The organism is Pseudocitrobacter sp. 2023LY-00077 (assembly GCF_055796175.1).
This window is the reverse complement of sequence record NZ_JBSPEI010000009.1, coordinates 171,517-229,187: the sequence shown is the minus strand read 5'-3', so window position 1 is coordinate 229,187 and position 57,671 is coordinate 171,517. Positions and strand designations below refer to the sequence as shown.

At 54.0% G+C, this 57,671-nt stretch carries 48 protein-coding genes (2 of these 48 only partly in view); 22 read left to right on the top strand and 26 right to left on the bottom strand.

Translation table 11 applies throughout. From position 1 onward, the window contains the following. The 3 genes from rhlE to ybiB all read left to right on the top strand — a co-directional run. Positions 1-543, top strand: partial view of an ATP-dependent RNA helicase RhlE gene (gene rhlE / locus ACWWFX_RS13810; protein WP_015965239.1) — the final stretch only. Its footprint begins 849 nt before the window's first position; only the last 543 of its 1,392 coding nucleotides appear in the window; the start codon falls outside the window, past its left edge; it ends in the stop codon at positions 541-543. Positions 544-692: 149 nt separating this feature from the next. Then, positions 693-2,837: an ATP-dependent DNA helicase DinG gene (gene dinG / locus ACWWFX_RS13805; RefSeq protein ID WP_473224057.1), complete on the top strand. Its 2,145-nt coding sequence runs from the start codon at positions 693-695 to the stop codon at positions 2,835-2,837. A 31-nt stretch (positions 2,838-2,868) separates the two neighbouring features. Beyond that, the gene (gene ybiB, locus ACWWFX_RS13800) at positions 2,869-3,831 is read left to right on the top strand and encodes a DNA-binding protein YbiB (RefSeq protein ID WP_276218234.1); all 963 of its coding nucleotides are present in this window, start codon (positions 2,869-2,871) and stop codon (positions 3,829-3,831) included. A gap of 139 nt (positions 3,832-3,970) precedes the next feature. Here the strand turns inward: ybiB and ybiJ are convergent, their stop codons facing one another. The 6 genes from ybiJ to ACWWFX_RS13770 all read right to left on the bottom strand — a co-directional run bounded on the left by ybiJ (position 3,971) and on the right by ACWWFX_RS13770 (position 9,235). Continuing rightward, positions 3,971-4,231, bottom strand: a complete 261-nt coding sequence (ybiJ, locus tag ACWWFX_RS13795) for a DUF1471 family protein YbiJ (protein WP_015965230.1) — start codon at positions 4,229-4,231, stop codon at positions 3,971-3,973. 283 nt (positions 4,232-4,514) lie between these two features. Next, positions 4,515-4,781, bottom strand: a complete 267-nt coding sequence (locus ACWWFX_RS13790) for a DksA/TraR family C4-type zinc finger protein (protein WP_473224056.1) — start codon at positions 4,779-4,781, stop codon at positions 4,515-4,517. Positions 4,782-4,850: 69 nt separating this feature from the next. Then, a complete protein-coding gene (gene ybiX, locus ACWWFX_RS13785) occupies positions 4,851-5,528 on the bottom strand; it encodes a PKHD-type hydroxylase YbiX (RefSeq protein ID WP_473224055.1) in 678 nt (225 codons plus the stop codon). Positions 5,529-5,592: 64 nt separating this feature from the next. Next, complete coding sequence (locus tag ACWWFX_RS13780; protein ID WP_473224054.1) at positions 5,593-7,881, bottom strand: catecholate siderophore receptor Fiu; 2,289 nt, start codon at positions 7,879-7,881, stop codon at positions 5,593-5,595. Between the two features lie 313 nt (positions 7,882-8,194). After that, positions 8,195-8,458 carry a DUF1471 family periplasmic protein McbA gene (gene mcbA, locus ACWWFX_RS13775; RefSeq protein ID WP_231827953.1) on the bottom strand — a complete coding sequence of 88 codons (264 nt, stop codon included), beginning with the start codon at positions 8,456-8,458 and terminating at the stop codon, positions 8,195-8,197. Positions 8,459-8,617: 159 nt separating this feature from the next. After that, the gene (locus tag ACWWFX_RS13770) at positions 8,618-9,235 is read right to left on the bottom strand and encodes a flavin reductase family protein (RefSeq protein WP_473224053.1); all 618 of its coding nucleotides are present in this window, start codon (positions 9,233-9,235) and stop codon (positions 8,618-8,620) included. 94 nt (positions 9,236-9,329) lie between these two features. Between ACWWFX_RS13770 and rlmF the strand changes: the two genes are divergently transcribed. Continuing rightward, positions 9,330-10,256 carry a 23S rRNA (adenine(1618)-N(6))-methyltransferase RlmF gene (gene rlmF, locus ACWWFX_RS13765; protein WP_473224052.1) on the top strand — a complete coding sequence of 309 codons (927 nt, stop codon included), beginning with the start codon at positions 9,330-9,332 and terminating at the stop codon, positions 10,254-10,256. Here rlmF and ybiO read toward each other — a convergent pair. The 6 genes from ybiO to rhtA all read right to left on the bottom strand — a co-directional run bounded on the left by ybiO (position 10,253) and on the right by rhtA (position 16,787). Then, positions 10,253-12,472: a mechanosensitive channel protein gene (ybiO, locus tag ACWWFX_RS13760; protein ID WP_473224051.1), complete on the bottom strand. Its 2,220-nt coding sequence runs from the start codon at positions 12,470-12,472 to the stop codon at positions 10,253-10,255. The genes rlmF and ybiO overlap by 4 nt on opposite strands. 212 nt (positions 12,473-12,684) lie before the next feature. Further along, positions 12,685-13,407, bottom strand: a complete 723-nt coding sequence (gene glnQ / locus ACWWFX_RS13755; RefSeq protein WP_276218220.1) for a glutamine ABC transporter ATP-binding protein GlnQ — start codon at positions 13,405-13,407, stop codon at positions 12,685-12,687. Then, positions 13,404-14,063 carry a glutamine ABC transporter permease GlnP gene (glnP, locus tag ACWWFX_RS13750; protein ID WP_276218218.1) on the bottom strand — a complete coding sequence of 220 codons (660 nt, stop codon included), beginning with the start codon at positions 14,061-14,063 and terminating at the stop codon, positions 13,404-13,406. Before glnP ends, glnQ begins: the two co-directional genes overlap by 4 nt. 108 nt (positions 14,064-14,171) lie before the next feature. After that, entirely contained in the window at positions 14,172-14,918 is a 747-nt protein-coding gene (gene glnH / locus ACWWFX_RS13745) for a glutamine ABC transporter substrate-binding protein GlnH (RefSeq protein ID WP_015965205.1), read from the bottom strand. Positions 14,919-15,280: 362 nt separating this feature from the next. Then, on the bottom strand, positions 15,281-15,784 hold the full coding sequence (dps, locus tag ACWWFX_RS13740) for a DNA starvation/stationary phase protection protein Dps (RefSeq protein WP_015965204.1): 504 nt from the start codon (positions 15,782-15,784) through the stop codon (positions 15,281-15,283). Between the two features lie 115 nt (positions 15,785-15,899). Further along, positions 15,900-16,787, bottom strand: a complete 888-nt coding sequence (gene rhtA, locus ACWWFX_RS13735; RefSeq protein WP_473224050.1) for a threonine/homoserine exporter RhtA — start codon at positions 16,785-16,787, stop codon at positions 15,900-15,902. 354 nt (positions 16,788-17,141) lie between these two features. On the opposite strand from rhtA, the gene ompX reads away from it, so the two are divergent. Then, positions 17,142-17,654: an outer membrane protein OmpX gene (ompX, locus tag ACWWFX_RS13730; RefSeq protein WP_015965202.1), complete on the top strand. Its 513-nt coding sequence runs from the start codon at positions 17,142-17,144 to the stop codon at positions 17,652-17,654. A gap of 135 nt (positions 17,655-17,789) precedes the next feature. Here ompX and ACWWFX_RS13725 read toward each other — a convergent pair whose 3' ends face one another. Together ACWWFX_RS13725 and mntS are read right to left on the bottom strand one after the other, a co-directional pair. Beyond that, positions 17,790-19,373, bottom strand: coding sequence for a phosphoethanolamine transferase (locus ACWWFX_RS13725; protein ID WP_276218610.1), 1,584 nt, complete (start codon positions 19,371-19,373; stop codon positions 17,790-17,792). A 282-nt stretch (positions 19,374-19,655) separates the two neighbouring features. Next, complete coding sequence (gene mntS, locus ACWWFX_RS13720; RefSeq protein ID WP_015965200.1) at positions 19,656-19,781, bottom strand: manganase accumulation protein MntS; 126 nt, start codon at positions 19,779-19,781, stop codon at positions 19,656-19,658. 181 nt (positions 19,782-19,962) lie between these two features. On the opposite strand from mntS, the gene mntR reads away from it, so the two are divergent. The 4 genes from mntR (at position 19,963) to ACWWFX_RS13700 (ending at position 23,772) form a co-directional block, all read left to right on the top strand. After that, a complete protein-coding gene (gene mntR / locus ACWWFX_RS13715; RefSeq protein ID WP_015965199.1) occupies positions 19,963-20,436 on the top strand; it encodes a manganese-binding transcriptional regulator MntR in 474 nt (157 codons plus the stop codon). Next, positions 20,433-21,551: an anion transporter gene (locus ACWWFX_RS13710; RefSeq protein WP_473224049.1), complete on the top strand. Its 1,119-nt coding sequence runs from the start codon at positions 20,433-20,435 to the stop codon at positions 21,549-21,551. The genes mntR and ACWWFX_RS13710 overlap by 4 nt, the downstream gene beginning before the upstream one ends. 107 nt (positions 21,552-21,658) lie before the next feature. Continuing rightward, the gene (locus ACWWFX_RS13705) at positions 21,659-23,035 is read left to right on the top strand and encodes a glycoside hydrolase family 1 protein (RefSeq protein WP_473224048.1); all 1,377 of its coding nucleotides are present in this window, start codon (positions 21,659-21,661) and stop codon (positions 23,033-23,035) included. Between the two features lie 20 nt (positions 23,036-23,055). After that, positions 23,056-23,772 carry a GntR family transcriptional regulator gene (locus ACWWFX_RS13700; RefSeq protein WP_276218203.1) on the top strand — a complete coding sequence of 239 codons (717 nt, stop codon included), beginning with the start codon at positions 23,056-23,058 and terminating at the stop codon, positions 23,770-23,772. 61 nt (positions 23,773-23,833) lie between these two features. Here ACWWFX_RS13700 and ldtB read toward each other — a convergent pair whose 3' ends face one another. After that, positions 23,834-24,754 (bottom strand): L,D-transpeptidase, encoded by a 921-nt coding sequence (ldtB, locus tag ACWWFX_RS13695; protein ID WP_276218201.1) that lies wholly within the window; start codon positions 24,752-24,754, stop codon positions 23,834-23,836. A gap of 217 nt (positions 24,755-24,971) precedes the next feature. Here ldtB and ACWWFX_RS13690 point away from each other — a divergent pair, with 217 nt between their 5' ends. From ACWWFX_RS13690 to ACWWFX_RS13680, 3 genes are all read left to right on the top strand, one after another. Further along, the gene (locus ACWWFX_RS13690; protein ID WP_276218199.1) at positions 24,972-26,564 is read left to right on the top strand and encodes an ABC-F family ATPase; all 1,593 of its coding nucleotides are present in this window, start codon (positions 24,972-24,974) and stop codon (positions 26,562-26,564) included. Positions 26,565-27,611: 1,047 nt separating this feature from the next. Beyond that, on the top strand, positions 27,612-29,255 hold the full coding sequence (locus ACWWFX_RS13685; RefSeq protein ID WP_473224047.1) for a M48 family metalloprotease: 1,644 nt from the start codon (positions 27,612-27,614) through the stop codon (positions 29,253-29,255). Between the two features lie 320 nt (positions 29,256-29,575). Next, on the top strand, positions 29,576-31,294 hold the full coding sequence (locus ACWWFX_RS13680; protein ID WP_473224046.1) for a M48 family metallopeptidase: 1,719 nt from the start codon (positions 29,576-29,578) through the stop codon (positions 31,292-31,294). Between the two features lie 99 nt (positions 31,295-31,393). On the opposite strand, the gene ACWWFX_RS13675 is transcribed toward ACWWFX_RS13680, so the two are convergent. Together ACWWFX_RS13675 and ACWWFX_RS13670 are read right to left on the bottom strand one after the other, a co-directional pair. Further along, positions 31,394-33,763 carry a glycoside hydrolase family 31 protein gene (locus tag ACWWFX_RS13675; protein WP_473224045.1) on the bottom strand — a complete coding sequence of 790 codons (2,370 nt, stop codon included), beginning with the start codon at positions 33,761-33,763 and terminating at the stop codon, positions 31,394-31,396. A gap of 14 nt (positions 33,764-33,777) precedes the next feature. Then, the gene (locus tag ACWWFX_RS13670) at positions 33,778-35,079 is read right to left on the bottom strand and encodes an MFS transporter (RefSeq protein WP_473224044.1); all 1,302 of its coding nucleotides are present in this window, start codon (positions 35,077-35,079) and stop codon (positions 33,778-33,780) included. Between the two features lie 299 nt (positions 35,080-35,378). Here ACWWFX_RS13670 and ACWWFX_RS13665 point away from each other — a divergent pair, with 299 nt between their 5' ends. Then, positions 35,379-36,482, top strand: coding sequence for a LacI family DNA-binding transcriptional regulator (locus ACWWFX_RS13665; protein WP_473224043.1), 1,104 nt, complete (start codon positions 35,379-35,381; stop codon positions 36,480-36,482). Here the strand turns inward: ACWWFX_RS13665 and ACWWFX_RS13660 are convergent. From ACWWFX_RS13660 to ACWWFX_RS13640, 5 genes are all read right to left on the bottom strand, one after another. Further along, positions 36,449-37,714 carry a DUF1479 domain-containing protein gene (locus tag ACWWFX_RS13660; protein WP_473224042.1) on the bottom strand — a complete coding sequence of 422 codons (1,266 nt, stop codon included), beginning with the start codon at positions 37,712-37,714 and terminating at the stop codon, positions 36,449-36,451. The genes ACWWFX_RS13665 and ACWWFX_RS13660 overlap by 34 nt on opposite strands. A 161-nt stretch (positions 37,715-37,875) precedes the next feature. Next, positions 37,876-38,691, bottom strand: coding sequence for a Cof-type HAD-IIB family hydrolase (locus ACWWFX_RS13655; RefSeq protein ID WP_473224041.1), 816 nt, complete (start codon positions 38,689-38,691; stop codon positions 37,876-37,878). A 96-nt stretch (positions 38,692-38,787) separates the two neighbouring features. Further along, positions 38,788-39,690, bottom strand: a complete 903-nt coding sequence (locus ACWWFX_RS13650) for an Rpn family recombination-promoting nuclease/putative transposase (RefSeq protein ID WP_473224040.1) — start codon at positions 39,688-39,690, stop codon at positions 38,788-38,790. A 248-nt stretch (positions 39,691-39,938) separates the two neighbouring features. Next, entirely contained in the window at positions 39,939-42,371 is a 2,433-nt protein-coding gene (locus ACWWFX_RS13645) for a formate C-acetyltransferase/glycerol dehydratase family glycyl radical enzyme (protein WP_473224039.1), read from the bottom strand. Positions 42,372-42,375: 4 nt separating this feature from the next. Then, positions 42,376-43,275 carry a glycyl-radical enzyme activating protein gene (locus ACWWFX_RS13640; protein WP_473224038.1) on the bottom strand — a complete coding sequence of 300 codons (900 nt, stop codon included), beginning with the start codon at positions 43,273-43,275 and terminating at the stop codon, positions 42,376-42,378. A gap of 133 nt (positions 43,276-43,408) precedes the next feature. Here ACWWFX_RS13640 and fsa point away from each other — a divergent pair, with 133 nt between their 5' ends. Then, complete coding sequence (gene fsa, locus ACWWFX_RS13635) at positions 43,409-44,071, top strand: fructose-6-phosphate aldolase (protein WP_231827895.1); 663 nt, start codon at positions 43,409-43,411, stop codon at positions 44,069-44,071. A 51-nt stretch (positions 44,072-44,122) separates the two neighbouring features. On the opposite strand, the gene ACWWFX_RS13630 is transcribed toward fsa, so the two are convergent. Both ACWWFX_RS13630 and ACWWFX_RS13625 read right to left on the bottom strand, forming a co-directional pair. Continuing rightward, complete coding sequence (locus ACWWFX_RS13630) at positions 44,123-46,114, bottom strand: heparinase II/III domain-containing protein (RefSeq protein ID WP_473224037.1); 1,992 nt, start codon at positions 46,112-46,114, stop codon at positions 44,123-44,125. 19 nt (positions 46,115-46,133) lie between these two features. Beyond that, a complete protein-coding gene (locus ACWWFX_RS13625) occupies positions 46,134-47,363 on the bottom strand; it encodes an alginate lyase family protein (protein ID WP_456147475.1) in 1,230 nt (409 codons plus the stop codon). Between the two features lie 502 nt (positions 47,364-47,865). Between ACWWFX_RS13625 and ACWWFX_RS13620 the strand changes: the two genes are divergently transcribed. From ACWWFX_RS13620 to ACWWFX_RS13595, 6 genes are all read left to right on the top strand, one after another. Further along, positions 47,866-49,155, top strand: a complete 1,290-nt coding sequence (locus ACWWFX_RS13620) for an ABC transporter substrate-binding protein (RefSeq protein ID WP_473224036.1) — start codon at positions 47,866-47,868, stop codon at positions 49,153-49,155. A gap of 11 nt (positions 49,156-49,166) precedes the next feature. Further along, positions 49,167-50,105, top strand: a complete 939-nt coding sequence (locus ACWWFX_RS13615; protein WP_456147477.1) for a carbohydrate ABC transporter permease — start codon at positions 49,167-49,169, stop codon at positions 50,103-50,105. 9 nt (positions 50,106-50,114) lie between these two features. Continuing rightward, positions 50,115-50,954 (top strand): carbohydrate ABC transporter permease, encoded by an 840-nt coding sequence (locus ACWWFX_RS13610; RefSeq protein WP_456147478.1) that lies wholly within the window; start codon positions 50,115-50,117, stop codon positions 50,952-50,954. A gap of 10 nt (positions 50,955-50,964) precedes the next feature. Next, positions 50,965-52,056: an ABC transporter ATP-binding protein gene (locus tag ACWWFX_RS13605; protein WP_276218167.1), complete on the top strand. Its 1,092-nt coding sequence runs from the start codon at positions 50,965-50,967 to the stop codon at positions 52,054-52,056. A 10-nt stretch (positions 52,057-52,066) separates the two neighbouring features. After that, a complete protein-coding gene (locus ACWWFX_RS13600; RefSeq protein ID WP_473224064.1) occupies positions 52,067-53,218 on the top strand; it encodes an alginate lyase family protein in 1,152 nt (383 codons plus the stop codon). A 376-nt stretch (positions 53,219-53,594) separates the two neighbouring features. Next, on the top strand, positions 53,595-54,275 hold the full coding sequence (locus tag ACWWFX_RS13595; protein WP_473224035.1) for an oligogalacturonate-specific porin KdgM family protein: 681 nt from the start codon (positions 53,595-53,597) through the stop codon (positions 54,273-54,275). A 104-nt stretch (positions 54,276-54,379) separates the two neighbouring features. On the opposite strand, the gene moeB is transcribed toward ACWWFX_RS13595, so the two are convergent. Both moeB and moeA read right to left on the bottom strand, forming a co-directional pair. Beyond that, a complete protein-coding gene (gene moeB, locus ACWWFX_RS13590; RefSeq protein ID WP_473224034.1) occupies positions 54,380-55,129 on the bottom strand; it encodes a molybdopterin-synthase adenylyltransferase MoeB in 750 nt (249 codons plus the stop codon). Continuing rightward, a complete protein-coding gene (gene moeA / locus ACWWFX_RS13585; RefSeq protein WP_473224033.1) occupies positions 55,129-56,364 on the bottom strand; it encodes a molybdopterin molybdotransferase MoeA in 1,236 nt (411 codons plus the stop codon). The genes moeB and moeA overlap by 1 nt, the downstream gene beginning before the upstream one ends. A gap of 163 nt (positions 56,365-56,527) precedes the next feature. Here moeA and iaaA point away from each other — a divergent pair, with 163 nt between their 5' ends. Both iaaA and gsiA read left to right on the top strand, forming a co-directional pair. After that, positions 56,528-57,466: a beta-aspartyl-peptidase gene (iaaA, locus tag ACWWFX_RS13580; RefSeq protein ID WP_473224032.1), complete on the top strand. Its 939-nt coding sequence runs from the start codon at positions 56,528-56,530 to the stop codon at positions 57,464-57,466. A gap of 11 nt (positions 57,467-57,477) precedes the next feature. Beyond that, a protein-coding gene (gene gsiA / locus ACWWFX_RS13575; protein WP_473224031.1) for a glutathione ABC transporter ATP-binding protein GsiA crosses the window boundary here: on the top strand, positions 57,478-57,671 show its start. 1,654 nt of this gene lie beyond the right edge of the window; only the first 194 of its 1,848 coding nucleotides appear in the window; its start codon is at positions 57,478-57,480; the stop codon falls past the right edge of the window.

Genomic DNA, 57,671 nt, shown 5'->3' with positions numbered 1-57,671 from the left:
CGTACCCGTGCGCTGGCTGATTTTAAATCCGGCGATATCCGCGTGCTGGTGGCAACCGACATCGCCGCGCGTGGCCTGGACATCGAAGAACTGCCGCACGTAGTTAACTACGAGCTGCCAAACGTACCGGAAGATTACGTGCACCGTATTGGCCGTACCGGCCGTGCGGCGGCAACCGGTGAAGCGCTGTCGCTGGTTTGTGTTGATGAACACAAACTGCTGCGTGATATCGAAAAACTGCTGAAAAAAGAGATCCCGCGTATTGCACTGCCGGGCTACGAACCAGATCCGTCCATCAAAGCGGAACCAATCCAGAACGGCCGCCAGCAGCGCGGCGGCAACGGCGGCGGTCGTGGGCAAGGTGGTCGTCCGCAAGGGCAGGGCCAAAGCCAGGGCCGTGGTCAGCAACAGCCACGCCGCAGCGAAGGTGGCGCGCCGAAATCTGACGCTAAACCGAAACAGTCTCGCCGCATTGGCGATGCCAAACCGGCAGGCGAACAGCAGCGTCGCCGTCGCCCGCGTAAACCGTCTGCTGCGCAATAACGATTCACGCCTTGCAGGGTGGATGAGCGTAGCGCCTCTGCCTTGAAGCCAATTTCTGAAGCCTGGCCGCAAGCCAGGCTTTATTTTTTGCCGCCCGCGTAAGAAAGTGCCACAATAGTGGCTGTTTATACAGTATTTCAGGTTTTCTCATGGCATTGACCGCTGCGCTGAAAGCGCAAATCGCCGCCTGGTATAAGGCGCTTCAGGAACAGATCCCGGACTTTATTCCCCGCGCGCCGCAGCGGCAGATGATTGCTGACGTGGCAAAAACGCTCGCCGGGGAAGAGGGGCGGCATCTGGCTATCGAAGCGCCGACCGGCGTCGGGAAGACCCTTTCTTATCTCATACCCGGCATTGCCATTGCCAGGGAAGAGCAAAAAACGCTGGTGGTCAGTACCGCCAACATCGCGTTGCAGGATCAGATCTACAGTAAAGATCTCCCGCTACTGCGCAAAATTATCCCCGACCTTAAGTTTACCGCCGCCTTTGGGCGCGGGCGCTACGTTTGCCCGCGTAACCTCAACGGGTTGGCGAGTACCGAGCCCAATCAGCAGGATCTGCTCGCGTTTCTGGATGACGACCTTACGCCGAACAATCAGGAAGAGCAGAAGCGTTGCGCGAAACTGAAGGCCGACCTCGACAGCTATAAATGGGACGGCCTGCGCGATCACACGGATATCGCGATTAACGATGATTTGTGGCGACGTCTGAGCACCGATAAAGCAAGCTGCCTTAACCGCAACTGCCTCTATTATCGCGAGTGCCCGTTCTTCGTCGCGCGGCGCGAGATCCAGGAAGCGGAAGTGGTGGTGGCAAACCATGCGCTGGTCATGGCGGCGATGGAAAGCGAAGCGGTGCTGCCGGAGCCAAAAAATCTGTTGCTGGTGCTGGATGAAGGCCATCATCTGCCGGATGTCGCACGCGATGCGCTGGAGATGAGCGCGGAAATTACCGCGCCCTGGTATCGCCTGCAACTCGATCTTTTCGTCAAGCTGGTGGCGACCTGCATGGAGCAGTTTCGCCCGAAAACCACGCCGCCGCTGGCTATCCCGGAGCGTTTGACTGCTCACTGTGAAGAACTTTACGAGCTGATTGCCTCACTCAATAACATTCTGAATTTATATCTTCCGGCGACCCAGGAAGCGGAACACCGCTTTGCGATGGGCGAGCTACCGGAGGAGATCATGGAAATTGTCCAGCGGCTGGCAAAACTCACCGAGATGCTGCGTGGGCTGGCGGAACTGTTTTTAAACGATCTCAGCGAGAAAACTGGTTCGCACGATATCGTGCGTTTGCATCGCGTTATCCTGCAAATGAACCGTGCACTGGGCATGTTTGAGGCGCAAAGTAAGCTCTGGCGTCTGGCGTCGCTGGCGCAGGCCTCCGGCGCACCGGTCTCTAAGTGGGCGACGCGCGACACGCGTGATGGTCAGATGCATCTGTGGTTTAACTGCGTGGGTATCCGCGTCAGCGATCAGCTGGAACGCCTGCTGTGGCGCAGCGTGCCGCACATTGTGGTCACCTCTGCGACGCTGCGGTCTCTCAACAGTTTCTCGCGTTTGCAGGAGATGAGCGGGCTGAAAGAGAAAGCGGGCGACCGCTTCGTGGCGCTCGACTCGCCGTTCAACCACGTTGAGCAGGGCAAAATCGTGATTCCGAAAATGCGCTACGAGCCGTTGATGGAAAATGAAGAGCTGCACATTGCGGAAATGGCGGCCTATTTCCGCCAGGAGCTGGAAAGTAAAAAACATAAAGGCATGCTGGTGCTGTTCGCCAGCAACCGCGCGATGCAACGTTTTCTGGAGCACGTGACCGATTTGCGCCTTTTGCTGTTGGTGCAGGGCGACCAACCGCGTTATCGGCTGGTGGAGCACCATCGTAAACGCGTCGAAAATGGCGAGCGCAGCGTGCTGGTCGGGCTACAATCATTTGCAGAAGGGCTCGATTTAAAAGGTGAGCTGCTAAGCCAGGTGCATATTCATAAAATCGCCTTCCCGCCCATCGATAGCCCGGTGGTCATTACCGAAGGCGAATGGCTGAAAAGCCTGAACCGTTATCCGTTTGAAGTGCAAAGCCTGCCCAGCGCGTCGTTTAACCTGATTCAGCAGGTGGGGCGACTCATTCGTAGCCACGGCTGCTGGGGCGAAGTGGTGATATACGATAAGCGTTTGTTGACCAAAAACTACGGCCCGCGCCTGTTAAATGCGCTACCGGTATTTCCTATTGAGCAACCCCCGGTGCCCGATGTTAAAGTAAAAAGCAAAGCCAAAACGACCCGTCGCAAAAAACGCTAATCGGCACGCGACACCGGACAAGGAGCATCTGATGGATTTACGCAATGTGATTAAAGAGATTGGCCGGGGTAAAAACCATGCCCGCGACCTCGATCAGGACACCGCCCGCAGTCTCTATACCCACATGCTGAATGGCGATGTGCCGGATCTCGAAATGGGCGGCATCCTGATTGCGCTGCGCATTAAAGGGGAAGGTGAGGCAGAGATGCTGGGCTTCTATGAGGCGATGCAGCAGCACACTCTGCGCCTTAAGCCGCCGGTGGGTAAACCGATGCCGATTGTCATTCCAAGCTATAACGGCGCGCGTAAACAGGCCAACCTGACGCCTCTGCTGGCTATTCTGCTGCACAAAATTGGCTTCCCGGTGGTGGTACACGGGGTGAGCGAAGACCCGACCCGGGTTATCAGCGAAACCATTTTTGAATTGCTGGGCATTGAACCTACCCGCCATGCCGGGCAGGCGCAGGCTAAACTTGATGGCCATCAGCCGGTGTATATCCCGGTTGGCGCGCTGTGTCCGTCGCTGGAAAAACAGCTTTCTATGCGCTGGCGGATGGGCGTGCGTAACAGTGCGCATACCCTGGCGAAGCTGGCCACGCCGTTTGCCGAAGATGCCGCGCTGCGCTTGTCGAGCGTTTCACATCCGGAATATGTAGGGAAAGTTGCGAAATTCTTCTCGGATATCGGGGGCCGTGGACTGCTGATGCACGGTACAGAAGGTGAAGTGTACGCTAACCCGCAACGTTGCCCGCAAATCACGCTGATCGATGCGCAAGGTACGCGCATTGTGAGCGAACGGCAGACGGAAACAGCAAATGAAGCCTTGCCTGAAGGAAAAGATCCGCAAGTGACCGCTCGCTGGATTGAGCGCTGCGTGGCAGGAAGCGAGCCGGTGCCGCAATCGCTGAAAATCCAGATGGCATGCTGCCTGCTGGCGGCAGGGGAAGTCGCATCGCTGGACGCGGGGCTGGCGAAGGTGGCGGAGTCCTACTAATCGCCGGGAAAAAGGCAAAAAAAAACCCGGCGTGGCATGCCGGGCGTCAAAAAGGGTATCAACAAGTTCAATGAGGGTTACAGCAGCCGCCAGTGGGTTAAGCTGGCGGGGTACAACTTCTGGCAGTTAATTCTTTCGGTTATTTGTAGATAACCGCAGTACCGCTAACTTTGTTGTTGGTGTTAGCAGAGGTGATGCTGTAAGCAGATGCGCCAGCCGCTTCTGCTTTCGCAGCCAGTTTTGCTTCCAGACCATCCAGAGTCGATGCGCCTTCCGCAGAAACAACACCAATTTTGTTCATGTTCTGAGCCTGAGCCGCGCTTACCGCTTCAGCAGCGAAAGCACCAAAGGACAGGGTAGAAAGGGCAATAGCAGCAACAGCATATTTGATAGTTTTCATTTTCAATCTCTCGCAGGTTATTTGTTAGGGGACGATGTTCTGTCGATGTGATGAGTATCACGTTTTATTGCGAAAGAATAAATCGAAGAGAATTGATGACCTTCATCAATAATTTTGAATAAGTATTAATTTACTGATTATTAATAAATTATTTTCGCAACGAATGGTTTCGGAGGGGGATAATAACCTGCTCGATGATTTAAGGCACTTTTTGCTACTTATTTAGCCGAAAAAGGTGGTCGTAAAGATAACCGTTTGCGCTGTATTTTCAGGTAGAGAACTGTCAACGAAGCTGGCTATCTTTCGATCCTCTGCGATTATATCCTGCAAATGTAGAGTTGTGTAAATCTTTCTCCTGCTGGCAGTTCACGCACAGCTGGACACCCGGAATAGCCAGCCGACGTGCCTCTGGAATCGGTTCCCCACATTCTTCACAAAATTTGGCGCTTTCGCCCTTCGGCAGACCACTTCTTGCCCGCGCCACCGCATCTTCAATGGTGCTGTCGATTTGATCCTGCACAGCACCGTCATTTGCCCAACCTGAAGCCATTGTCCACCTCCTGATTATTTATTGAGCTAATTATACTCAATATGGGGGCGTCTCGCGTACAGGCAAGGCCTAAATCTCAGACCATTCGCGCAGCAGGTTGTGATAAAGATTGAGCAACGACAGCACTTCTTCGGACTCACCATGACGGGATTTCAGCGTCTGAATGTTGCGGTCGAGGTCGAACAGCATTGCCCGGCGCTTATCGTCGCGAATCATCGACTGGATCCACAGAAATGACGCGATGCGCACGCCGCGCGTGACGGGCGTTACGCAGTGAAGGCTGCTGGAAGGGTAGAGTACCAGGTCGCCCGCCGGGAGCTTCACGCTATGCTGGCCGTAGGTATCGTTTACCACCAGTTCGCCGCCGTCGTAGCTTTCCGGGTCGCTCAGAAAGAGCGTGGCGGAGAGGTCGGTACGCATCCAGCCGCTTTGCGGGTGACTGCGGACCGCACCATCCACGTGAAAGCCATAGGTTTCTTGTTGCTGGTAGCGGTTAAACAGCGGGCTGGAGAGTGTTTTGGGGAGCGCGGCGGCGAAGAAGAGTGAGTGCTGATTCAGTGCGGCCAGAACTCGCGCCTGAAGCGTGGCGTAGAGCGGGCTCTGGGTGTCTATTTGCTGGTTGTTTTTCACCTGCGCACCCTGTGCGCCAACCGTTGCACGACCGTCAATCCAGGTCGCGCGGTCGAGGTCCTCTGCCATCTGGTGAAGTTCATCGGCGGTCAGTACGCCGGGAATGTGGTACATCATGATGAGGTTCTCCTTGCCTGATGCGCTGCGCTTATCAGACAAGCGCAGCGCTTCGGCAATGTGATTAGAAATGCACGTTCGCCGTTAACAGGAACGTTCTCGGCTCGCCTGGATGGTAACGGTAGCCGCTCTTGTTAATCGAGGCGACGTAATCCGTATCAAACAGGTTGTAGACGTTCAGTTGCAAATCGAGATTGCTGTTGATGCGATAGCCCACTTTGGCATCCGCAACCCAGTAGCCTTCGGTGTAGGACGGCGTACCGACGGCACCATCGCTGCCACGGTGCATGCTGCCCACGTAGCGCGCGCCTGCGCCTACGGAGATATCACTCGTTGCCTGATACTGCGTCCACAGGGTAAATGCGTGCTCTGGCGTGTAAGGCAGGGCAGAGCTTCCATCCTGCGCCACATTTGCGCCTTCCTGAATCGATGCTTTTTGCTGAGTGTAACCGCCAATCACCTGCCACTCCGGGGTGATGTTACCCGCGACGGACAACTCATAACCTTCGACACGTTTTTTGCCGTACTGCGAATAGGTGCCGTCGTCATTCTCAGCAACTTCATTTTCGATGTCGGTGCGGAACAGCGCGGCGGTCAGCAACAGGCGCTTATCAAACAGCTCCCATTTGGTACCCACTTCACTGGTTTTCGCTTTTTGCGGTTTGAAGTCAGTACGGTTGGCGCTATTCCCGGTCCCGCCCTGCGCCAGCGCGAAGTTGCTGCCGCCCGGAGGCTGTTGGGAAATGGCGTAGTTGACATAGATATTGCCCTGTTCCGTCAGGTGATAGAGCGCACCGGCTTTCCAGTTCACAAGGTTGCCGGATTTCGCCGTATCAACGGTTTTGATCGGCGAGCCTTTTGGCGTACCGGTTGGGCAAGTCAGCGCACCACGGCCAGAGCCGCCGCAGGCTGTCGAACTGTCGTATTCGGTGTGGTAGTTATCCAGACGAATGCCGCCGTTCAGTTCAAAATCATGAGTGATTTGCAGCGTATCAAAGGCGTAGATGCCGAAGGTATCGGTCTGGCCGTTGGCGTTCGCGCCGTTACGGTGCAGGCTGCCGACGTTGATATTGCTGTTCGGGCTGTAGATATTCACCGGCGGCGCGGTAATCGCGTTCACGCCATAGTTGGTTTGCGTCTCGCGGGTGAACTCTACGCCAGTGCTGATATCATGACCGACCGCACCGGTATAAAACTTCGAGGTCAGGTTGGTCTGGTTGGTGAGGATCTTGTTACTCACGTCTTTGGTGTTTGGCGTGCGCGTCCAGGTCCAGCTACCCACGTTGTTCGGGTCAGGCATGCCGATATTGCTGGCGCCACCCATCACCGCCGTCATCAGATAATCCTGCTTCACTCGCGACCAGCGGGTGGTATTACGAATCGTCGTGGTGTCGTTGAAATCATGCTCGAAGCGCATAGTGGCGGTATCGGTGGTGGAGTCGTCGTAATCGGAATCCGTACCGTAGAAGTTGCTGGTGTTCACCTTGCCGGAACCGTTGAGTGCGGAGGTGGCGGCATTCGGCGCAGAGTAGCCCGGCAGACCGATAGTCGGGATACCGCCATCCGGGGTGTTGTGCTGGGTAACGTGCAGGTAGTTCAGGTAAAGCCGGTTTTCCGTCCCTAATCCAAAGGCCACGGAGGGCGCAACGCCATAGCGTTCGTTCTGGACTTTATCGCGACCCGCGTCGTGGGTTTTCTCGCCCATCACGTTCAGACGCACGGCGGAGGTTTCGCCGATCGCTTCGTTAATATCAAGCGTGCCACGGCGGAACCAGGCGCTGCCGATGCTGGCGGAGGCGTCGATCCCGGAATCCAGGCGCGGCTGTTTGCTGATCATATTGATCGAGCCAGTTGGTGCGCTGCGGCCATAGTCGCTGCCCGACGGGCCCTTGATCACTTCCACCTGCTCGGTGTTGAACGTGTCGCGCGAGACGCTGCCGATATCACGCACACCATCAATATAAATGCTGTTCGAGGTATCCGCACCGCGCATATAAATGGCGTCACCCGTCGATGAGCTACCGTTTTCACCGGCAAAAAACGCGCCCACGCCCGGCACGTTTTTCAGCGCATCGGTCAGGTTATTGACGCCCTGATCTTTTAACACCTGGTCGGAAATCACGGTAACGGTGCGCGTAGTATCTGCAATCGGGCGGCTAAATTTCGGGTCAGCGGATTTCTGCGGCGCGTAGAGGGAAGGGGCCTGCGCCTCCACCACCAAGGTATCGCCGGGTTTTTGATCCTTACTGTCTGCGGCGGCGGCCTGACCAACCGGGGTTAAGCCGATACACAGACCTGTAAAGAAGGTGAGCGAACTAAAGCTGTTGAACGGTAAATTGCGATTATTATCCATATTAATGAGCGTCTTATAATTTTTAACGAGCTGTTTTTACGATGACAACGGGGCACTTCTTTGCCCTGGTCACGGCAGGTTTTACAAATACGTTTGATAATGATTGTGAGAAGCATTATCAAACGCGTAACTTTCTAACACTCATTTATGGAAAAATAAATACAATAATTTACATTTGCTCCTTTTTTTATACATAAGGCGCAGAGTACGAGGGGACTTTCTTCTGCCAGCAGAAAAAAACAGCGTAAAGCGGGGAGAAATAAAACTGCCCGAAGCGGGCGCTATCGGGCAGGGAAGTGGATGTGTGAAGCCATTATTTATAAATGGTCGCTGTACCAAACATCTTGTTATTGCCGCTTGCAGATTCAACCACAAACCCTTTTGCCCCCTCTTTTTGGGCTTTTTCCGCGAGTTTTGCTTCCAGATCGTCAAGCGAGCTGGCACCTGAGGCTGAAACCGTACCGGCTGGGCGGAGTTGCCCGGTGTTATCACCATCAAGGGGTTGCGGAGCGGCGACGGCAGAGAAGGTAACGACGGCAAACGCGCCTGCGACAAGCAGGGCGAGACTCTTCTTCATAAGAACATCCTCCAGTTACGACGGGGTAACCCAGTAAGTGTAGGCGGTGGTGAAGAGGCTTTATCCGCAAAAAATCGCGCAAGACAGGTGGTTTTTTTGAATGAAAAAAGTTGACGAAATACTGACAAATCAGCCACATACAAGTGGCTGATTTTAAAGCTATCGGCGCGCGTCCGGGCGGATGAGATCGAAGCGATGCGCTTCATCGATGGTGTAGTAGGCGGAGGGCCCGCCGGCTCGCAGCACCGGTTTTGCCCGGGCTGTTTGATAGATGCCCTCTTCGAGCAGGGACTCAGCGATATGAATACCGACCACTTCGCCCAGCACCAGCCAGGTGTCAATGGCTGCGCCGTCGGCTGAGGTTAGCTGGATACATTGCGATAACCGACACTCAAAATTGACCGGGCTCTGTGCCACGCGCGGGGCGTTAACGAGACGGCTGGGTGCGGCGGTTAAGCCCGCGCGAACATATTCATCTTCCCCGTGCGGCAACGTGGCAGAGGTTTCATTCATGGCGACGGCAAGATCCTGCGTGGTCAGGTTCCAGACGAACTGTTTGGTTTCCATGATATTCTGCACGCTATCTTTCCAGCCGCTGCTGGCAAAGCCGATAATCGGCGGGCGATAGTTAAAGCAGTTGAAGAAGCTGTATGGCGCGAGATTACGTTTTCCCTGCGCATCCTGTGAGGATATCCAGCCGATTGGGCGCGGCCCGACGATGGCGTTGAGCGGGTCATGCGGCAGCCCGTGTCCCTGTGAGGGTTCATAGAAATACATAGCGTACCTGTTATTTGCAAAGGTATTCCAGACTCCCTTATTTACCGCGCCGCCGTCAACGGGTATCTTACGCCGCTTAAGACAGGAGAAAGTCATGAATGCCCAAAAACCGGGTCTACACCCGCGTAACCGTCACCATAATCGCTACGACCTTACCGCACTGTGCCAATCGTGCCCGGAACTGCGTGAATTTATCACCCTGAATCCGGCCGGTGAGCAGACCATTAACTTTGCCGATCCGCAGGCGGTGAAGACCCTGAATAAAGCGCTGCTGGCGCATTTTTATGGCGTCAGTTCGTGGGATATTCCTGACGGTTTCCTGTGCCCGCCGGTTCCGGGGCGAGCGGATTACATCCACCATCTGGCCGATCTGCTGACCGATGAGAGCGGTAACGTGGTGCAGGGCGCGAATGTGCTGGATATCGGTGTGGGCGCAAACTGTATTTATCCGCTGATTGGCGCGCATGAGTACCGCTGGCGTTTTACCGGCAGTGAAACACATCCCGAGGCGTTTGCCAGCGCGCAGGCGATTGTCAGCGCCAACCCGTCACTGACTCGTATGATCCGCCTGCGTCGTCAGAAAGATAATGAATCCATGTTCAACGGCATTATCCATAAGAATGAGCAGTACGATGCCACGCTGTGCAACCCGCCATTCCATGACTCCGCCGCAGCAGCGCGCGCCGGTGGTGAGCGTAAGCGCCGTAATCTCGGCCAGGATCGTAACGATGCGCTGAACTTTGGCGGTCAGCAGCAGGAGCTATGGTGTGAAGGCGGCGAAGTGGCGTTTATCAAGAAGATGATTGCCGAAAGCCGCGACTACGCGCGTCAGGTGATGTGGTTTACCTCGCTGGTGTCGAAAGGGGAAAACCTGCCGCCACTTTACCGCGCACTGACGGATGTCGGCGCGGTAAAAGTGGTGAAAAAAGAGATGGCCCAGGGGCAGAAGCAGAGCCGCTTCATTGCCTGGTCCTTTATGAACGACGAGCAGCGCCGTCGCTTCCTGACGCGTAAACGTTAGAGCGTCGGTTCCGCGGGCGGTAGCCCCGCATCCGGCGGGGCCGTGTTCGCGGGTGCGGGTAGCACCTGATAAGTCTGCACCGGCGGGCGCACGCCCGCGAGATCAAAGTGTTTTTTCACCATGCTGTCCAGCGCAAAGCGCACCGACCACTGTTTCAACGGCAGCGTGGTAAAGGTGACGCGCAGCGTGAAGGCGGTATTGGTGAGCCCGACGATCCCGGCAAACGACGGTTCGCCAATAATCAGGCCGCGAATATCCTCCATCTGCATTAACTCATCCACCGCATCCTTCAGGGCCTGATTGGCTTTCTCTGTTTCTTCATGGCGGTCAACATCGTAGTTCGCCACCACGGAGCCAATGCCGCGCACAAAGTTGGCGAAGGTAGTGATAGAGGACCACGGAATAATATGATACGCCCCGGTATCCTGGCGAACGCCCACCGATCGAATCGACATTCGTTCAACGGTACCGGTGAGCGGCCCGATGGTCACCAGGTCGCCAGTGTTCATACCATTTTCAAACTGAATAAATACCCCGGTAATAATATCCTTCACCAGGGTTTGCGCACCGAACGAAATAGCCAGGCCCAGCGCCCCGGCACCGGCCAATAGCGGTGCGATGTTAACGCCTATCTCAGAGAGCAGAATCATCACCGTGATGGTGCTGATCACCACCGCCAGCGCGTTACGGAACAGCGTCAGAAGCGTACGTGTGCGTGCGCTGGGCAGCGGTCGGCCATGAATATCCGAGGCCAGTCGGTTCTCAATCAGGCTGGCAAGCACCGTCCAGCCGACAGCGGAGAAGAAGAGAATTAAGGCGATGCGGATAAGCACATCCACCGTTTTCTCGCCCGTTCCCTGATGCAGCCAGCTCCAGAAATCGAACAAGCCCCAGGCGCTGAGCAGCAGCATGACCGCCACACAGACAACCAGCGTGCGTGCGGTTTTCAGTGCGCCGGATAACCAGCCGTTAAGCCGCTTTTGCAGTTCCGGGTAATTACGCTGTGTCTCCGGCGACAGGGTGATGGTTTTGGCTATCCAGCGTGACAGGATGCCGGAAATAAAGGCGGCGATCCCCATAATCGCCAGGCTTTTCACTGACGCGCCCATCATAAATTTCAGGCTGTTGCCCGGATCGAACAGGGAAAAGAAGAACAGTACAATGAAGTAAGCGCTCGCCAGCCAGTGCCACACCAGCGCAAACGCGCGTATGAACAGGCTGAAAAACGCCAGCGAGCGGTCGGCAACTTGTAGTAAGCCGTCGGTAATCGCTTTTTTGTTGTGAAAAATCAGATACAACGCCCACAGCGTAATGGTCAGCATAATGACCACGTTCGCCATCGCGCCCGCCTGTACGTTGACCTGGTTGGAGATAATCGGCACGGCGACCACCAGCCCGTAACCGATTAAGCTGCTCAGCGCGCTAAGGCGTAAGTTCCAGTAATGCGCGGTTTGGTCGGTGATGGCAAAGGGGCGAAGATCCGGCACGCGCGGGCAGAAAATCAGGCGCAGTAAGGCTTTGAAAAACTCAATCAACGCAAAGGCATTGAGGAACAGACTTTGCTGGAAGGCGATGGTGCTGTTTCCGCCATTTAAATTGTCGCTCAGTAGCTGACCGATAAACAGCGTCAGCGCCAGCAGCAGTAAATCGATAATCAGCGCGCCGGTGATCATCGCCGGAAGCTGCAACCAGTTGCTGCGATCGCGGTTCTTGTGCCGCCCCCAGCGCCCCATTTTACGGTACAGCGGCAGGGCGCAAAGGCGCACCAGGCCATAAAAAGCAAAGACCAGCGTCGCCAGCATCAGAAAATGAGTCACCGCATTGAAGAAGGTCGCTGTATGAAACGGTTTATGCGGCGCGGTAGAGATGTTGCGCCATAGCTGGGCGAAACGGGTAGAGAACTCGCCGCCGTAGTGACGCGTCACATCCGTCACGTTCTCCAGAACCGTTTTTTCCTCTTTCACATCCGGAGGCGTCAGGGTCGGCGCGGCTTCCGGAGGGGGCGTGGCGGCAGCGTGGCGTAGCTGTCCAATCAGCTCTTTGCGCGACGCGTCGTTTTCCAGCACATCGGCAAGCGCAGAATAGGCCGCTTTTTTCTGCGCGGCATCGGGCTCGCTGGCGGCGGTTTCGCTGGTGGTCGATGTTACGCCGGGGATGGTTACCGCATGCAGCGGCGCGCTGATAAGGGCGAGCAAAAACAGCAGGATGTATGGCACGAGTCCCTCCGAAAGCAACAATCACAAAGGGTTAAGTATAGATTGCGAGGGGGAGGGGGAGGGATTTTGGGAGAAATACCGGGACTCGGTGCGCGTTGTTGCCCTCACCCCGACCCTCTCCCACGGGGAGAGGGAGAAAAATCGCACCGGCCTCACCGCTTGCACGGTCAGTTCCCTCTCCCTTAAGGGAGAGGGTTAGGGTGAGGGGGAAATTACGATACGTGCTGCAAAAACTCCTGCAAACGCTGGCTCGGCGGGTTTTTCACCAGGACCTGCGGGTCGCCATCTTCGGCAATACGGCCTTTATCGATAAAGATCAATCGCGATGCCACTTTCTCGGCAAAGCCGATTTCATGGGTCACGATAACCATCGTCATGCCTTCTTCCGCCAGATCCTGCATCACTTTCAGCACTTCGTGGCGCAGTTCCGGATCGAGGGCAGAAGTGGGCTCATCAAACAGCATCATCTTCGGTTTCACCGCCAGCGCGCGGGCAATCGCCACGCGTTGTTGCTGGCCGCCGGAGAGTTCAGACGGATAATGATGCGCGCGTTCCGCCAGGCCCACTTTCGCCAGCAGCTCTTTCGCCAGTTTTTCCGCATCTGCCTTTTGTGTACCACGCACTCGCAGCGGGCCGAACATCACGTTCTCCAATGCCGTCAGGTGCGGGAAGAGATAGAACTGCTGGAACACCATCCCGGCTTCCTGACGAATCAGGCGCTCATCCACTTTCGGGTCGTTGACCTTCAGGCCATCAACGAAAAGATCGCCGCTGGTGATCTCTTCGAGCTTATTAATGCAGCGCAGCAGCGTGGATTTACCGGAACCGGACGGCCCAATAATCACCACCACTTCGCCCTGTTTCACGTTGAGGTCGATATTGTGCAGCACCTGGGTTTTGCCAAAGTGCTTGGAAACGTTTTTAAATTCAATCACAGGATTTTCATCCTTCTTTCAAGAATGCGAAGCACGATGTTCAGTACCTGAGTAATGATCAGGTAAATCACACCGACGGCGGTCCAGATTTCCAGCGCGCGGAAGTTACCGGCGATAATTTCCTGGCCGCTGCGGGTCAATTCGGCCGCGCCGATAACGATAAACAGCGAGGTATCTTTGATACTGATAATCAGCTGGTTACCCAACGCAGGCAGCATACGGCGAACCGCCAGCGGCATAATCACGTGAAGAATGGTTTCGCGACGAGACAGGCCCAGCGCCAGCCCGGCTTCGCTGAAGCCTTTGTGAATCGACAGCACGGAACCACGGGTAATTTCCGCGATATAGGCGCCGGAGTTGATCATGATGGTGATCACGGCGGCGGAGAAGGTATCGATACGAATATCCGGGAAGGCCATCGGCAGGGCGAAGTAGATATACATCACCTGTACGACGATCGGCGTGCCGCGAATCACTTCGATAAAAACAAGGGCAATGTGGTTTGAAATCCAGCCGCCATAGGTACGGGCTAAACCGGCCAGCAGACCGATAACAATACCCCCGGCGAGGCCAAGGACCGAAATCCACAGAGTCATTTTGGCGCCATCCAGCAAAATTGGAATGGCCGGCCAGATGACGCTCCAGTCAAACTGCATAATGTGTTCCTGTTACCGTGGTGGAAGAACAATAGCTCACTAAAAGGGTGCGCTAAAAAACGTGCCCGGCGCGCAGTGCGCAACCGGGCACGGTAATCTCAGTCAATCTTATTTAGGCTCAGTACCGAACCATTTTTTGTAGATTTCGTTATAGGTGCCGTTTTCACGCAGGGTTTTCAGCGCGCCGTTCACTTTTTCACGCAGCTCGTCGTTGCCTTTGGAGAAGGCAATGCCGTAGTCCTGTGCTTCAAGTGAATCACCTACCGCTTTAAACTGGCCGTTGCCTGCGGTTTTGATGAAGTAAAGAATATTCGGGGTATCGTGCAGCACGGCGTCAGCGCGGTTGGTGCCGAGTTCCATGTACGCGTTATCGATGTTCGGGAACTGACGCAGATCTTTGGTTTTGATATTGGCTTTCGCGTAATCAACGGAGCCGGTACCGCTCTTCACGGCAACCACTTTACCGTCCAGATCTTTCACGCTTTTCACGTCGTTGTTGTTGGCTTTCACCATCACCAGCAGGCCGCTTTTGTAGTAACCGTCAGAGAAATCGACCGCTTTTTTGCGCTCTTCCGTGATGGTGATACCGGCCAGCGCCAGGTCAACGTTTTTGGTTTGCAGTGCCGGGATGATGCCGCTGAAATCCATTGGTTTCAGGGTGTAGTCCAGTTTCAACTCTTTGGCGACAGCGGCCCACAGGTCAACATCGAAACCCACGTATTTATCGCCCTGTTTGAACTCAAACGGAACGAACGCCGTATCGGTTGCCACAACCAGTTTCTTCTCAGCAGCCTGAGAGGAGACGGCAAACGCCAGGGTAAGTGCAGCCAGGGAAACTTTAAACAAAGACTTCATAACATTTCCTTTTATATCCACGGGGCAATCCCCTGCGAGAACGTACGATCTATGAAAGAATCATGCCAACTTTTTAACTTATTGTTTTGCAACAAAAGAGAAAGAGAGGGATGCACGATTTCGGCGACTGACAGACTCGGGTGCACCATGATGGGGCTTTATGATGGTGCAGTATGCCTGTTTCGCGATTCATGCTGTTTTTTAACGCAAGTGGTGGTGATAAAACAATCTTTTATTAACGATTGTGTGAGGTGATTATTACAAATAGTTTACTTGGGCGAGAGTATTTAACAGAAGGGTGCACCCGGATGGTGCAAACCCCCTCATCGGGGTGATGAGAGGGTAATAAGAATAACCTATGGTTATTCGATGTTAGCTTCGATGAACCACAGGAATTTATCCAGATCGCGTGAAGCCGCGGTTAAGATATCCGCTGTGTCTTCATCTTTCGCTTCTTCAATGGCTTTACGCACGTCGTTCGCGACGATTGCGTAGCGGTCAGCCAGCTCTTTCAGGTGATCCTGAACGGTGTGGATGTCCAGCGGGTAGCTTTTCAGCGGGGTTTTGCTGTTGATGACCTGGGTTGTGCCCAGCGCCACGCCGCCCAGCTGTACGGCACGTTCAGCCATGGTATCCAGATGATCGGTAAGCGCAGTCCTGAAGCCATCCAACATTTCATGAACGGCAATAAAGTTAGCTCCGCGCATATTCCAGTGGGCCTGTTTGGTAATCAGAGACAGGTCAATGAACTGGATCACCTGGCGATTCAGCAACTCGACAGTGGCTTTTTTCTCGCTGTCAGCGACATCGTTGCGGGTATAAAGCAGATTGGATGCTTTTGATTTGACCAGTTTAGCGGTACTCATAATCTCATATCCTCTTGATGTTGTGCGTTCCAGTATTAACTGGCAATAAGTATAGCACCGAGTTCCGGATAGAAAATTCTGACTCTGCCTATCGGTCTAATAGCGACATTAAGCTTTAACTTATATCTACTTTCTGGATTTTTGTTTCGCGACGCATGGTGAGCGTTGACCCCATCGATGCGGCAATAATGGCCGCCAGCGCCAGAGTTTGCGTACCCGTCAACGTTTCGCCGAGGAAGATCATCCCTGAAATGGCAACCAGGCCAGGTTCGAGACTCATCAGTGTGCCGAAGGTGCGTGTCGGTAAGCGGGTCAGGGCCAGCATTTCGAGTGAATAGGGCAGGGCAGTTGATAGCACGGCAATGGCCAGGCCGACCGGCAGAATAGACCAGTGCCAGCTCACATCAACAGACTGTAATACGCCAAGCGGCACAAAAATGACGGCTGCAATTAAAGAACCCATCGCCACCGTCGCCGGGCCATGTTCCGCGCCGGCGCGTTGGCCGCTTAATATATAGATGGCCCAGCCTGCGCCCGCGCCAAGCGCCAGCAGCGCACCGGTGAGATCGACGTGCGCCACGTCCTGACCCAACGGCAGCAAGAACCAGAGGCCAAGCACGGCGAGGATAACCCAGATAAAGTCCACCGCGCGGCGAGAGGCAAACAGCGCGACGGCCAACGGCCCGGTGAACTCCAGGGCAACGGCAATCCCCAGCGGAATGCGCTGGATAGAGAGATAGAACATATAGTTCATCGCGCCCAGCGACAGCCCGTAGAAAAGCAGCGGCAGACGCTGCTCTTTTGCAAAACGCAGTCGCCACGGCTTAAAGACGATAACCAGAATCAGCGTGCCAAGCGCCAGACGCAGGGCGGTGACACCCGGTGCGCCAATTAACGGAAACAGCGACTTAGCGAGTGATGCGCCGCTCTGGATAGAGAGCATCGACACGATGAGAACAAACACGGGCATCCATGCGGGAGATTTACGGAGCAAGCCAGACATCTTTTTCCTGTCAATTTGTGTCAAACGGAGTAAAAAAAGCAGTGTAAATGAAATACCAGGCTACGGTTGAGGAATTGTTGAAAAAAATCCGCCCGTGAATCGTTAGAATGTCCTTAGTCGATGGATTATTAATCTGTCAAACTAGGAATTATCTGGAATAATGTGATGAAATCACTGTGTGATACTAGTCTGGTATTCCGGGAAAACCTGTGATGTTTGAAAGAGATAACCGGGCCCGGAAATTTTTGGTTACATCAAAGGCAGGTTTAGACATCACAAGTTCGAAAGAGTTTCCTAACAATTTTTGATATATTTAAAACTTACGGATTTACTTGAAGCACATTTGAGGTGGTTATGAAAAAAATTGCATGTCTTTCAGCACTGGCCGCTGTTCTGGCTGTATCCGCAGGTACCGCAGTAGCTGCAACTTCTACCGTTACTGGCGGTTACGCTCAGAGCGATATGCAGGGCGTTGCTAACAAAGCTAACGGTTTCAACCTGAAATACCGCTATGAAATGGACGACCAACCGCTGGGCGTTATCGGTTCCTTTACTTACACCGAAAAAGACCGTAGCTCCAGCGACAACAACTACCATAAATCACAGTACTACGGCATCACCGCAGGTCCTGCTTACCGTCTGAACGACTGGGCAAGCATCTACGGCGTAGTAGGTGTTGGTTACGGTAAATTCCAGACCGCTGATCTGCCGAACAAACACGACACCAGCGATTACGGTTTCTCTTACGGTGCGGGCCTGCAGTTCAACCCGATCGAAAACGTTGCTCTGGACTTCTCTTACGAGCAGTCTCGCATTCGTAGCGTTGACGTCGGCACCTGGATTGCCGGTGTTGGTTACCGCTTCTAATCACTTCGGTGATATGAAAAATCCGCCCTTGTGGCGGATTTTTTTTGCCTGTATTTTGCCGGGGGCGCTGCGCTTGCCCGGCCTACAACCGCATCGATGCGTAGGCCTGATAAGCGAAGCGCCATCAGGCGTCTTTTAACGGCTCTTCGTCGTAAACAGGTCCGTCCCCAGATGGTTGTAATCCACCTTCTGTAACTGGAAGTTGGTGATGTACACCGGCCCGGCCTTCTGTTCTGAGATAAAACGATAGCGCTGGCTAATTTCTTTCGCTTTGATGCCCGTCCACTGAGCGAAGAACCCAAGAAAATCATTCGCTGAACGGCGCGCCTTAATGACCTTATGCGCCTTGTCGTCACTCGACAGCACCATAAATGGCACCTGAAAATTCTGCTGGAATTTATCGTCGTGCGCCAGGTACTGCACCTCTTTTCCGCGCTCTTTAAATGCCAGCCCGTGATCGGAGAAGTACACCAGCGAGAAGCTGTCACCGCTGTTGCGTAGCTGATCGTACAGCTGGCGCAGCAAATCGTCGGTTTGCGTCATGGTGTAAAGATAGCAGGACGTCTCTTTCGATTGCACAAACACATCATACTTGCCGTGCGTGCGGTCGCAGGCCTGCGGGTGAGAACCCATCAAATGCAGCACGATAAGCTGCGGTTGAGTACGCTGCGACGCGAAGACCTGTGCGGTCATCTTCAACAGCGCCGTGTCCTGGGTGTTTTTATCCGCTTCAAAATCGCCACTTTTGAGGAACTGCACTTCATCTGCGCGTTTTGCGATGCTGGCGATGGCTGTGTCATATTCGCCGATTTGCCCCTGGTTGGAGAACCACCAGGTCTGGAAACCTGCGCGGTTAGCCAGGGTAACAAAGTTATCCTGATACTGCGGTTTGCCATCGACGACGCGGTTAAGGGTTAGCCCCAGCGATTTCTGCGTTGAACCGCTGGCGGCAATATAATCGTTAAACAGATAGCCATTCACCGAACTGGCAAACGGTGTGTTGTCCCAGTGGCCGCCAAACGCGCCCAGCGCATCACGACGCGCGCTTTCGCCAATCACCACCACATAGGTGTGATATTTCGGCTTCACGGCGGTGACCGTCCAGGTATCCTTCATTTGCGCGAACTGCGCCATGCGCTGCTGTTCGTCAATCACTTCGTTATTGTTAACGATGACGTCCTTCACGAAGCGAAATGCCGGGTAACCGGTATCTTTGAATTTAAAAACGCCGCCCCACGCCAGGTTTTGAATCGGCTGCACGAAGAAGGTGCCGACGCTGAATATCAGACACAGGGTTTCCATTTTACCCCAGCGTTTTACCGGGCTGGCCTTGCGGCGCACGGCAATTACGCCAAGGGCAAAAATAAACAGCGCCACCAGATAGCTGTACCACGGGAAGATGGTAAACATCTCGGTGGATTCTTCGACGTTTGTCGAATGCAGCGCCAGCAGGGTATTAAAGTTCGGTGCACCGTAGGCCTGGCTGAACGGGAAATAGAGCGCCGCCACCAGTGAATAAAGACCCAGCACCACTTTCTGGACTTTTGGCGCGGCTCGCCACACTAAATGGAGCACGCAGGTAAATGCCACCGCATACAACAGGCTGAAGGGGTAACCCAGGGCCAGGTTGATCAGCAGTGATTGCAGGAAATAGAGGCCCGTCCACGGACTCAGGGTAATTCCACGGGCGGCGAGAGTTTCTTTCAGCGTGACATTCATAAATCGCAACTATAAAAACGCCATGTGCGTCCCCTGGCGTCAAGGGGCTTTTTTGCCGGACATTATTGCGTAAAGAGAAGGGGGAAGCTCCGCATCTGCGAGCCGCAAAAGTGCAGGGCCGCACGAAGATAAAGCGCGCGCTGTTTTTGGTCAACTACCCATAACAAAATGTTTTGCGAAGGCGATTACAAAAGCGGAAGAAATGTGGGGTTTTTGAGCACGACAGGGGAGTCTGCCAGAGAAAAATGACAAAAAAATGAAGCGGCGTACCGCGACGCCGCGTTAGTTAGGTTTGTTGTCCTGCTGGGGTTTGCTGTTGATCATGTCGCACAGCATGTTAACCAGCATTAAACGGACTTTGAAAGGAGAGTGACTAAACACGCGTAAACACCTCTTGAATTCGTTCATGGTAACCTCCTGCTTTTGCGCTCGTCGTTCCGTGATGAGTGATTGCATTACATACAGATATAGCACAGGCTATATTTTATAGCTATGGCTAAACGTTAAATTTTTGTACTCAGAGCACGATCCATTACAATGGGGGCAATTTATAAGATGCTTTGACGCGTCACACCGATGAGGAAGTGCTATGAACCGCCGCGCAGGTAAGCCAACAACAAAAAAAGTGACGCAGCTGGTGAATGTGGAAGAACACGTTGAAGGGTTCCGTCAGGTGCGGGAAGCGCATCGCCGCGAGCTGATTGATGACTATGTTGAGCTGATTTCCGATTTGATCCGCGAAGTGGGCGAGGCGCGTCAGGTGGATATGGCCGCGCGGCTCGGCGTGTCGCAGCCAACTGTGGCGAAAATGTTAAAACGTCTGGCGGGCGTGGGGCTGATCGAGCAGATCCCATGGCGCGGTGTGTTCTTAACGCCGGAAGGCGAGAAGCTGGCTCAGGAGAGCCGCGAGCGTCATCAGGTGGTCGAGAGCTTTTTACTGGCGCTGGGCGTCAGCCAGGATACCGCCCGTCGTGATGCCGAAGGCATTGAACATCATGTCAGCGAAGAGACGCTGGACATGTTCCGCCAGTTTACCCAAAAACATGGGCAGTACGTTGAATGACACCTCCTTTTATTCGGTCGCTGGCGCGCGATCGTTTTCTGCATCTGTTGCTGCTTATCGGCGTCATCCTCACTTTTCTGGTTCCGTTTGCCCCGGCGCGTTGGCCCGCAGCGATTGACTGGCACACCATCATCACCCTGAGCGGTTTAATGCTGCTCACCAAAGGCGTTGAGCAGAGCGGCTATTTTGATGTGCTCGGGCGTAAGATGGCGCGACGTTTCGTTACCGAGCGACAGCTGGCTATCTTTATGGTGCTGGCGGCGGCGCTGCTGTCGACCTTTCTGACCAACGATGTGGCGCTGTTTATCATTGTGCCGCTCACCCTGACGCTAAAAAAATGGTGCGCCATTCCGGTTAACCGGTTGATTATTTTCGAGGCGCTGGCAGTGAACGCCGGTTCACTGCTGACGCCCATCGGCAACCCGCAGAATATTTTGCTGTGGGGCCGCTCCGGCCTGAGCTTCCCGGTCTTTACGTTGCAAATGTTGCCGCTGGCGCTGGCGATGATGGCGACACTGCTCGTTCTCTGCTGGTGTTGTTTCCCGGCGAAAAAACTGCAATTTCAAAGCAGCGATGCCACACCGTCATGGCGGCCAAAGCTGGTGTGGTGCTGCCTGGCCTTCTATCTGGTTTTCCTCGCCGCACTGGAGATGAAGCTCGAACTGTGGGGGCTGGTGTGCGTAGCCGTGGGCTTCCTGCTGCTGGAGCGGCGCGTGGTTTACAGCGTCGACTGGACCCTGCTGCTGGTCTTTATGGCGATGTTTATTGATGTGCATCTCCTGACGCAACTGCCTGCATTGCAGCATTCACTGCATGGTGTCGGGCAATTGTCGGACGGTTCTTTATGGCTCACGGCGATCGGTCTTTCGCAGGTGATCAGCAACGTGCCGTCAACGATTTTGCTGCTTAATTATGTGCCCCCCTCCATTCTGCTTGCCTGGGCGGTGAACGTCGGCGGTTTTGGCCTGTTGCCCGGATCGCTTGCCAACCTGATTGCGCTACGCATGGCGAACGATCGCCGTATCTGGTGGCGCTTCCATCTCTATTCTCTGCCCATGCTGCTGTGGGCGGCGTTGACAGGTTACGGCCTGCTGCATCTCCTCGGTCACCTTTAATCTTTCGGACAGGCTCACAAAACGTGAGCCTTTTCGTTGCGCCGTACGCTGCTTTCTAATATGACTAATCATATATGTTATTTGACTAGTCATATCTTGAGGGCGTCATGATGAACACACTGCCAGCTGATTTTCTTTGGGGAAACTCTGTTTCCAGCATGCAAACCGAAGGCGCATGGAACGAGGGCGGGAAGGGGATGTCGGTGTATGACATTCGCGAGCCGAAAGAGAACGCCTCTGACTGGAAGGTTGCCACCGATAGCTATCATCGCTTCGAAGAAGATTTTGATTTAATGCAGGATCTGGGCATGAACTGCTACCGTTTCCAGATTGCCTGGAGCCGCGTTTGCCCGGACGGCGACGGTGAGTTTAATGAAGAAGGTATCGCGTTTTATCAACGCTTTATCGATGGGCTTGTCGCGCGCGGCATCGCGCCGATGATTTGCCTCTATCATTTCGACATGCCGCTGGCGCTGGCGGAAAAATACAACGGTTTCACCGATCGTCGGGTGATGGACGCGTTCATCCGCTATGGCGAAAAAATGATTGATTGCTTTGGCGACCAGGTAACCTGGTGGCTCACCTTCAATGAACAGAACCTTTACCATATGCCGGAAGCATTTTTGATTTCCGGTTATATGCAGGGTGAGAAAACGTTACGCGAGCTTTATCAGATTCAGCACCACGTGATGATGGCGCACGCGCATCTCACACACTATCTGCATGAAACCAAACCCGGCAAGCTAATGGGCGGCATGCTGGCGCACGCCCAGGTGTACCCGGCAACCTGTAAACCGCGCGATGTGTTCTGCGCCCGTCAACTCGACGAATTCTTCAATCAGAATCTGTTACGCGCGTTTGCGGGGCAGGGCTACAGCCCGGAAGTGATGGCGTTTGTCGAGAGAGAAGGTCTGCGTGATATCTATCGCGATGAAGACCTCGCCGTACTGGCGACGCTAAAAAATGATTATATGGCCTTCAGCTACTATGCCAGCCGCACGTTGAGCAGCGATCCCATTCCGGAAGGCACTGCCGTCAATAACTATATGCTCTTTGGCGATACGCCCAACCCGCATCTGAAAGCCACCGAATGGAACTGGCAAATCGATCCGCTTGGGTTCCGCAGCATCATTACGCGATACTATAACGACTGGCGTCTGCCGGTCTTCCCGATAGAGAACGGCATCGGGGTGATTGAATCCTGGGATGGCGAAACGCCTGTCGCCGATGATTACCGCATCGCCTATCATCGCGACCACATCAATGCCATGAAAGAGGCCATTTTTGAGGATGGAGCACAGGTGATAGGCTATCTGGGCTGGGGGTTAATTGATATTCTCAGCTCCCAGGGCGACATGCGTAAGCGTTATGGCGTGGTGTATGTGAACCGGGAAAACCATGATTTGAAAGATTTGCGCCGCGTGCCGAAGAAAAGCTACGCATGGTTGAAGCGGGCGATTCACAGCAACGGCGAAGAGATGTAACACCCATTAAGGAGCGGAAGATGGCGGCGAAGTACCTCTCCATCGCACAGGAAATTAAGCAGCGTATTCTGAGCCAGCGTTATCCGGCGACGGAGCCGCTGCCCGATCAGCTGGCGCTGGCGGCTGAATTCAACACCAGCCGCATGACCATTCAGCAGGCGATGCGCCAACTGATTGTTGAAGGCATTATCTATGCGCGTCAGGGGCAGGGGACGTTTGTGCGTAAAAACTTCCGCCAGCTTTCGCAGTGGGATGTCGCGGGCAGCGACTATTTCGGCGCAACGGAAACCTGGCGGCACCTCGGCGAGGTGACAAGCCAGGTGATTGCCTTTGAGGTGCGCTTCCCGAATGAAAAAGAGCAAGCCTCGCTGCTGATGAGTGCCGATGCGCCGGTCTATGATTTTATTCGCTTGCGTTTAGTGAACGGTGAACCGATTTCGCTGGATATGACGGTAATGCCGGTCGCGCTGGTGCCTGGGCTCAATAAATCACATCTGGAAAGTTCGGTTTTCCGCTACGTGCGCGAAACGCTGGGCTTAAAGATGATGGGCTCTTATCGCGTGGTGCGCGCCTGTAAGCCGGATGCTCGCGACAAAGAGTATCTCAACTGCGACGAGACCGATCCGGTGCTGGAGCTGGAGCAGGTTATTTATCTGGAAGACGGTACGCCGCTGGAGTATGCGCACTGCCATTATCGCTATGATCATGGCGGGTTTGTGATGGTGAATAATGGATGAGGGGATTACCCCAAAAAAAATGGCGAAGCATCAGCTTCGCCATTTTTGTATCTGAACCGAATCAGTTCAGACGAATCGGTACACCGGCGCGGTTCTGAATCGCCTGATTCAGCACGTCCTGGTCTACATCAGACTGGGAAGTCACCTTCTGCACCGTAGAGTTCAGCGTAACCGGAACGGTTTCACCGCCTTCAAACTGCGCTTCAGTCACTGACAGCGGGTTGTGAACTTCGATGAAGCGGCTGCCATCCGGTTCTGTGGTTGCTTTCACGGGTTCATCAATAAACTGTACGCGGGTACCGACCGGCACGCTTTCGAACAGGAATTTGATGTCTTCGTTACGCAGACGCACACAGCCGTGGCTCACGCGCAGACCGATACCAAAGTTGGCGTTAGTGCCGTGAATCGCATACAGGCGACCGATGTACAGCGCATACAGGCCCATCGGGTTATCCGGGCCAGCCGGAACCACTGCTGGCAGTGGGTTACCCGCCGCGCGATATTCCGCGTGCATTTTCGCCGTTGGGGTCCATGTCGGGCCCGCTTTCTTGCGTTCTACTTTGGTGGTCCAGTTAATCGGAGTGTCTTTACCCAACTGGCCGATACCGATTGGCAGCACGATGACAGTGTTAGTGCCTTTCGGGTAGTAGTACAGACGCATTTCCGCGCTGTTGATGACGATACCTTCATGCACGGTATCCGGCAGAATCAGCTGCTGCGGAATGGTCAGCACGGTGCCGCCTTTCGGCAGATACGTATCCACGCCTGGGTTAGCTTCCAGCATATTGGAAAGACCCATCTGATACTGCGCCGCAAAGTACTCCAGCGGCTGCTTGTTGTTTTCAGGGATGGTGATCACCTGATTCTGACCAATGACACGACTACCATCCGTCGGTAACGGATATGTCACTGCGGATGCGGTTTTACAGAAGCCAACGACTGCAAGCGCCGCAGCGAAAAGTGTTGTTAATTTCATGTTCATGTTGTTCGAGATATCAGTGCCACTCAGGCTGTGGTTGGAAAATCGGATGTATGATGGAAGCGCATTATATGTGCATTCCCGGCAACAGGGAATTCAGATGTGTACGAAATCACATTTTTTTCACTTAGGTGACAGTTTAGCGCGTTACGAAGGCGGGCGATTTTAATTCGGAATTGTGGCATAATAGGCGGTTTGTCACATTCCTCAGGATACTTCCGTGTTAGTTACCAGCAACGTTACCATGCAGTTTGGCAGTAAGCCGCTGTTCGAAAACATCTCCGTCAAATTTGGCGGCGGCAACCGTTACGGCCTGATTGGCGCTAACGGGAGCGGCAAATCCACCTTTATGAAAATCCTCGGCGGCGACCTTGAGCCGACGCTGGGCAACGTCTCTCTCGACCCGAACGAGCGCATCGGTAAGCTGCGTCAGGATCAGTTCGCCTTCGAAGAGTTCAGCGTTCTGGATACGGTCATCATGGGACACGGTGAGCTGTGGGAAGTTAAACAAGAGCGCGACCGCATCTATGCGTTGCCGGAAATGAGCGAAGAAGATGGCTATAAAGTGGCCGACCTCGAAGTGCTCTACGGTGAAATGGACGGTTATTCCGCCGAAGCGCGCGCCGGTGAATTGCTGCTGGGCGTGGGGATTCCGCTGGAACAGCATTACGGCCCGATGAGCGAAGTCGCACCTGGCTGGAAACTGCGTGTGCTTCTGGCGCAGGCGCTGTTCTCTAACCCGGACATCCTGCTGCTCGATGAACCGACCAACAACCTGGACATCGACACCATTCGCTGGCTGGAGCAGGTGCTGAACGAGCGCGACAGCACCATGATCATCATTTCGCACGACCGTCACTTCCTGAATATGGTCTGCACCCACATGGCAGATCTCGACTACGGTGAGCTGCGCGTCTACGCCGGTAACTACGACGAATACATGACCGCCGCAACCCAGGCGCGTGAACGCCTGCTGGCCGATAACGCCAAGAAAAAAGCGCAGATTGCTGACCTGCAATCCTTCGTTAGCCGCTTTAGCGCCAACGCCTCTAAATCTCGCCAGGCAACGTCCCGCGCGCGTCAGATTGATAAAATCAAACTCGACGAAGTCAAAGCGTCGAGCCGTCAGAACCCGTTCATTCGTTTTGAACAGGATAAGAAGCTGTTCCGTAACGCGCTGGAAGTGGAAGCCCTCAGCAAAGGCTTTGATAACGGCCCGCTGTTTAAAGGCGTTAACCTGCTGCTGGAAGTGGGCGAGAAACTCGCGATCCTGGGGACCAACGGCGTCGGTAAATCCACGCTGATGAAAACCCTGGTCGGTGATTTAACGCCGGATCACGGTACGGTGAAATGGTCCGAAAACGCGCAAATCGGCTACTACGCGCAGGATCATGAATTCGAATTTGAAAATGACCTGACCGTCTTCGAATGGATGAGCCAGTGGAAACAGGAAGGCGACGACGAACAAGCGGTGCGTAGCATCCTCGGTCGTCTGCTGTTCAGCCAGGACGATATCAAGAAACCGGCGAAAGTACTTTCCGGTGGTGAGAAAGGTCGCATGCTGTTCGGTAAACTGATGATGGAAAAACCGAACGTGCTGGTCATGGATGAACCGACCAACCACCTGGATATGGAATCCATTGAATCGTTGAACATGGCGCTGGAAATGTATCCGGGCACGCTGATCTTTGTTTCTCACGACCGTGAATTTGTGAGCTCGCTGGCGACGCGCGTGATTGAAATTACGCCGGAGCGCGTGATTGACTTCACCGGTAATTACGAAGATTACCTGCGTAGTAAGGGTATCGAGTAAGGTTTTCTGACCATTTGAGAAGCTGGCTGGGAAAATTTTTCTGCCAGCTTTTTTTTATCATTTTCCAGACGTTTGATTGTTTACAGCATCTCAATGCGATATGGCTTACGGTGTAAATCTATTTTTTAATTCGGTTTTTAAATGTTTTTAGTGCGTAATATAGTGATGTAAAAACCAAAGGAATAAATATCACCCAGATGATAAGGATATCTGCCAGGGCAGGGTTGAAATCATAACTCTCATTATAAAAGCTGTAATGAAAATGTAGATAGTCGTATATTGTCCATGCTATTGATTCAATATCCAAAAACGCGCTGGTAATTAACAATGTCAGGCAGGCTATGCATAAGAATAGTAAATAAATCGCTGCTGATTTTAAAATGAAAATTAACATAGTTACCTTGTGTGCAGATATTACGCTTAGGCTTGTCGCTGACGCGCTCCGATTGAGCATATCACTATAATTTTAACATAGCAAAAGCGGTCGCTTGTGGCCTTTAAGAAGTTATAAGTTGAAAACATCTTGATTCATTGCTTAATAAATATATTAACATTGTTTTCACTAAGCATTATTGAATTAATTACATTAATAATGTTAATGACATGACTCACCGATGTCATCAAATTTTTTTCTGATGGCATCAAAAAGAAAAATTTAATATGATCCTGTCGCTGATTTATAATGGATTTGGTAAGTTTAATTTACTCGTTGAATGAGTGTGTAATTGTAATTAGGTTATTCAATAATATTATTAATTTAAATGGATGACGTTTTATATGGACATAAAAAGAGTAATTAGTCTTTTTTATACCCCATTATTTCTCTTTATATATGGATTATGGAAATGCTGGCGGGCAAGTGATAACGCTGATGAAATAGAAGCCCTCCAGTTTGTATTAGCTATGCTGGCGATGTTCTTAACTGTGATAGCGATGTGTATCCTGGGAAGCGCGGTTGTGGTGTGTAAGGCATGCGCACGCACTTCGCGACGTTCCCAGGATGTGCTCATCCAAAAGTTTACTCTCTGCCGACGACTACTGCCCTTCATGATGGTTGGCGAAATCCTTTTTTGTGGCCTTGCGACCGTCGCTTTAGTGCTCTCCGAAATTATCTGGGCCATGGGGCACGTAGAGATGAATGGTGGCGGTATGAAATTGCTGTTCGCCATGGTGATAGCGGTATTTGCCATACTCTGGATGATCATTAAAAGTTTCTTTTCTGTTCGGAAATGCTTTGCCCTGTTTAAGCCTGAAGATTCGCGGGTGATTGGCGTCAATTTGCCGGAAGTACAGACACCCGAACTCTGGCAGTGGGTCCGGAGCCTCACCTCTCAGGCGCAGCTCACGCCACCTGATAATATTGTCGTCGGGTTTTTTGACTGCTTTTATGTGACGGCCAATCCCGTACAAATTGAAAAGGGCGAGCGGTTAGCGGGGAATACGCTCTATTTACCGCTGACGTATCTGTCGCTCCTTAATGAAGCGGAGATTGCCGCCGTGGTGGGGCATGAGTTAGGTCACTTTACCGGCGAGGATACGCAGTACAGCCTGCGCTTCGCGCCCCTCTATGCGGGCATGCAAAATAGCCTGCAACAGATGGCGAAAAACATGCAGGATGCCTGGATAGACCGCCTGGTATTGTCTCCTGCGCTGAATATGGCGATGTGGTTTTTACAGACATTCCACGAGACGGTGAACCACTGGAGTCGCATCCGGGAACTTGCCGCAGATAAAACCGGGGCTAGCGTATCGTCCTCTGCGGCCTTCGCCTGCGCATTGCTGAGAATATCGGCGCTGAGTGAACCGGTTGAGCGCTACCTGGAAGACGTTCTTCGCGGGCGGAAGAACAGTGACAATTGGACTGACGGACTTGTGCTGGCGTTGCAAAAGCAGGGGCCGCTTGATGTCCTCGCCAGCATCGACAGTGAAATTGCGCATCCCATGGATAGTCATCCCACGACCCGCGCGCGTATCACCGCCCTGAATCTTTCACTCGATGAAGAGTTGCTGTCACGCGCCTCTCGTGCCGTCGCGCCAGAAGAGAACCTCTTCTTCCCTGCGTTATTCGGGCCTGTTGCCAGCGCATTATCTTGCGAGATATCTCAGGAGATTGAACCACTGCGCGCCGAGATACGTGAGGAAATCGAGGCTGAAGCGACACTGGCGACAGAGGCGAAGGCTATATGGTCTTCCTCATCGATGGCATGGATCATGATGATCGTGGGTATTGTACTGATATTTGGCGGGGGCTATCTGGTGCTCTTTCAACACCTTAGCGGGATATGCTGGCTGTTTACGCTGATAGGTCTCCCGCTGGGTATGATGGGGAATGTGGCATTACAGCGGTCGCGTCAGCCATTGTTCACATTGACGCCGCAAAGCATTACCAGCCTCTATCTTCCACAGCCGCTACCGCTGGAATACATTGAACGTTATGAGGTTGTTGTCATCTCCGGCGCCGCGATGCTCCATCTGTATGTGCGTAATGGCGATAGGCTGAATATCACCACCAAACGCTTTATGCAGGTATTCCGTTATGAACCTCAGGAAAGCCGGGTCGTCGTCGTTGTAAGCAGCCCTTGCTGCGAAGAAGAGGGGAAAAAAGTTAAGCTCGATGCTGTAACGATGTCACAGATCGTTGGGCAGTATATTTCATCTGCGCACGCGCGTGCGGAATTGAGTAAGTTTTAAATCTTTATGCTGGATGCCGTCATAATTTGACGTCTCTTTGTTATGTATTTAATGGGTGAATAAATAATTCTATGGCTCGCACACGGATGTTACATATATTTATTATGCCACTGCTTATTCTCTTCTATGCAGTCTGGCAATACTGGCGGATAAGCGACACGATACATACAGCAAACTTATATGGCTTTGCGACTGACGGGATATTGCATGTACGCCAGGTACTGGCGATATCAGGTTTATTGTTATCTTCTGGGGCGTTGAGTATTGTAATCTATGCTGTACTGCTATGCGCTCTGTCGGCACGGTGTAGTCGGGCATCCGTGGATCAATTAATTACCCACTTTACGCTTTGTAAGCGTCGTCTGCCCTATCTGATGGTGGGCGAGATGATGCTGTGTGGTTTAGCGGTAGTGAGTCTCCTTGCTTCTGAAATCCTGTGGGTGATGGCCCGACATCAGATTTATGCTGTGGAAATCAAAGCGCTTGCCGGCAGTGTAATCATGATTGTGATGATTATTGCTCTTCTGGGAAATAGCATTTCTACTCTCAAAAAAACACTGCAAATTTTTAAGCCTGCTGATTCTGTTCTCCGGGGAGAAAACATCTCGGAACAGCAAGCGCCCGCGTTCTGGCAATGGATACGGCAGATAGCGCACAACGCGCAATTAACCGTTCCCGATAATATTGTTGTCGGCCTGTGTGACAGCTTTTTCGTCACAGCCAATACCGTGCAACTCAAAGGTGGTGAACGATTAACGGGTAACACGTTACATTTCCCGCTAACCTACGCTTCCTTGATGTCAAAAGCGGAAATTGCGGCGATAATCGGCCATGAACTGGGGCATTTTAGCGGGGAAGATACGCAGTATAGCCTCCGTTTTGTTCCAATTTACGACAGCATGCAGCGTAGTCTGGCGGCACTTGCAGACAATTCAATGGCTGGCTCATTTCTGGATAACCTTATTTTGAACCCTGCGTTGGATATGGGGCGATGGTTTCTGGAATGTTTTCACGAGTCGGTCAACCACTGGAATCGTCTGCGTGAACTGGCCGCCGATCGGGCGGGAGCTAAAAGTGCGTCCTCTGAGGATTTTTCTTCGGCGCTGCTGCGTGTTATTGCGTTAACCGAACCGGTTAACGAACATCTTGACGCGTTGGTTAATCGACGTGTATTGGCGGAGAACTGGGTTGCCAGCCTGTATGATTTTATTGCGCCGATGGGGTCTTTGGATGTGCGAGCGGCAATCGACCGCGAGATAGCGCATCCAATGGATAGCCATCCAATCACGCGCGAGCGAATCGCGGCCCTCGGCGTAGCCTTTGATAAATCGCTTATCGCACGGGCTTCTCGTCCGGTAAGTGAGGAGGATTACGGGGCCGTTGCGCAGTTGTTTGATGTGAGCGAACCGGCGCTGTATCGCACTCTTCCCGGGGCTATCGTTGAGAGTCAGCGCCAGGCACTTCAGACTGATGCCGGGCGGGGGCTGGAACGTCTTGACTTGTGGATGATACAGAAATCTTCGCCCATTCTTTATTGGGGGGGCTGGCTGCTGATTGCGATGTCTCTGCTTTTGTGGGTGCCCGCCGTGGTGTTGCGGCTCTGGAGCTGGCTACCTTATGGTCTCGCCATGCTATTTCTCGGCGTTGTCTTTATCTGGCAGGCAAAACGGCAGAAACGCCGTGTCCGTCAGCCCATTTTTTCTCTCACTGCGGAGAGTATTGAAAGTACTTATCTCCCCCAGCCTCTTATGTTGCGCGATATCACCGCCTTTGATTTACAGGCGGATTCCAGTTCGATGACTCTGGTGTTGTATGTCCGTGAGGGGTATCACCCCGACATTTCGCTGACAAAGAAACAATCGATGCCGGCTATTCGTTTTAACGACGCAATACGCGCAATGCAGATTTATGATGTCGGTGATCTGTGGCTTAAAAGCGGTCGTGAGAGCGTGAAGGTGACGCCTGAGAAGCTGACTGAGTGGGTAGGGCAATACCTGACTTCTGACCGAGCGCGCCAGCATTTACAGGATTATTCATGATTAACCATCGGTGATGGCTATAGCCGGGGTTAATGGATGGGAAAGATGAAGGGTAATGAAAACAGAACGGCCCCCTCGGGCCGCTCTCTTTTTACAGCGTTATTCCGCGAGTTTCCACGCGTCAATTAACTGACCGTTGACGCGTAGCTGGCGTTTCTCATCCTTCGGCAGAGAAATCGTTAACGTTTTCCACGCCGGGCGATAATCCCCTCGGGTGGTGATGTTCAGATTAATAGTTGTGCCATCGCAAACCATTTCCCATTCTACCCACAGCGCATTCCCGTTCTGATAACCCCACGATTCACCGTCATCTTCAAACAGCAGGCCGGATGTGGTGGCGACGCCTTTTACCGGGAAGAGTTTCAGCTCACGCGTATCATCGTCTTTAGCGCTGACAAAGCTAATGCGTTCGCTCACCGGCAGGGCGGCCCCGGCGCGAACCAGCAGCGGCAGTTTTTCCAGCGGGGCATCACGCGTAATCCACTGACCGCCACTAAACCATTCGCTGGTGTAAAAATCGTACCAGCCGGTCTCGTTATCAGGCAGCCAGACGCGGCGCTCGCGCTGGCCAGGTTCAACCACGCTTGCGACCAGTAAATCACGTCCAAGCAGGAAGTCATCGCACTCCTCAAAAGTTTGCGCGTCGTGCTCGTGGTCGAGGAAGGTAGGGCGCAACATCGGTTCGTCGTCTGCGTGAGACTGCCACAGCAGGGTGTAGAAGTACGGCAGCAGGCGATAGCGCAGTTCAATGGCGCTGCGGATTGCCGGGGTAATCGCCGGGTACATCCACGGCTCGTTGACCGTGTGATCGTCATTCCATGAGTGAATGGTAAAGCGCGGATGCATCACGCCGTTCTGCACCCAACGGACGAACAGTTCCGGGTCGGGCTTGTCGCCGGAGAAGCCGCCAACGTCATGACCGAGGTTATAGAGACCCGACAGGCTCATCCCCAGCCCCATACGGATGCTATAGCGCAGGGTGTCCCAGTTTGTGCGGTTATCGCCGCTCCAGGTTTGCACGTAGCGCTGCATCCCCGCGCAGCCGGAGCGAGAGATAAGGTAAGGGCGCTTGTTCGGCGCAAACTGCTGCTGTGCTTCCAGCGAGGCGCGCATCATCAGCAGCGGCATCACCGGGCGGATGTGCTTGATGGCAATCTCGCGGCCAAAGCCGTGACAGCGCGCTTCACCATCCCATACTTCAAATTCGTTATTGTCATTCCAGGTGGAGTCGATCCCCATGTCCAGCAGTTGTGTGGTGACGCCGTCTTTCCACCAGTTAACGGTTTGCGGGTTGGTGAAATCGAGGTGGGAACCTTCATCATCCCAGAAACTGGAGCGCTCCGGCGCATCGCTTTCTGAATCACCAATAAACAACCCTTTTGCGGCCACCTCTTCATAACGCGGATGATCCTGCAACAGACACGGTTTGATGTTGGCCGCCAGATGCAGCCCGGCATCGTGAAACGCCTGGCTCATCACTTTCGGCTGCGGCACCTTGTCATAGTTCCAGTTGAAGACGTAGCGCTTACCGTTGATCGAGGTATAGCCGGATGAAAGCTGGAACGAGTCGCACGGAATGGCGTGCTCGTCGCACAGGCGGATAAAGTTCATCAGCTGATTTTGCGCATCCGGCGCATCGGTGTAGTGCATGGTGGAACCGCTGTAACCCAGGCTCCATTTCGGCCCGAACAGCGTTTTCCCGGTCAGGCGCACAAACGCTTTGGTGACGTCGAGCACGCGCTCGCCGGTAAAGATGTAGTAATCGATATCGCCCGCTTCCGCCTGCCAGCGACGGTACGCGGTGTGATAGTTATCGATCTCATTACCGAGGTCCAGCCAGCAACTGCTCAGATTGTCGTAAAACAGGCCAAAACTGATATCGTCGCGGCGCGTGATGGTGAACGGAATGTGCTTATAGAGCGGGTCGGTACTGACAGCGTTGTAGCCCATCGCATCGAGGTTACGCATCTCATAGCGTTTACCGTTGCGTTGCAGGTCGCCCGCTTTATCGCCGAGCCCATAAAAACGCTCATCTTTGCGACGGCTTTGATAGTGCGCCACGCCGTCGCCGTGGGCGTTCAGCAGATAGGCGCTGGTGGGGCGATCGTTGACTAACGGCTGCCATTCGCCTTCGGCATTGCGATAGTGCCACTCCAGCCACAGCGGCTGGTGGATGGTCGCGCGCAGGGAGTCGGTGGCGACGATGACGGTGCCATCCTGCTCGGTCAGCGTCCAGCCGGGCAGGGTAAAGCCGCTGAGGTCTTCGCGTTGTCGGCCTTCCCATGGCACGTCCTGCTGCGGGGCGATGCTCCAGGTTCTGTCCAGCGCCAGCTCGCCTTTGCGTTTAATCAGCACGCGGAACAGCGTGTCTTCCAGCACGCACAAACACAGGGTGTGCTGGCCATCGACCAGCAGTTCAATGTGGTGGTCAGATTGCTTTTGCAGGGTCCAGTTTTTCAACGTTTTCATTTTTACATCCACTCTCAGGCGCGTTTAGCGCGACGTTCAGCAATAAATGCCACCAGGAAACAGGCGCCGATCAGGTCGAAGAAACCCATGGCGATAAACAGCGGGTTGAAGCCGATTTTGTCGGCGGTCGCCCCGATAATCAGGGAAAAGAGGAAGCTGGCGATCCAGGCCGCCGAGCCGCGCATACCGTTAACGGTTGCCATCTGGCCTTTATCGAAAGACTCCACCACCAGCGCGCTGAGCATGCAGGAGATGATCTGGTGGCCGAAGCCGCCGATGGACATCAGCACCACGGCAATAATCGGATCTTTCGTGATGGCGACTACCGCCAGCGAAATCATCATAAAAGCGCCGGTAACGGAGCTGGCGACGGTCGAGTTGACGCGGGAGCAGCCAAACAGACGCGTATAAAGCCGGGTCAAATAGCCGCTGGCCACGCTGCCGAGGTCTGCCGCCAGGAACGGCAGCCAGGCGAACAGGGCGATCTGCTTGAGATCCATGTTGTACTGTTTTGCGAAGTAGAGCGGCATCCAGAAGCTGAACACAGCCCAGGCCGGTTCGGCCATAAACGCCGGGATGGCGATACCGTAAAAACGTTTGTTTTTACCGACGGTTTTCAGCGCGGTTAAGAAGGGAAGCTTCACCGGCGGCGCTTCGTTATCCTGGCGGATGTATTCCAGCTCGCTCTTGCTCAGATTCGGGTGCTTGTCAGGGTTGTGGTAGAACGCCCACCACAGCACAACCCACAGCATCGCCAGTACGCCGGTAAACATAAACGCGCCCTGCCAGCCAAACGAAGCATGTGCAAAATAGATAATCGGCGGTGCCAGCATCGCGCCAATGGAGAAGCCCACGCCCGCCCAGCCAGAGGCAATCGGACGCTCGGCCTTAGGGAACCATTCGCCAATCGTTTTGGCATTTGCCGGTGTTGCAGCCGCTTCAGCGCCACCCATAAAGAAGCGCAGAATCGCCAGATGCACCCAGCTTCCGGCCCCGGCGTGCAGCAGGCAGGCCAGTGCCCACAGGGAGGCGCAAATCATAAAGCCGAGCTTCAGGCCGATAACGTCGATCAACCATCCGCACAGCGGCTGGAAAAGGGTATAGGCAATCTGGAACGCGCCGACGATCCAGGAGTATTGCTCGGTGGTGATGCCGAGGCTGGTTTTCAGCTCGGGAGCCAGAATACCCAGCGAGTTACGGGTGATGTAATTGACGGTTACGCCAAGCAAAAACAGGATTAGCATCCACCAGCGCAGGTTTTTCACCACCCGACGGGTTTTGCTGACGGTCATATCGTTATTGATGCCCTGACTCATAGGGATCTCCACAGAATTTTGTAGGGTAAGGTGGGGCAACTCCGTGGAGAGTTATCACACCAATCTAATTAACCTTTTGATATCTTTATTATTTAGTTTTAGACACTTCCGCTATGCTTGTATGGAAGTTGTTCTACCAATTCAGACTAAGAGACAAAAAAAGCCAGGGAAAGCGGGTTTTGTGCACGTTTTTTCATGAGTGGCTGAGATACATTATGAATGTCTTTCTCAGGCCTTATTACATAGGGTTTCTGCCCTATGAAAATTCTTTCATTCGCGAATTTGAATCGGATCACAAAATGGAAAAGAAGCTGAAAATCGCCGAAATTGCCCGGCGCACCGGGCTTTCCGCCAGCACCGTTTCGCGTGTGCTGGCGGGAAAAGCCAACACCAGCCCACGCGCGCGTGAACTGGTACTGAACGCGGCGCGCGAACTGGGGGTAATGGACGGAATGGCGGCGGGACGTTTGCTGCTCAACAGCCTGATGGTTTTCGCGCCCCCACGCGCCTTCGACGAACGTTCGGATATCTTTTACTACCGCGTGATCCAGAGCATCAGCAAAGCGCTTGCCCCGCACGAAGTCCGCCTGCGCTATTGTCCGCTGGAAGAAAATGACAGCGACCCGACGCTGTTTCTCTCAAGGATGAATGAAGCGGAAACGCAGGCGGCGATCCTGCTCGGTATTGACGATCCGCATATCCACGATCTGGCCGCCGATCTTGGCAAACCTTGCGTGTTGATCAACTGTCGCGATGAGCGGATGCGTTTGCCGGCGATCGCCCCGGATCACCGCATGATTGGCGCATTTGCTGCACGCTATTTGTTTGAAATGGGTCATCGGGAAGTGCTGAATGTGATGTGCCTGCGCCGTTACACCATGGAACAGCGGCTGGCAGGCATTCGTGAGTCCTGGGCGCAGCATAATCTGCATTTTCAGCACCACAGAGATCTGCTTAATATCAACAGTTTCAGTGCCAAAGCCACGGAAGAGCGGGTGGGTGAGTGGCTGGATGCGCATAAAGGGCAAAACCTGCCGACGGCGTTTCTGGTGGGAAGTGATTTTATGGCTGCGGGGACCATTAATGCGCTGCGTCTGCGCGGCCTGCGCGTGCCGCAGGACATCTCGGTGATGAGTATTGATGGCTTTAATCTGGCGGCCATCGAAGATGTTCCGCTGACCGCAGTACACGTCCCCCGTGATGAGCTGGGCAGTGAAGCGGTGCAGATGCTGCAACAACGGTTGATTCGCCCGGATGCGCCGGTCGGTTCGCTGCTGCTACATGGACGCTTAGCTGTGCGGGAATCGGTGCGGCGAGTGCGCCCCGGAAAAGGGCACACCGCCGTCGATCGTGAAGGGCTCTACGATAATCAGGCTTCCATGCCCAGCGCCCGTCTGCCGTGAATATTCAGGTCGTTAAGGGTAAAGCGACCTTCCCAGTTAACCTCGTAGTCTTCGCGCGGGAAGTCACCCGGCGAAGCGCCTTTCTCCAGCGCTGCCCGCACTTTATGAGCGTAGGCGAGGTTTTTCTCACACATTGGCGCGGCGGGAATGTACATCACGTTGCCCCAGCCTTGCTGATTTTCCACCGGCGCGACGGCGTGAATAACGTCGCAGTGCCACCACACCGAATCACCGGCTTCCACCGCCGGAATTGAAGTCAGCGCCTTGATAAGCAATGGATGCCACTTTTCGGAAATTGGCAATACTCTGCCTGGCGCAACGCCGCACAGCTCATCTTCCGGCACATCATCAAGCAGCGGACGCAGCAGCACGTAAGCCATCGCTTCCGGGATTGGCACCACGTGGAGCAGGCCTTGATCGGCAATCATATCCGAGAGCGCGGTCCAGCCCTGGAAGGTGCGGAAGACGGAGCATTTGGTGGTGTTATCGACGGTGTACTCTTCCACATCAGTACGGTGCGCCGCATTCCAGGGATCGTATTCGTCAATCCTGCCGTTAAACACATTGGCAAAAACCTGTTGATAGGCGGGCAGCAACCAGCGCTCCAGCGCGCCGGAATCCGTATGTGCGCCCAGACCTTTCGAGGTGGTGCCCGGCGGGCGGCGGCGAATACGATCCGGATAAATAACGCTGACGTCCGGGTTAAACCACTGTTTTCCATCACTCTCGACCTGCCACAGGCGGTTCAGGAACGACTGCACGGCGGCCATATTGTCGCTCTGTCGGGCCTGCATTTGCGCCTGTGACCAGTAGATCGGGTAGATTTCCGGGCGCGACGCTTCCAGCGAGCCAAAGAAGCTGTCGCCAGGGCCTTTGTAGACATCATCAAAGTGGTTGGCATCCAGGTAATCCAGCATGGCGCGATCCCACGCCAGCGCCTGCTCGCGCGGGAAGTGACCTTTGATCACCGCACAACCGCGTCGCTTGATCTCTTCGCGGGTGGCGTCGCTGATGCTGCCCGATGCAATTTCAGAAAAAGGGATCTCCGGCCATATCGGCAGACCCTGCGCCTTTCGTGCCTCAATGTCCGCAACACGGGCATCAATTTTTGCGGTCAGCTTATCGAAAACCTGCTGCACATCACCAAGTTGCGCGCGCAGTGTCGCCTTCATCTGGCGAATCGCTAATTTTGGATCGGCAGGCAGCGTGTCGTGGGTAAAGGTAAGAGCCATATCAACCTCGCAATCTTTCATTCGAAAGTAAAAATGATTACAAGTGATACTTTAAGTTAAAAATAAGTTAATGCAAGTTTAAAATCTTGCTGGCTGGTACGGAAAGGATTAGTAGGCCGGATAAGGCAAAGCCGCCATCCGGCAATACACTGGGCGCAGGCTTACGCCTGGAAGGGGCCGGTTTTGTCCAGCACGGCCTGAATAACATTTAACGCGCCGTGATGGTTGTTATCATCCGTTTGATAATCGGCAATCGATTTAATGCTCTCGGCAGCATTTTCCATCGCAAACGCGTATTTCACCAGCTTCAGCATCTCGGCATCGTTGCCGCTGTCGCCAATCGCCACGCACGCCTGCGGTGAGACATCCCAGCGCTTGAGCAGACGGCTGATACCATTGGCTTTATGCAGGCCGGGAATAATCAGATCGATAAAACCAAAGCCGCTGGTGACCGGCTTCATCACACCATCAAGGGCGATGCGCAGTTTATCAATCAGCAGAGGGATCTGTTCATCGGATAAGTTGAGCGAGAATTTAAACAGCTTATCGTCGATATCCGTATAACGGGCGACGCGCTTGAGGCGGTAGTAGTGCTTTGACATCAGCGCCACAAACTCATCGGGCGCGTTTTCGCTGACATACGCGCTTTCCAGACCGCAGGCCACAAAGTTGAGCGTTTTATCCTTCAGCAGCTCGCCAATCACTGTTTGCGATTCGTGATGGGTCAGTTCACCGTGGAAAAGCTGTTGCCCATGCTCATACACCAGCGCGCCGTTTTCAGCGACGAAGGAGATGCGGTTCTGGATTTCCGGGAAGAAGGTGATGAGCTGGTAATACTGATTCCCGCTGGCAACGACGAACTCAATGCCACGCTGTTGAAGCTGTTCAAACTGCGCCAGAAAACGGTCACGATCGTACTTTTTGGCGTCATTAAGAAAAGTTCCGTCCATATCGGTGACGATAACTTTAACGGTCATACTCAGTGCTCCTGATGTAACTGCGACCAGAAACATTCTAATTACAATGTGACCGAAACCACAAATTTATTTCATATGAAAGTATGAGGGCGTGGGTTAATGTGCTTGCTGTTGCAATTCCTCCACCGCCACGCCGGTTATCGCGCTGACTTTTTCACGATCGAGGCCTTCTTTGAGCAACGTTTGTGCGATGCGTTGCGCGGCGATTCGCTGGCCTTCTGACAGACCTTCTTCACGTCCTTTTTGGTGTAGCTGTTCCGCAATTGTCATCAGAGTCTCCCTGTGCTTTGGCGCTCGCTGCGCCAGTTTCTCCAGCAATGCGCTACAGTTCTCGGTATTTCCTTCCACGAACATGTAGTTAACCAACGCCTTTAACTGCGTTTCCGTAGTGTATCCCAACAGCAAAAGAGTCACCAGTTGCTCAAGCAAACCTGAGAGGTCGCGCTGGCGAATATGCTTTTGTAGCAACTCGAGCAGCGCCATTCTGCGGTGTTGCATGATGTCGTCATCCGGTGTGACGGTGATATCCACCAGCGGGAAGGCATTGTAGAAAACCTGGCGTGCCAGGTCGGGATCGTCAAACTCGTCAATCCAGTCCATTGAATGGGGATAGGGGCTTTCCTCGCCGTGATAAAACAGAATCGGAATGACCAGTGGAATGGTTTTATGGCCGATATCCAGATGGCGCTGCATCGCCGCGATGGCGTAGCGCATCAGGCGAAAAGCCATATGATCGTCCGGCGAGCTTTGGTGTTCGATGATGACGTAAATATAGCCTGCACCGTTACTGGTTTGCACAGAGTAGAGCACATCGGAATAACGTGAGCGCAGTTTTTCATCCAGAAAACTTTCGGGCTCGAGCTTCAGCGTATCGAGGTTGCAGTGGGGGCGTAAAAAGGGTGGCAGATGTGCTTCAAGAAAGTCGCGCGCGGTTTCACCGTGGCGCAAAAACGTTTTGAAAATCGCATCATGAGGCGTGGCGGGAAATTTGGTTTTCATGGCTGTCCGTGCCGGTTGTTGAAGATGGGCGGACTGTAGCACTCGTAAAATGGTATGTATTTTTGGTGTGATTATCCTGCGAGGCGACTCGGAAAACGGCCCGGTGAGACGTCAAAAAGCCGGGTTTCCCCGGCTTGAAACATTGCCTGATGCGCTGCGCTTATCAGGCCTACAGAGTTTGTGCAATGTATTGAATTTGCACTATTTAGTAGGCCGGATAAGGCGTTTACGCCGCATCCGGCAAGGGCTTACAGCGTATGTTCCGTTCGCGCGATGATATCGTCCTGCGCATCCGGCGACAGGGCAGTGAAGAACGCCGAGTAACCTGCCACGCGCACCACCAGGTCGCGATACTGATCCGGGTGTTTTTTCGCTTCCAGCAGCGTTTCGCGGGAGACGATATTGTACTGAATATGCCAGCCTTTATGCACTTCGAAGAAGGTCCGCAGCAGCATCATCAGTTTCTGTTTATCGCTCTCGTTATCCAGCGTCGCCGGGTTCAGCTTCTGGTTCAGCAGCACACCGCCGAGAATCGCCGAGGTCGGCAGTTTACCGACTGAACTGATAACCGCGGTCGGCCCCAGATGGTCAGTACCCGAAGCCGGGCTTGCGCCTTCCGCCAGCGGGGTTTTGGCTTTACGGCCATCCGGCGTTGCCATGGTTTGTGCGCCAAACGGTACGTTTGCCGAGATGGACGAGGTGCCAGCGTAATAGTTGCCGCCAATCGGGCCACGGCCGTAGCGTGGGTTATGATACTGCTTCAGTTCGTCGATATAGGTCTGGTAAGCGCGCGCCAGCAGGGTATCAACGCTATCGTCGTCGTTGCCGTACTTCGGTGCGCCGTTGATCAGGCGTTGACGAAGCTGTTCATGCGTCAGCCCTTCGTAATCTTCCGCCAGCGCTTTCGCCAGTTCCTGCTGGCCAATCAGCCCCTGCTCGAAGACCAGTTTTTTCACCGCCGCCAGGCTGTTGCCGAGGTTGGCGATACCGACCTGTAAGCCGGAAACCCAGTCATACTTCGCGCCGCCTTGCTTGATGCTTTTCGCCCGCTCGATGCAGTCATCAACCAGCGCCGAGCAGAGAATGTCATGGACGTTCTCTTCCAGCATCGTATCAACGACGTACTCAATTTCGATCGACTTGCGAGTGTAGTAACGAATCTGCGTATCCCATGCCTCCAGCACTTCATCGAAGTGGCTGAAGTTACCGGCAGAGAGCGCTTTCTGCTGACCGAGGAACACCTGCTGGCTGGTGGCGTCGCGGCCGCCTTCCATTGCCGCCAGCATCACGCGAGCGAAGTTGATAAAGCTCATACCGGTGCAGCGATAGCCCCATTTGCCGCCGACGGCGGTTTCAATGCAGCCGATGGCGGCATAGTCATACGCGTCCTGCTTTTCAACGCCCAGCTTGATAAATTCCGGAATAACGATCTCATCGTTGTTAAACGCCGGCATGCCGAAGCCGCAGCGAATCACCTGCACGCAGGCGTCGAGGAAGTCGTTGCTCATGCCTGCGTGATAACGCACGCTCAGGTTCGGCTGGGTGGAGCGCAGGCGACCGCAGGATTCGAGAATAGCGTAAGAGAGCGGGTTCACCGCATCCTGCGCCTCGCCGTTGACCAGTTTCTGGCCGCCGATGGTGACGTTCTGATACAGCGGGCTACCGGCAGAGGCTTTGGAGTGTGAGCCGGAGCGGATTTTGTTCACTTCCAGCAGTTTCAGCCAGCAGCAATGTAACAGCTCAATGGCGTGCTCGCGGTCCAGCGTCTGTTCCAGCTCGACGTCGCGGCGATAGTACGGATAGAGATACTGGTCCATACGGGCGAAGGAAACCGAGTGGCCGTTGGACTCAATTTGCAGAATCAACTGAATGAAGTAGCACAGTTGCAGCGCCTGCCAGAAGGTTTTCGGTGGTTCATGCGCAATGACATCGCAGTTTTCCGCCATCGCCAGCAGTTCATCGCGGCGGCTTTCGCGGGTCTCTTCGGCGGCCATCTTACGCGCCAGCTCGGCAAAGCGCGCAATGTGCAGGCTTACCGCATCGAGGACGATATCAATCGCTTTCAGGAACTGCTCACCGTGCAGATCGTCCAGCACGGTCAGGTTAATGCGCGTGCGGCGTTCGGCCACTTTAGCGCGCATACCGTCGAGGCCTTTTTCCAGCAGCAGCGGGAAGTTTACCGCCAGATGCGCGTCGCCGGAGGTCATATTGCCTTCGGCTTTGATAATTCCGGTGGCCAGCAGCGCTTTTTGTTCATCGGTAAACATACCGTAGCAGCGATCCTGCACGGTCTGGCCGCGCCACCATGGGCACACTTCGTGCAGCACGCGTTTGTTTTCGTCGCTCACCGCGAAACCAGCACCCGGGCGATCCGCCAGGTCGTCAATCTCTTTCTCAATCCAGCTCACGGTATATTCCGGGAAGATTGGGGCGGCACGTACTTCGCTTGCCTGGTTGCCGATGATCAGCTCGTCGTGCTTGATCCAGATAGTGCGTTCCGCCAGGTGATGCGCCAGCGCCAGCGCGCGGCGAACCGGAATCGGTTTATCCAGATGTTGTTGATAGGCTTCGGTGTAGTGGCGTGCGCGTTCAGTACAGACCGGCGGCTTGACGATATTTACCAGCGCCAGTTTATGCGCTTTGATACGGTCGGTCAGTTTGTCGAGCGTCAGAGTGGTCATCAGATTATCCTCGTAGGGTCGCCGTTAAGCCTTTTTCGCGCGCATACTGCCGGGCAAAATCCAGCAATTCCGGGTCGTCGAGCGGCTTGTCGGGGGCATTGTAGGGTTGGCCAAGCAGCGAATATTTATTGATGCCCAGCGTGTGATACGGCAAAAAGTGAATCTCCTGCGCGCCCAGTTTGTCGGCAGCAAATTCGGTAATGGCTTTGATGGAATCAACATCCGCGTTAAAGCCCTGAATCAGCGGCACGCGAATGGTCATTTTTTTCCCTGCCGCCGCAATACGTTGCAGGTTATCGAGGACGCGTTTGGCGGAGCCATCGGTCCAGGTTTTGAAGCGCGCGTCGTCAACGTGTTTCAGGTCGGCGAGAAAGAGATCGATATAGGGCAGCGCAGGTTCCAGATAACGCCACGGTACGTGCAGACAGGTTTCCACCGCCGTGTGAATACCTTGCTCATGGGCGTTTTTCAGCAACGCCAGCGCCAGATCCGGGTTCATAAACGGTTCGCCGCCGGAGAGCGTCAGCCCGCCGCCGCTGCGATCGTAAAAGGGTTTATCGCGCAGGACGGTTGCCATAATCTCATCGACGTTTTTCTCTTCGCCGCACACGGTAAGCGCCAGGGTGGGGCAACAATCGCTAAGCACGGCGAGATGTGTTTGGTTAAGCTTCTCGCGGTGGATAAGCAGACCATTCAGCGCGCGTTCAATCACCTCAGGCGCCGCCTGATGGCAAAGGTCGCATCCTTCAAGGCACAGACGCGGATCGAACAAGAGATCCTGCTCGCGGGAGCGACTTTCCGGGTTCTGACACCAGCGACAGCCGAGCGAGCATCCCTTAAGGAAAACAACGGTGCGGATGCCTGGGCCGTCATGGGTGGAATAGCGCTGAATATTGAAAATCATAGGTTGCCCTCATCTTTCGTATAAAGATTTAAATACTTTCGAATGAAAGTTATTTTGACGCAAATCAACCAAACGTGAGGTTTGTCCGTGGTAGTGTTAAAGCATGCTCAATCTCACGGTTTAAGGAACGGCGATGGAACTCTATCTCGACACTTCTGATGTAGCGGCAGTGAAAAAGCTGGCGCGGATTTTCCCTCTGGCGGGCGTGACCACCAACCCGAGTATCGTTGCCGCAGGTAAGAAACGTCTCGACGTTTTACTGCCTGAGCTGTACGAGGCAATGGGCGGGAAAGGTCGTCTGTTTGCGCAGGTGATGGCCACCACTGCCGACGGTATGGTGAACGATGCGCACACGCTGCGCGCGATTATTCCCGATCTGGTGGTGAAAATTCCGGTCACCGCGGAAGGGCTTGCGGCAATTAAGCTGCTGAAAGAGGAAGGTATTCCCACGCTGGGTACCGCAGTTTACGGTGCCGCGCAAGGTTTGCTGTCTGCATTGGCCGGGGCAGAGTATGTTGCGCCTTACGTCAACCGTGTAGATGCTCAGGGCGGAAACGGTATTCAGACCGTCTGTGAATTGCAGGAACTGCTGACGCTGCACGCGCCGCGCGCCAAAGTGTTGGCCGCAAGCTTTAAAACGCCGCGTCAGGCGCTGGACTGCCTGCTGGCGGGCTGTAAATCGATTACGTTGCCGCTGGATGTTGCGCAGCAGCTGATTAGCTATCCGGCGGTGGACGCCGCGGTGGCGAAATTCGAGCAGGACTGGCAATCGGCGTTTGGCCGTACTTCGCTGTAACGCACCTGATTCCCGACAGCGCGTGCTGTCGGGAAGCGATTAATGAAGATATTACGTCCGAATCGGTAACACGCCCGTTGACGCAGGCAGGGTTATCTGGCTAACCGTTTCCCCCCGCCAGCAGGTTAAATAGCTGCCTTCTTCGTCCTGCCTGAGTGTGATCTTCGTTATCGGGCTGACTGCGTCAAAATCCCACACACAAACAAACTGTGCGGTTTTTTGCAGGCTTCGTAAAATCACGTAGCTCAGATCGCTAATTGCCGGATTGCCTGGCGCGTTACCCTGCCACAACTCTCCATCGCCCGCGAACCATAGCGTGATTTCTCCCCGAGGATGGCGGAACTGACGGCGCTGAAAATCATTCAGCGGCGAAACCACGCTATTACGCAGGATGCTAAGCGGGCCAGTGGTCGAGAAGATGGCTGACTGCCCTTGCATATCCACGGCCTGCGCATCCAGATGCAGCGTCCAGTCAAGCTGTTGCTCATGCGGATTCACGACATCCGAAACGTCGATCAGCATATCATCCACCCACAGCACTCTGCGGCGAAACTGAATGTCTTTCCAGGCATCGACATCCCACTCCACGCGCGTGTGGCTGTTCAGCTGCGGCGCGGGCTTTCGCCAGTCAACGTGGCTGTCGAGCCAGAAATAATCTGCGCCCTGATGCCAACCGGAAACCTGCGGCGTGGCGGGCGGTTGATTGGTCTGGTTGACGCTAAGCGTGTTATGCGTCGCGCTGTTTTTGTAATAAGCGTAATGCATCGCCGCCCCGTAGCCGGTAGTACCGAGATCCGGCAGAATGGGGAAGTGCTTATCCCAGATCAACACGCTCAGGCGATCGTAGTGATCGTGCTCGCCACCGTAGGGAGAGTGCTTGATCAGCACCGCCTGGCCGTTTTGCGGCTTGCGCCACAGGCTTAAGCCTGCGCCCGGCGCGTACAGAGAGGTTTCTGGAATAAGGGATGCCTGGGTTTCCGGCAGGGCATTATCACGCCAGAGCACGGTTTCCATGTCCTGAGTCTCTTCGCCGAGGAAATGCAGCACCTGGGCGTAGCGCGGTTCGTGATACAAAAACCACGCGAATTCATAGACATCGCGATGGTGTAGCGTCTCCTGTCCGGCGATGCAATCATTCAGGCGCGGGAAGGTGCCGTCGGGCATCAGCAGGGAAAGCGGAAAATCGAGCATGTGCCGATAGTAAGGAAGATGCCGCAGGCTCCAGTACGTGCCGTAAGCCAGTTTTTCAAAGGCCATAAAGCCCTGTAGCGCATAGTAGTGATAATGCACCGATCCTTCGAACCACAAGCCTTCCTCCAGTAGGCCATGCTCCAGCTGCCAGCGAAGCCCGTAGGGCTGATTGACGGCAAAATCAAGTAGCGAATCGTCTGCAAGAATAAAGCCGATCACCGCAATTGCCGCGCTAATCTTGACCTCATGGTTATGAATTTGCGGGCTGCGGTGAGCCATCAAAAACGTGGCGGCCTCGCGCAGCAGGCGCTGGCAAATTGCGTGCTGCTCAGACAGTGATAACGCATCGGCGATAAAATCGTAGCCCAGCGCCATGTCCAGCACACAGTTGGCTTCGCACAGGGTTTGCGCGTTCATCTTACCAGGCCCGTTGTGCGGAATATTGCCGTGCTCCTGATAGCCGGGATAGTACTCGGCGTAGCGGGTTAATATTTCCGCCGCTTTATCGGCATAACGTCTTTCTCCGGTGAGTTGCCACAGCAGGCCCAGCTGGTAGCAGGCCTGCGCATTACGCCCATTCATTTCGCGCCACCACGCGCTGTCATAGGGTTCGCCGCTGAATATCTGGTTATCAATCGGGCAGCGATGCTGCGTCGGGGAGTGGCGATCCCATATCAGCCTCACGCCGTGTTCGGGGCAAAAGTAGTAGAGATTCCAGCTGGCAATTCCCGTCTCTGGCACCTGCGGAGGGGCGCTGAGAACGGGTTCAAGCCCACGGATTAACGCTTCAACCTGGGAACCGCGTAAGGCTCGTTCGCGAATCGCATCCCAGCGATGAATAAATTGCTTCATGGTTTGCTTATCCTTTGCATCAATGCGCGAGCGGCAGCGGGCTGATGAGCGTGGTGATGTCGTCCGGGTATTTCGCCTGCAACCAGCGTGCTTTTTGCGTGAAGGCCGCATCGTCAGGCCACGCATGAGCAGCAGAAGAGACATTAAACAGCGCCTTTTTGTCATCCCATTTGTCGATGTCTTTCCATGGCCAGGCGGTTTTGCCCTCCACAAATTGGGTGATGTAAGCGTAGCCGTTGCGCAGGCTGTGATCGTCGAGGGTGAAATTCCAGATATCAACGCCCACTTTCTCGCCCAGACGTCCCAAACGGCTATAAGCTTCAAGGTTAAAGTTGCTGTAGTGCCATGGGCGAGTGCGTTCAAGTTCGGCAGTCTGGCGGCCCTGAATATCAAAATGCCCGGCGATGCGGCGAAGTTGGGTTATTTGTAGCTGTTTTTTCGCTTCTTCCGGTTTTCCGCTAAACCAGGCAAATGTCGCTGCCTGTAGATCAAACCAGGAACCGTGGTTGTTATGCCAGTTCTGCTCTTCAAAACCGTTCTGGCTGGTCATCATCCAGTGCCAGAAATCGCCATACCACGCCTGAAGTTTCTGATAATCGCTATCGGAAAGTTGTTGCGTGCCGTGCAGCAGTTCAATGGCATCCACGACGTCAACCAGCGCGCGGCTGTCAATGATGCCGATACCGCGGCCATCGTTGATGCCCGGAATTGCCTGCGCATATTGCAGATTGGCGTTCATTTTGGTCTGTGGATTGAGGAACCAACTGTTGATTTGCGCTACGGCCTTTTCAGCGTAACGTTTGTCCTGCGTGAAATACCAGGCCAGCGACAGGGTGTACACATCGTTGCTCATTTTTACCAGCCGGTTTTTATCCGTAGCATCGCTGTTGGCGGCTGGATTGGTTTCACCATCTTTGCGGATGTAGGGCAGGCCGTCTTTTTTGTCCGGATCGGGCCACCAGTAGGGCGGGAAGCTGTAGTAGTCATGTTTATCGCCGCTCACCGCGACCAGCGTTTTATCCATCACCGAAAACAGCGGATGCTTAAGCGCGGCGTCAGCGCGTTTCACCAGCGCATCACGAGCCTGAAGGAACGCGGGCGCTTTCGCCGTAATTTGCTGTTGGCTGAACGCCAGATCGTCTGGCGAGAGAATGGCGGGTTTCAGCGGTGTTGCTGCGTACAGCGATGCGCTGATGCCGAGTGACAGTACCGTCAAACATAGAGCTCCACTATATTTCGCGATATTCATTCTTTTATACCCTTAGTTAATGTCAGGATGTCTGCTGAAAATATGTTTTCAGCGCCACTGAGGTGGATGCATGAAAAATGAAAATAAACGTCTTGCAGTATTTTAATACCGCATAAAACAACGTTTCCGATTTAATTTGTCGCAGTGTAAAAGAGCTTGCAGGAAAAAATGTGATGTAGATCCTTCCTGACATCAACATGGAAAATTAGCCCCAAAAGTGTGTGTGTGGTCACGGAATATCGCATAATTCAAAAAAAGTAAAAAAGATAAATAAAAACCATAAAATATTAACTTATTGATTCAATGATGAATTTTTCTGTTGTATAAATTTTAGCCAAAAAATAGTGTGACCCATGACATGTTTTTCAATTTCGAAACGCTATTTCTATTTTGCCCCGTTGTATTTGAAAAAAGCATTCTATTAAATGAAGGTTAATATTGGTTTGGTCTGTTTTAAGAGAACCGGTAATACCTCGTTGCCCTACAATAAAAGGATATGAAAATGTCTGGAAATAAATTTCGCTCGTTACTTCTGTTAACAGCATTGGGACTGGGATGCGGGCAAACCTTTGCCAGCACAACGCTGAATGTCTGGATTCGTGCGAGCAATGACTCAAAGAATATCTATAAAAATGAAGCTGAAGCCTTCGAGAAGAAAACGGGGATCAAGATTGAGTACTTCAATGCGACGACCGATTTCGAACAGCGTCTGGCGCGTGCCGCGGCGGGTAATGCGCTGCCCGACCTGATCTTCAACGACGCTACGGCGCTGGGGCAGTTCATCCAGCTCGGCATTGTCGATGAAATTAAACCCGAGTCAATTTCCGGCAGTCAGGACATCTACCCAACGGCCTGGGAGAGTACCCGCTACGCCGATGGTAAATACTACGGCGTGCCAACTTCCGCGCAAACTTTTGCCCTGTTCGTGCGTAAAGACTGGCGCGAAAAACTGGGCCTGCCGCAGCCGAAAACCTGGGACGATATTCTGGCGATGGCGAAAGCGTTCACCACGCAGGACCCGGACGGCAACGGTAAGCAGGATACCTACGGGTTTATCGTTCCGGGCTCAACCACGCGCGGTTACGCCAGCTGGTTTATGAGCAGCTTTATCTGGCAGGCAGGTGGCGACTATGTCGAGAAGAAAGGCGATAAATTTACCGCCACGCTGAATACGCCGGAAGTTGCGCAGGCAACGCAGTTTGTACGCTCGCTGCTGTGTGAAAAATTGGCCCAGCCGGGGGCGATCAACGCCACCACCGCCGATGTTATTCCCTCTTTCCGTTCCGGTCAGTCCGGGATGTTCTTCACCGGGCCGTATCACATCGCGCTGATGGATAAAGATCCCGGCAAAGATAAGTACGAAATCGTCAATATTCAGGGGCCGAAAAGCGAGGCCACGCTGGCGGAAGGCACCACGGTCTTCCTGATGAAGGGCAGCAAGCAGAAAGAAGACGCGCGTAAATTTATCGAATTTATGATCTCCAAAGAAGGGCAGGAGATCGGCATGGGGAAAGGCAGCAAAAACATTCCGGTCGTTCGCCTGCCGGTGAACAAAAACGTTAACGTTGAGCAGGTGTATCAGGACCCGCGCTGGAATACCTTTGCCGCCCTTTATAACAGCCACGGCCGCTACGTGCCGCAGATCCCGAACTGGACGCCAGCGCGCCAGGTCACGGCAGATGGCTTTAACCGTATTTTTGCCGATTGTTCCAGCGACATTCCAAAAGAACTGAACGCCATGAACGAGAAGCTTAATCAGGAACTGGCAAAGCAAAACGTGCTGGCTAATTGAGGTCCCGGTTAATGACACTACACGAAAGTAAAATTGCTACACCGCAACGCAAAGAGGCCGATGGCGTTCGCTGGTTGACGCCTGCCCGCAAGCGCGCGCTAATCCCGTGGATTTTCCTCGCCCCGGCGCTGATCATTTTTACCTGGTTCAAGTTCATCCCCATGATTCAGGGGCTGGTGATGAGTTTCTACAAGGTGAACTTTAACCAGCCCAATGAGTGGGTTGGCGGCGCAAACTTTGCGCGCGCGTTTGCCGATACGGAATTACATTCGGCGGTGGCGAATACCTTCCTGTACGTACTGGTCACCATGGTGGTTGCTGCCGTACTGGCTTTTTTCCTTGCGATGCTGCTCGAAGGCCCTGCGCGCCATTTGCGGTTCATTCGAACCGCTATCTTTTTGCCTGCGGTCACCAGTGCGGCGATCGTGGCAGAAATGTGGCGCATTCTGTTTAACCCCACGCCAAATGGGGTGGTGAACCACATCCTGAGCTGGTTTGGGGTGGCGGATCAGGGCTTCCTTGCCAGCAGCGACCAGGCGCTGTGGGTCATTATGCTGCTGCATATCTGGAAAGCGGTGCCGTACAACATGGTGATATTTATTGCAGGCCTCGCCGGGATCAGCCGCGACCTGTATGACGCGGCGAACGTGGATGGCGCGAACTGGTGGAATCGCCTGCGCTATGTCACGTTACCGGGGATGATTCCGGCGCTGTCCGTGGTGTTGATGCTGTCATTTATCCGTGGTTTTCGCGTGTTTGCCGAAGTCTACGCCACGACCGGCGGCGGGCCGTCTAACGCCACCGAGATGATCATGACGCATATCTACAAACTGGGCTTTGAGCAGTTCGATTATGGCTATGCTTCTGCCGTGTCGTTCCTGCTGTTCGCCTTCACCGTGGTGCTGACCATTTGCCACCTGACGTTGAAAAAACGCATTGCGCGTTACTAAGGAGACAACATGTTAAGTAAACGTTGGGACACGGCAGGGCGCTGGTGTATCTATCTGTTGTTATTAATTGTATTTGTAGGGCCATTTTGGGGCATTGTCGCCACAGCATTCAGCGGCGCGCCGGTTAAACCCGGTGAACTGCTGGCCTGGCCGAAATCCTTCTCGCTGGAGAACTTTATCTTCGCCTGGCAGGATATCGGTGTCTGGCAGTACCTGCTGAACTCCATTCTGGTGGTCTTTTTCGGCACCATTTTGCAGGTATCGGTCAGCGCGCTGGCCGCCTATGCGCTGGCGCGAAAGAAGTTTCGCGGTGTCGCGCTGGTGAGCCTGGTTATTCTTTCAACCATGATGCTGCCGGAAGAGGTGATCGCCATTCCGTTGTACATGATCATCAACTGGCGCTTACCGTTGATCGATGCCTCGCTGTACAACAGTTATCTCGGCATGATCCTGCCCGTCGTGGGCTGGGCGTTCTCCATCTTTGTGCTGACCGAGTTTATGTCTGCTATCCCGAAAGAGCTGGAAGAAGCCGCGCGTATTGATGGTGCAAACGAATGGCAAATCTTCTTCCACGTCATTCTCCCGCTGGTGAAACCGGCGCTGGGAACGGTGGTGACCTTCGGTTTCATCATGATTTGGGACCAGTATCTGTTGCCGCTGATCGTCATTAACCAGGACAGCCTGAACACCATTCCGGTGATTCTGGGGACGCTGCGTACCGATGAAAGTATCACGCCGAATATTTTCATCGCCATTACGCTGCTGGCCATGCTGCCGAGCATCATTGTTTACCTGGGTCTGCAAAAACATTTCAATCGCGGGATTATGTCCGGCGCGGTTAAAGGATAAGGAGTCTGCTATGGGATCTGTTGTACTGAACAATGTCCGTAAATCATACGGCGACGCGCACGTGATTAAAAATGTCTCATTGACGATTCCGGATGGCGAGTTCTGCGTGCTGGTGGGGCCAAGCGGCTGCGGGAAATCGACGCTGCTGCGCATGATTGCCGGGCTGGAGGAGATCTCCGAAGGTGATATCCATATTAATGAACGCGTGGTGACTGACGTCGAACCGAAGCTGCGTGATATCGCGATGGTGTTCCAGAGCTACGCACTGTATCCGCAAATGACAGTACGCGAAAACATGGGCTTCGCGCTGAAGATGGCGAAGCTGCCGAAAACAGAAATCAGTCAAAAGGTGGAAGAGGCGGCGGAATTATTAAACCTGACGCCACTGCTGGAGCGTCTGCCGAAAGATCTCTCCGGCGGCCAGCGCCAGCGCGTGGCGATGGGGCGCGCCATCGTGCGCAAGCCGCAGGTTTTCCTCTTCGATGAGCCGCTCTCCAACCTCGACGCCAAGCTGCGTACTCAGGTGCGCGGCGAAATTCGTGAATTGCACCGTCGCCTGAAAACCACCTCGGTATATGTCACCCACGATCAAATCGAAGCGATGACCATGGGGCAGATGATTGTCGTGCTGCGCGATGGTCGCATCGAGCAGGCCGGGACACCGCTGGAGCTTTACGACCGTCCGGCAAATCTGTTTGTCGCCGGGTTTATTGGTTCGCCGGAAATCAACCAGCTTAAAGGCGAAATTGTGCTGGATGGCGACATTGCTCAACTACGGCTGCGCGACGGCTCGTTGCTGCGTTTGCCGGGCGACATTAATGTCACTCAGGGGCAGCAGGTGGTTTACGCCATTCGCCCGGAGCAGGTCAATGTCGTGGGCCAGGCCCAGGAAGATGCGCTGGGCGCGGTGATCACCGCGATTGAAAATACCGGTTCAGACATGCAGTTATTTTGTGATACAGGCGGCGGGGCCTTTACCTCAGTGTTTAAGCAGCGCCTGGCGGTGAAGGAGGGCGAGAAAGTGTGGCTGCAACCGAAGCTTTCCGGCGTGCATTTGTTTGATGCCGCATCGGGTGAGCGTATTGCCAGCAAGGGGGAGTAGCGCCGTGGCGATGAAACTCTACACCCTCGATGAAATCTGTCTGGAAAATGCCCGGCTGGGGCTGAAGCAGCCGTTTTCGCCGCTTCAACTGGCGCTAAGTCGCCTGGTGAACGATGCCGACGCATTAAAACGGACGCCGCCGGAAAGCGTGGTGCATAAAAAACTGCGCCCGGCGAGCGGCGATGCGCACGATTACTACAGCCTGGGCACCTACTGGTGGCCGAATCCGCGCAGGCCCAACGGCCTGCCCTATATCCGTCGAGATGGGCATACCAATCCGCAATGTGAAAATAATGACACTGACACCACGCGTATTATCCGCATGTGCGAACGCTGCCTGACGCTGGGGTTGGCGTGGTATTTCACCGGACATAAACAGTACGCCCAGGCGGCAGCGGTGCAAATTCGCTGTTGGTTCCTTGATGGCGATACGCGGATGAACCCGCATCTGAACTACGGCCAGGCAATTCCTGGCGTAGTGTCTGGCAGAGGCACCGGGCTTATCGACACGCGTTTGCTATGGATGGTTATAGATACTATCGGCCTGATTTCACCCGCTGGTGTGCTGGATACCGACGATATCATTGGCCTGCACCAGTGGTTCCGCGATTTTAACCACTGGATGTACTACAGCGATATCGGCCATTCGGAATATGTCTGGCACAACAACCACGGAACCTGGTATGACGTGCAGCGGACGGTGAACGCGCTGTTTTACGGTGATAAAGGGCTGGCGTCGCGGATTATCGAGCAAGGATTCACCCAGCGAATGGCGGCGCAGATTGACCAGGACGGTAAACAGACCATGGAGCTGGAGCGTACGATTCCTTTCCACTATTCGTTGTTCAATCTGGAAGCGCATTTATTATTAAATCGCTACGCCGAACATGTTGAAATCGATCGCTGGAATCATATTCGTGATGGGCGGGGAGTAAAAAAAGGTATCGATTATTTGGTGCCTTTTATCCGCGAACCTGATTTATGGCCATACAGTGATTTGCAGGGTATTGTCTGGGATAGCGCAACGCGCGTTCTGCTCCAAACTCTGCGCGGATATCATAAATATGCCGAGCAATACCGTGATTTATTAACGACCTTCCCACAGGAAACGATGAGTCTGAAAGAGCAACTTATGTGGTGCCCTCCGGTACGCAGAGTCTGACAGACCTTTTTACAGGCAGGGTGCGGCGTTAACGCCGCGTCCGGCCTGCTGCTGTACGCCACTTAGTGATAATGTAAGGCCCGGTTATTCCGGGCTTTTTTGTATTTGTTATTCTTGGTGCTAATAATTATAAATAACTGCAAATTATATATTTTTTAATAAAAATAAAATCAAAACAATATTTCAATTTAACTTGATAATGATCTCATTTTTATTTTCAAATGAATGACAGAGCTATTTTTTATATTTACTATTTCTCCTGAAGTACAGGATGAATGTCTGCGGCATGTTTAATGATCTTCTCATTAAGCAACAGGGAGCTATTACTTCTAAAAAATACTTCTGCCGCCTTTTTGTAATATCAGAGGAAAATAGCGTGAAAAAAATAGCTACCTTTATTGCACTTGCCCTGGTCAGTGCATCGGCAAGTGCTGTCACTATCGATCTGCGTCATGAATATACCGATGATAGTCAGGTTCAGAAAGATCGTTTATTGATTTCTCACCGCTTTGCCAATGGCTTCGGTATTTCGATTGAGGGCAAGGTAAAGTCTGGCGGGGATGATCAGGACAAGGCGTTTCATGATGTTGTAGATAACGGCGATGAATATGTTGTGAGCTACCAGTTCACCGCCGCGCCTGGTTTCTCGGTGCAACCCGGCTTTGCGCTGGAAACATCATCTTCAAAAGCAATTTATAAACCTTATATTCGTGGCCAATATACATTTGATAACGGCATTTATATCGCTGGGCGTTATCGCTATGAATATACCCGCGATACGTCAGCCGGTAAGGACGATGAACATATCAACCGTGGCGACCTGTGGCTGGGTTATAAAATTAAAGCGTGGGCTTTTGAAGGCAACTATTTGTATAAGAAGAGCGAAGACTACGATCGCTTTAATAACGGCAAAGACGATTACGAGTTGAACTTAAAAGTTGCCTACAGCATTGATAAAAACTGGAAGCCGTATGTGGAGCTGGGGAACGTTTCCGTGCGTTCGACAACGGATGAACGCCAGACGCGTTACCGTGTTGGCTTGCAGTACACATTCTAAAGCTGAATAGGTTGCCTGATGGCGCTGCGCTTATCCGGCCTACCCACACCTAACCCGTAGGCCGGGTAAGCGTAAACGCCACCCGGCAAACAGGCCGCTCCGTGTTACCCGCACACCTCACACCCTGGGTTGCGCATCAGCTTCATTTCGCGGAACTGGCAGGTCATCGCGTCATACATCACGATTTTCCCGGCGGCAGGCGTGCCGTAATGGGCGATCACTTTGATTGCTTCCATCGCCTGTAAGGAGCCAATCACGCCAATCAGCGGCGACATCACGCCTGCTTCTACGCAGGTTAGTGCATTTTCGCCAAACAGGCGGCTCAGGCAGCGGTAGCACGGTTCGCCGTCCTGCCAGGTGAAGACGTTGATTTGCCCCTCCATACGAATGGCGGCGCCGGAAACCAGCGGCGTTTTATGGCGAAAGCAGCCTGCATTCAACTGATTGCGCACCGCGACGTTATCGGTGCAGTCGAGCACCAGATCGTGCTGTGCGATCAGCGCCCACAGCGCGTCGTCGTCAAGCATCGCGTTATGCGTCACCAGATGCGTATGCGGGTTAATCCGCGCCAGCGCATCACGCGCGGAATCCACTTTAGGCTGGCCGATAGTGGCGTCGCTGTGCAGCGTCTGGCGCTGAAGGTTAGAGAGCGCCACGGTGTCGAAATCGACCAGCGACAGTTGCCCGATACCGGCGGCGGCCAGATACTGCGTCGCCGCGCAGCCCAGCCCACCGAGGCCGACGACCAGCACTTTCGCTTCTTTCAGCCGCTCCTGCCCGTCGAAATCAAAGCCGCGCAGAATGATTTGCCGGTTATAGCGCATCATCTCCGCATCGCTGAGTTCCGCTGCCATTACAGGCCTCCCAGCAGATGATTAAACGGTTCCACTTCGACCCATTCGCCTGCTTCCACATGGCCGCGTTCGCGTTCCAGTACGATAAAGCAGTTACCCTGGCTGAAGGAGCTGAAAATATGCGAGCCCTGATGGCCGGTGGTGCTGACGGTCAGTTCACCGTTAGCGTCGCGCTGCAAAATGCCGCGCTGGAAATCGAGGCGGCCCGGCGATTTTTTCAGGCGCGAGGCGGCACGCACGCGCAGGCGTGGCGCTTGTGTAGAGCCGGTGAAACCGCTCAGTTTCGCCAGTAGCGGCTGTACCAGTTGGTAGAAGGTGAGCGCCGCAGAGACCGGGTTGCCCGGCAGGCCGCAGAACCAGCTGTGGCTCAGTTTGCCAAACGCGAACGGTTTGCCCGGTTTAATCGCCAGCTTCCAGAAGCCGATTTCGCCCAGTTCATCGAGAATGGTTTTGGTGTAGTCCGCTTCGCCGACGGAGACGCCGCCGGAGCTGATGACCACGTCAGCTTCGCTATCCGCTTTGATAAACGTCTGACGCAGCTGTTCCGGGTCATCGCGAATAATGCCAAGGTTAATCACCTCGCAGCCCAGCTGTTCCAGCATCAGATGCACCGCCAGGCGGTTGGTGTCATAAATCTGACCGTCGCCCAGCGGCTGGCCAGGCAGTTGCAGCTCGTCACCCGTGGAGAACAGCGCCACGCGGATTTTGCGAACCACCTCAACTTCAGGGATACCCAGCGAAGCCAGCACCGGCAGTTCAGCCACCGTCAGGCGCGTACCGGCCGGGAAAACCACCGCGCCGCTGGCGATATCTTCCCCACGACGGCGGATGTTCTGGCCCGCTTTCACCGGGGCAATAAAGCGCACGCCTGCGTCAGTTTGTTCGGTTTGTTCCTGCATCACAACCGCGTCGCAGCCCGCAGGAACCGGCGCACCGGTCATAATGCGGATGCAGCTTCCGGCAGGCCATTCACCGTGATACGGCTGACCGGCAAAGGCTTTCCCCGCGACCATCAGCGGTGCGTCGGTGGCGATATCGCTCAGGCGCACGGTGTAACCGTCCATCGCTGAGTTATCAAAACCGGGTACGTCGAGCGGCGAAACGACATCGCGCGCCGTGATACGGCCAAACGCCTGCACAAGCGGAAGCGATTCTGAAGTGTTGAGCGGGGTGATTCTTCCGAGCATCTGGCTCAGCGCATCATCAAGCGGGATCAGGCCGGCGGTAAAATCCATGGGTAAACTCCTGGGAAAACATCGAATCCGCCCATTATGGCAGAAAAGCGCCGCCCGCTGTATTCCACCAGAGGCGTATCTTTATTCAAAAATCGAATAGGTTTGACGCCACGATAATGATATTTATAGATAAAGTTATTTAATGACAGGCAATGAAGAATCCATGGGAAAAGCAGTGATTGCGATTCATGGCGGTGCGGGGGCAATTTCCCGCACGCAGCTCTCGGCGCAGAAGGAACTGGAGTACGTTGAGGCGCTTTCCGCGATTGTGGAACAGGCGCAGCACATGCTGGAGGAGGGCGCGAGCGCACTCGACGTTGTTACCGAAGCGGTGCGCCAGTTGGAAGAGTGTCCGCTGTTTAACGCCGGGATGGGTTCGGTTTTTACCGCCGATGAAACGCATGAACTGGACGCCTGCGTGATGGACGGTTATTCGCTGAACGCGGGGGCGGTAGCTGGGGTAAAACATCTGCGTAACCCGGTGCTGGCGGCGCGGCAGGTGCTGGAAAACAGCCCGCACGTGCTGTTGATTGGCGAAGGCGCAGAAGCATTCGCGCAGCAGCAGGGGATGGAGCTTGTGAATAACGCGTTCTTCTCCACGCCTGCGCGTTTGCAGCAGTTACAGGAAGCCAAAGCGCAGGGCGCGGTTAGCCTCGATCATGACGCCCCGCTCGATGAACGCAGCAAAATGGGCACCGTGGGCGCGGTGGCGCTGGACAAACACGGTAATCTGGCGGCGGCGACTTCCACGGGCGGCATGACCAACAAACTGCCCGGCCGCGTTGGTGATAGCCCGCTGGTTGGCGCAGGATGCTACGCCAATAATGCCAACGTGGCGGTCTCCTGCACCGGCACTGGGGAAGTCTTTATCCGCGCGCTGGCGGCTTACGACATCGCGGCGCTGATGGAATATGGCCACCTGAGCCTGCACGATGCCTGCGAACGCGTGGTGATGGAAAAACTGCCCGCGTTGGGCGGCAGCGGCGGCCTGATTGCTATCGACAGCGAAGGCAACGTGGCGTTGCCGTTTAACAGCGAAGGGATGTATCGCGCCTGGGCCTATGCAGGCGACACGCCAACCATCGGCATTTATCGGGAATAAGGGGACGTTGCTTGCCGCACTCTGAACACCTCGATGCACAGAATGTCCTGAGCGTTCAGGATCTCTGTGTTACCTTCGGCCAACAGCAGGCCGTTCGCCAGCTTAGTTTTAGCCTTAAGCGGGGCGAAACGCTGGCTATTGTCGGCGAATCGGGGTCCGGAAAATCCGTGACCGCGCTGGCATTGATGCGTCTGCTGGAGAGTGA

Bases quoted from the DNA above. Each gene is read 5' to 3' on its own strand.
- ACWWFX_RS13770 (WP_473224053.1), bottom strand. From the start codon at position 9,235: ATGTATTTCTATGAACCCTCACAGGGACACGGGCTGCCGCATGACCCG.
- ACWWFX_RS13685 (WP_473224047.1), top strand. From the start codon at position 27,612: ATGATGGTTGGCGAAATCCTTTTTTGTGGCCTTGCGACCGTCGCTTTA.
- ACWWFX_RS13645 (WP_473224039.1), bottom strand. From the start codon at position 42,371: ATGACCACTCTGACGCTCGACAAACTGACCGACCGTATCAAAGCGCAT.
- ACWWFX_RS13615 (WP_456147477.1), top strand. From the start codon at position 49,167: ATGACACTACACGAAAGTAAAATTGCTACACCGCAACGCAAAGAGGCC.
- ACWWFX_RS13725 (WP_276218610.1), bottom strand. From the start codon at position 19,373: ATGAATGTCACGCTGAAAGAAACTCTCGCCGCCCGTGGAATTACCCTG.
- fsa (WP_231827895.1), top strand. From the start codon at position 43,409: ATGGAACTCTATCTCGACACTTCTGATGTAGCGGCAGTGAAAAAGCTG.
- mntR (WP_015965199.1), top strand. From the start codon at position 19,963: ATGAACCGCCGCGCAGGTAAGCCAACAACAAAAAAAGTGACGCAGCTG.
- ybiJ (WP_015965230.1), bottom strand. From the start codon at position 4,231: ATGAAAACTATCAAATATGCTGTTGCTGCTATTGCCCTTTCTACCCTG.
- ybiX (WP_473224055.1), bottom strand. From the start codon at position 5,528: ATGATGTACCACATTCCCGGCGTACTGACCGCCGATGAACTTCACCAG.
- ACWWFX_RS13605 (WP_276218167.1), top strand. From the start codon at position 50,965: ATGGGATCTGTTGTACTGAACAATGTCCGTAAATCATACGGCGACGCG.
- ACWWFX_RS13675 (WP_473224045.1), bottom strand. From the start codon at position 33,763: ATGAAAACGTTGAAAAACTGGACCCTGCAAAAGCAATCTGACCACCAC.
- ACWWFX_RS13650 (WP_473224040.1), bottom strand. From the start codon at position 39,690: ATGAAAACCAAATTTCCCGCCACGCCTCATGATGCGATTTTCAAAACG.
- ACWWFX_RS13620 (WP_473224036.1), top strand. From the start codon at position 47,866: ATGTCTGGAAATAAATTTCGCTCGTTACTTCTGTTAACAGCATTGGGA.
- ACWWFX_RS13710 (WP_473224049.1), top strand. From the start codon at position 20,433: ATGACACCTCCTTTTATTCGGTCGCTGGCGCGCGATCGTTTTCTGCAT.
- ldtB (WP_276218201.1), bottom strand. From the start codon at position 24,754: ATGAACATGAAATTAACAACACTTTTCGCTGCGGCGCTTGCAGTCGTT.
- ACWWFX_RS13610 (WP_456147478.1), top strand. From the start codon at position 50,115: ATGTTAAGTAAACGTTGGGACACGGCAGGGCGCTGGTGTATCTATCTG.
- ACWWFX_RS13660 (WP_473224042.1), bottom strand. From the start codon at position 37,714: ATGGCTCTTACCTTTACCCACGACACGCTGCCTGCCGATCCAAAATTA.
- ybiB (WP_276218234.1), top strand. From the start codon at position 2,869: ATGGATTTACGCAATGTGATTAAAGAGATTGGCCGGGGTAAAAACCAT.
- ACWWFX_RS13705 (WP_473224048.1), top strand. From the start codon at position 21,659: ATGATGAACACACTGCCAGCTGATTTTCTTTGGGGAAACTCTGTTTCC.
- ACWWFX_RS13625 (WP_456147475.1), bottom strand. From the start codon at position 47,363: ATGAATATCGCGAAATATAGTGGAGCTCTATGTTTGACGGTACTGTCA.
- ACWWFX_RS13780 (WP_473224054.1), bottom strand. From the start codon at position 7,881: ATGGATAATAATCGCAATTTACCGTTCAACAGCTTTAGTTCGCTCACC.
- moeB (WP_473224034.1), bottom strand. From the start codon at position 55,129: ATGGCAGCGGAACTCAGCGATGCGGAGATGATGCGCTATAACCGGCAA.
- moeA (WP_473224033.1), bottom strand. From the start codon at position 56,364: ATGGATTTTACCGCCGGCCTGATCCCGCTTGATGATGCGCTGAGCCAG.
- rhtA (WP_473224050.1), bottom strand. From the start codon at position 16,787: ATGTCTGGCTTGCTCCGTAAATCTCCCGCATGGATGCCCGTGTTTGTT.
- mcbA (WP_231827953.1), bottom strand. From the start codon at position 8,458: ATGAAGAAGAGTCTCGCCCTGCTTGTCGCAGGCGCGTTTGCCGTCGTT.
- ACWWFX_RS13630 (WP_473224037.1), bottom strand. From the start codon at position 46,114: ATGAAGCAATTTATTCATCGCTGGGATGCGATTCGCGAACGAGCCTTA.
- ACWWFX_RS13790 (WP_473224056.1), bottom strand. From the start codon at position 4,781: ATGGCTTCAGGTTGGGCAAATGACGGTGCTGTGCAGGATCAAATCGAC.
- dps (WP_015965204.1), bottom strand. From the start codon at position 15,784: ATGAGTACCGCTAAACTGGTCAAATCAAAAGCATCCAATCTGCTTTAT.
- ACWWFX_RS13665 (WP_473224043.1), top strand. From the start codon at position 35,379: ATGGAAAAGAAGCTGAAAATCGCCGAAATTGCCCGGCGCACCGGGCTT.
- ACWWFX_RS13700 (WP_276218203.1), top strand. From the start codon at position 23,056: ATGGCGGCGAAGTACCTCTCCATCGCACAGGAAATTAAGCAGCGTATT.
- iaaA (WP_473224032.1), top strand. From the start codon at position 56,528: ATGGGAAAAGCAGTGATTGCGATTCATGGCGGTGCGGGGGCAATTTCC.
- glnP (WP_276218218.1), bottom strand. From the start codon at position 14,063: ATGCAGTTTGACTGGAGCGTCATCTGGCCGGCCATTCCAATTTTGCTG.
- ACWWFX_RS13640 (WP_473224038.1), bottom strand. From the start codon at position 43,275: ATGATTTTCAATATTCAGCGCTATTCCACCCATGACGGCCCAGGCATC.
- glnH (WP_015965205.1), bottom strand. From the start codon at position 14,918: ATGAAGTCTTTGTTTAAAGTTTCCCTGGCTGCACTTACCCTGGCGTTT.
- rlmF (WP_473224052.1), top strand. From the start codon at position 9,330: ATGAATGCCCAAAAACCGGGTCTACACCCGCGTAACCGTCACCATAAT.
- dinG (WP_473224057.1), top strand. From the start codon at position 693: ATGGCATTGACCGCTGCGCTGAAAGCGCAAATCGCCGCCTGGTATAAG.
- ACWWFX_RS13655 (WP_473224041.1), bottom strand. From the start codon at position 38,691: ATGACCGTTAAAGTTATCGTCACCGATATGGACGGAACTTTTCTTAAT.
- ACWWFX_RS13600 (WP_473224064.1), top strand. From the start codon at position 52,067: ATGAAACTCTACACCCTCGATGAAATCTGTCTGGAAAATGCCCGGCTG.
- ompX (WP_015965202.1), top strand. From the start codon at position 17,142: ATGAAAAAAATTGCATGTCTTTCAGCACTGGCCGCTGTTCTGGCTGTA.
- ACWWFX_RS13670 (WP_473224044.1), bottom strand. From the start codon at position 35,079: ATGAGTCAGGGCATCAATAACGATATGACCGTCAGCAAAACCCGTCGG.
- mntS (WP_015965200.1), bottom strand. From the start codon at position 19,781: ATGAACGAATTCAAGAGGTGTTTACGCGTGTTTAGTCACTCTCCTTTC.